Genomic DNA, 57,671 nt, shown 5'->3' on the forward strand with positions numbered 1-57,671 from the left:
TTGAATCTTCCTTATAATCTTTTTTGGAAATCTGATGGTAACGATGATAAGAATTCCGGTAAAGGTGTTAGGAGATTATCCTGTTTTTCTTTAGATTTAACGATTATGCAGGCTGTTAAATGGCTGCTGATTATCAACCAAATCAATTGTTATTCTAATGAGGAAAATACTGCTTATTGCCTTAATTTTTATGGGCCATCATCTCTTCGCCCAATCTTATACACCCAGTGCTGTTAATATGGAAGCCAGAAAGTGGTTCACAGATGCCAGATTTGGACTTTTTATCCACTGGGGACCTTTTAGTATTCCTGGTAGCGGGGAGTGGGTAATGAATGAGCGTAAGATCACCGTGAAGAATTATTCGCGCCTGGAACAGTTTTTCAATCCTATTGATTTTAATGCACAGGAATGGGTGGCTTTGGCTAAAAATTCCGGCATGAAGTATATTACGCTTATTACAAGGCATCATGATGGTTTTAGTATGTGGGATACTAAATATTCTGACTTTAACATCATGAATACGCCTTATAAAAAAGATATTGTAAAAATGATAGCAGAGGAATGCCATAAACAAGGTATTAAGCTATTCCTGTATTATTCTTTACTGGACTGGAGAAGGGAAGACTATCCACATGAAACCGGAAGAACAGGACAGTTTAGTGGCCGCACAGGGAAGGGAAATTATGCAAGTTATCTGCAGTTTATGAAGAATCAGCTGACTGAATTGCTGACCAATTATGGAGAGGTTTCCGGAATATGGTTTGATGGCCATTGGGACCAGACTGCACCTGAGGGAGAGAAAGATCGCTCCTCTAGGATTGACTGGAAGTATGATGAAATTTATGGATTGATCCATAAGCTGCAGCCTCAGTGTATGATCGGGAATAATCACCACCTGAGTCCTTTTCCAGGCGAAGATTTTCAGATGTTTGAAAGAGACCTTCCAGGGGAAAATAAATCCGGACTGAGTTTTCAGGAAGCTTCACGTTTGCCGCTGGAGGCATGCGAGACGATTAACGGCTCATGGGGCTTCAACTTAAGTGACACTACTTATAAAACACCAAAACAACTGGTTGATTATCTGGTGCGCGCTGCCGCTTTGGGAGCTAATCTTTTGCTGAATATTGGTCCAATGCCTAATGGAGATATCCAACCTGAATTTAAAGAGCGTTTATTGTTTATGGGAGATTGGCTGAAAACTAATGGGGAGAGTATATATGGGACAACTGCTGGATATCTTAAGCCAGCGTCATGGGGCAGTTTGACCCAAAAAGGCAATAAAGTATATGTACATATTCTGTCTGCAGAGGTGCAGAAAGTTGAACTGCCAGATTTCCCTTTTAAGAAGATTAAAAAAGCGTATCTTCTGAAGGACCGTTCTGCAGTTAAAGCTGTATTAAAAGATGCTAAGGTGACGATTTCGGCTGGTGCTGGAAACGGGGAACCTGACCGGATTGTTGTATTGGAAACAGGAAGCTAATTGAGTTTTATTGTTGTATGCCGTTTATGATATCGGCATGCAACATTTGTATATGGTCTGTGTTTTATAGTTGGAATAACCACCAGGTAATTCTCAGATCAACCAATGAAATTATTAAGTAAACGACTCTTTATTATTCCTCTCCTCTTCAAGTTATTTGTTTGCCTGCATTTGCTCAGCATAAAGCAGGTGCTATTAAAGGTATTGTAGTAGATACAATTTCAGGGAAGCCTTTAGACTTTATGACGGATGCGGTAGAAAAAGACAATACCATATCTCACTTTGCAGTTACTTCTGGCAGTTAGTGTGCAATGTTTTCCTTTTTTTAAAGGCTAATGCTTATCTTCGCGGCGCTTTGGGTTACTGGGCTAATACCTGGTATTAAAAGGGAATACGGTGGAAATCCGCAACTGTCCCGCAACTGTAAGCGCTTAAATGATTTTCAAATCTGGCCACTTTTGCACATCTGGTGTGATGGGAAGGCTGAAAATCAGGCGTAAGTCAGGAGACCTGCCTTTGGCATTATGATTTCATAGCTTTCGGGGATTGAAGCTAGGATGAGACTTACGATTTCGTATTTCATTTCCTTGTTTAACTGTTTGCTGTGGGTTTAACTCACAACAAAAAATGGTAAAAAAAAGAGTAACCTTTGATAAAGGATACAGGGTTTTTGTGTTCACTGATGTTTTATCTGTTGCGGTAAATTTATCGCTGGTCTGGTTTTTTGTCCATAGTTCCGGTAGCTGTTTAAAACAGCAAAACATAAATAACATATTATAATGAAACACGTAAACTTTAAACAACTTTTTATTGCAGTATTGCTTTTAACTACCGGTTTATACGCTTGTAAAAAAGACAATGCCGATATTTCAAAAACGGAGACCGTAGCGGGCAAATATGAAAATGGATTTTTTATCCTTGGTGAAGGTTCTTATGGACAAAGTACAGGGGCAATAAATTTTTACAGATATGGAGAAGATACGGTTGGAATTAGGGTGTACGAGAAAGAAAATCCAGGAAAGATTTTAGCTAACGCTGCAAAAACAAGTACTTTACAATTTGCTTCTGTAATTAATGGCAGTATTTATTTGATGTGTAAGATCAATGGGCCTATTGTAAAAGTAAATGCATTGACCTTAAAAGAAGAAGCCCGGTATGTACAGGAAAGCAGCAACTGGAGGAGTATTGTACAGGTGGATGGAAACCGTGGCCTTGTGAGTGCAAATGATGGCGTTTATCAAATTGATTTAAATACACTTGCTCTTCAAAACAAACTCACCACTGTAGGTGCTGTGAATACAGGTGATATGTTAAAAAAGGGTGATTATGTTTACTTGTTGCAAAGCAATGGTGCGAAGATTGTTTCGGCGGGTAACTATTCACTGATCAAAAGTTTTTCAAATATTAACCGTGGTTTTGCGCAAACGCCGAACGGTAAAGTTTGGGCTTCAACCGGAACCCGTTTAATTGGCATTGACAATAATTTAGATACTGCAGGCGTGGCACTGACAGCAAGTGTTGGCAGCTTTGGTTTGGATGCGCCAACCCGGATTACTGCATCGACAAAGGAGAATGCTGTTTTCTACCATTCGGGAAAATCAATCTATAAATATTTAGATGGTAATGCTTCATCTTTGGCGCAGCCTTTTATTACGATTACTGACGATCCTTTTATGATCTATGGAGCGATACGTTATGATAAGAATAAAGATTATATTGTTGTAAACGGGATCCAGGCTTATGGCGCAGGTGCTACAGTTAATTTCTTATTGATATACAATGCTTCAACCGGTGCATTGGTTAAGAAAATTAAATACGGAGGAGATGGTATTTCTACTGATTTTACGAAAATATACTTCCCGGACTTAGCTGTATTTCATTAATTGCAGACCAGGTTGGTTTTTATTGCCTGGTTTAAATTTGAACATGATGAAGCCCGATTGTTTTAAACAATCGGGCTTTTGTTCGTAAATAACTCAATCCAAAGCTCCTTAGTCGTATTTAAACATAAAAAGCCCATCTTTCGATGAGCTTTATCAGTAGCGGGGAGCAGGATCGAACTGCCGACCTCAGGGTTATGAATCCTGCGCTCTAACCATCTGAGCTACCCCGCCGGGCTTAATATTGATAGAAGAGTATCAAATATTGATATGGTTATTTTTAAGAGTTGCAAATATAGAATAATTTACCTTTCTTTAGAAATAAATAATGAAAATAATTAAATAAATTCAAAATATAAGGGTTCCAAGATGTCAGAAAAGAAAAAGTTTACGCTAGAATACGAATTGAAATCATCTCCGCGTATTTTGTTCAGTTTTATAAGTGAGCCTAATGGCTTGTCTCAATGGTTTGCAGACGATGTGGTTTTTCGTGACCAGGTTTTTACTTTTAAGTGGGATGATGAAGTTCAGAAAGCAAAATTGCTCAGTGTAAAAGAAAATAAACTCGTTAAATTTAAATGGGTGGATGATGAACCACATTGCTATTTTGAAATGGAAATTGTGCAGGATGAACTGACCAATGATGTGGCTTTAAGTATTACAGATTTTGCGACAGATGAAACCCTTGCAGAACGGACTTTAATTTGGGACAACCAAATTACCTATCTGCATAGTGTGATAGGGGCATAAATATTCGCCTGTATTGACTACATTTGTACATTGAAAAAGATTCACTTACTTCTAGTCAAGGCCTTTATTAAGCCATTTATTGTCACATTCTTTATTGTGATGTTTATCTTGCTGATGCTTTTTCTATTCAAATATGTAGATGATTTAATAGGAAAGGGATTTGAATGGTATGTTATCCTAGAGCTGATGTTCTACGCATCTGCCGCAAATGTGTCTATGGCACTCCCTCTCGCTATCTTGCTGTCGTCTATTATGACTTTTGGGAGCCTTGGAGAGAACTATGAACTGGTGGCCATCAAATCTGCCGGTGTTTCATTACAGCGTGCCATGAGGCCGCTTCTGGTCGTGATTGTATTGCTGGCCATTGGGTCTTTTCTGTTCTCTGATTATATGCTGCCCAAGGCCAATCTTAAGTATGGTTCTTTATTATGGGATGTAAGAAATAAAAAATTATCCTTTCTGATCAAGGAGGGGGTTTTTAACAACAGTATTCCTGGTTATTCTATTAGAGTGGATAAGAAAGGTGAGGATGGGATTTCATTGGAGGGCATTATGATTTATGATCATAATGGTACCGGGGGGATTGCGAAAATCATCATGGCCAAAGATGGAAAGATGTACAAGACCAGCGATGATAAATATCTGGTGCTGAAACTAAATAATGGTGTGCGGTATGAGGAGACAGCGGGTAAAAATACCTCTTTTAATCCCAGACAGGAATTGTACCGTATGCGTTTTGGAGAAACAGAACAGAAATTTGATTTTTCAAGTTTTAAAATGAGCAGAACAGACGAGAATAGTTTTCGTTCCAATACGGCTATGCTTAATCTGAAGGGTTTAACGAGAAAAAAGGATTCTTTGACAAAGCAGCAGGACAGTACAGATCGTTACGCAAGGTTAACTTTGGGTAGTTATTATAAACAAAATAATTATACCAAGGGCTATACAAAGATTAAGATTCCGGCCAGGAATATAAAAGGATCTATACTTGATGAAATCCCGAAAGGATTGAGGTCAACAATACTTCAAAATGCGATTGATCAGGCGACTACTATTCAACAGACTACATCGGCAAAAATTCCGGAGCATGAAGAACAAATGCGAAACCTGATCCGGGTAGATGTGGAATATCAGCGGAAATTTACATTGGCGGTATCTTGTTTATTACTTTTCTTTATTGGCGCGCCATTGGGTGCAATTATCAGAAAGGGTGGACTGGGGCTTCCGGTGGTTATGGCAATCATCTTCTTTCTGATCTATCATATTATTTCTACAGTCTCTGAAAAATCAGCCAATCAGGGCAATATAAGCCCTGTTCTGGGTATCTGGATGGCTATTATTGTATTGAGTCCTTTAGGGGCGTTTCTGACGTATAAAGCAACAGTTGATTCTGCTTTATTTGATGCTACCTATTACAAAACTACCTTCGTTAATTTCTTTAACAGGTTCTTGAAAAAGAAAAGGTCTGAAAGTTAATTCGTCCTTTTGAATATCATTACCAATTGATGATATTTTAGAACTTAATTTACCGGTGAAGGTTGTACCTTTGTATAAGGATTCTTTGGCTTAATTAAAGATAGAAGGCCAGGAAAGTTTAAAAATGGAAATTAAATTGAACACAATAGAAGAAGCTATTGTAGATATAAAAGCCGGAAAACTGATTATTGTAGTTGACGACGAAGACAGAGAAAATGAGGGAGATTTCATTACGGCTGCAGAGAACGTAACTCCTGAGATGGTTAATTTTATGGCAACCTACGGCCGGGGCCTGATTTGTGTGCCTTTAACCGAAGAACGCTGCGATCATTTAGGGCTTGAACTGATGGTTGGAAAGAATACTGCAGCTTACGAAACGAATTTTACGGTATCTGTTGATTTGGTTGGACATGGGTGTACCACAGGTATTTCTGCTTCTGACAGGTCCAAAACAATACAGGCACTGGTTAATCCTAAGACCGACCCGGAAGAACTGGGCAGGCCTGGGCATATTTTTCCTTTACGGGCGAAGGCCGGAGGTGTATTGAGACGTTCAGGGCATACTGAAGCTAGTGTTGATCTGGCCAGGTTAGCCGGTATGGAGCCTGCTGGTGTTTTGGTAGAGATATTAAAAGAAAACGGAGAGATGGCACGCTTACCTGATCTGATCAAAATAGCTGCTCAGCATCAGTTGAAGATCATCTCTATTAAAGATTTGATTGCTTACCGTTTGAGTAATGAGAGTCTGATCAAGCCAGAAGTAACCATTAATCTACCTACGCAATGGGGTGATTTTAAAATGACAGCCTATACGCAGTTAGATAACAATGCAACTCATCTCGCCATCAGTAAAGGGGAGTGGGCTGTTGATGAGCCTGTACTCGCCAGGGTACACAGTTCTTGTGTAACGGGTGATATATTCGGCTCTTGCAGATGTGACTGTGGCCCGCAATTGCATAAAGCCTTGGAAATGATCGAGAAAGAAGGTAAAGGTGTGGTGGTTTATATGAACCAGGAAGGCAGAGGTATTGGCCTGGTGAATAAACTTCGCTCTTACAACCTGCAGGATGAAGGTTTTGATACAGTAGAGGCCAATATTAAGCTTGGCTTTAAAGGTGACGAGAGAGATTATGGGGTTGGTGCGCAGATATTAAGATCGCAGGGGGTAACTAAAATGAAATTAATGTCTAACAATCCCACCAAGAGAGCCGGCTTGATTGGATATGGACTGGAGATTGTGGAAAATATTCCGATTGAGATCGAAAGTAATAAACATAATGAAACTTATCTGAAGACCAAAAGGGACAAGATGGGGCATCAAATTATGAAAGGTTAAAAGAACCTATTTTTTCTTACTCTTTTTATCTTCTAAAACAGCTTCTTTATTCAGGAGCTGTTTTTCTTTTTTCGCCTTTTCTTCTGCCTCTTTTTTCTTAAGGTTCTTCTTATATCTGCCTGTTATTTTCTGTAGAAACTCTCTGAAATTGTCAAACTGCTGATTATACATCAGACCTAGAGAAGTTACATTTGCATTTTGCTGGTTTACAAGTGTGTTGACCAAAATACTCTGTTGTGTTGGAGGTTTATTGGCTAGTTTTGCAACCAGTGTACCGTCTTTTTTTAGTAAGGCCAGTATTTCGACTTCACTTCCTACATTGTTTTTTGAAAAACCTATTGGGGAAAGATCGCTGGTGCTCTTTTTGTCTACAATACCTGCATTTAAAATGATCCTGTCCTTAAAGAACTTAAAAGAGGCATTAGCTTCGCTGAAAGACCGGATGTTTATGTCTACAAAATCCAGGTTAAGAGAAGACAGAACATTATTAAATTGATTGAAGAGTAATTCGGTAGCGGTACTGGTTACACCGGAGGTGAGTTGTTCTCCAAGATTTTGTCTTCCATTTCCAGGTGCAAAACTCCGGCGTATAATTAAACTGAAGGCCTGGAGGTTTAAGTTGTTTGGGTCATTAAAATAGGCCTGTAAATCCTCTTTGATGGCTGGATTGGACGGGAAGGAAATATCCAGTTTGATGTCTGGCTTTAAAAGAAGCCCCGAAAGACCCATTTCAACATCGGTAGGGACCCTTTCTGAGGAATTGGGACTGGTTTCCCTGTTGGCCGCCAGGTATAAGTCGCTTAAGTTGGCCCGAAGTGAATAGATGGCTTTAAGTTGTATTTGAGCTGCAGAGGGGTTTCCTGTCCAGCGAATGGAACCACCTTGTTTAATAGAGAATTTTTTATTGATAACTTCCTGGGCTGTGAAATCGAAATTACCCGATTCAATAATGTAATCACCTGTCATCTCAAAATCTCCTAAACTGTTGATTTCAAGGTCCAGGTCTGCATTGCCTTTACCGCTTAATTTTCCAAGGGTAGTATAAATATTTGCGGTGCTGTTTGGATCAACACTGAGTTTAAAACTCATGGTCAGTCCATCAAAGCTGGTTTGATTCTTCACTACTTTGGTGGTGTCTTTACTTACAAAGGTGATGAAATCTTTACTGGATACCGTTTCAGAGCTGTTTAGGGGCAAGTTAAATACCGTACCTTTTTCGGTTTTTGCGTCGATGCCAATAAATAATTTATTGGTTGGACCTTTAAATTTAAAAGTTCCTGTAGCATAGGCCTGTCCATAGTAGAGAGAATTGTCTTTTATGGTGGTATTCAGGGCCATGAAATTTTTGGCATCAACAATGATGTCCAGGCCGGGGTCTTCAATATTGTTTAAGTCGACAGTGCCGTTCGCGATTGCCGTATTCCCATCATTGTCGGTAATTTTGAGGTCTTCGAGCCTAATGATGCTGTTGTCTACATTGACTTTATCAGATAGGGAATAGGCTGTTTTAAGGTAGTTCACGGTAACTTTGGCCTTGTTGAATTCCAATGTTCCATTAATCTCCGGCTTGTCGAAGGAACCTTTGACTGTAAGCTCAGAAGAAACATTTCCCTTCAGGTCGGATACCAGGCTATTTACAAAAGGTTCAAAAATAACCAGTTTACTGTCATCCAGTTTCACAGAGAGGTCGATCTTCTTTTCGGTCAGGTCCAGACCTCCATCTGCTTTTAAGGTCTCATTTCCATTGGTGAGTATCCGTGTATAGATATTGGCCTTGTTGCTGGCTCCATCAAATGATGAAGTATCCGTAAGTGTTCCAACATAGGAGTCGTTCAAACTGAGCGAATCAATTTTAATGTCGTTATTCAATTTGACAGAGCTTAACAGGTTTTTTATACGGGTTTTTCCGTTTACATTTCCATATAGTTTGAGCCCGACAGTTTTGGTAAGCGGGTTGAGCGTTTTTAGATTGAAGTCTTTAAAACCAACCAATAAAATGTCTTTTGGATCACTCGATATCAGTCCATTAATGCTGAGAGACTGATTTCCATTACTTAAATCAAAATTGGCAATTTCTGTTTTTCCCTGATGAAAGTTAATTTTTACTTTTTCCTGGATTTTCCAGTCTTCCTTATTAATGGTCAGGATAGAAGGTAAAATGCTGATTCTTGCAGTCGTGTCATTAGCAAATTCGACCAGACCATTTAAATCCAGCTGGTTGGCGTCGTCGGAATTAGACAGCTTTACGTTAAGTGAAAGGCTGTCGTTTCTTAGAATATTAGAGATGTTCACATTTTTAATATACAAACTGTCATTCAGGTCTACTCTGTCGGAGGTGATAATAGCTTGTAACTGTGAATTACCTGTGTTTTCATCAATAATGATGTTGTTTACAGTAACGCCTTTAAATTTTAGTTTCTTGATGAAACCATTGAGTGTGGCGATTTTGTTCCTGGAGTCGAATTTTCCTATGAGTACAGCCTGGTCTTCGATTTCCAGGCCGGGTGCAAGCAGTTGTGCGACCGGTTCAAACCGCTTAATGTTGAGGTTAAACTGGAAATTTTGTGTCCCGTATTTTACGATATCTGCTTTTAATGATGGGATATATGTTTTAGCGAGTGCTTTATAATAAGAAGGAATGGTGTTTAAATCGTATTCTCCTTTTATACTTGCATCCAGTACATCCGAGTTGATGGTTAATGTCCGGTCCAGCCCAATACCCTGAGCTTTTAATTGTATGGAGTCAATTGTATAAATACCCTTTACGTTGTCCAGTCTGATTTTATCTATGGCCAGATTACCCTGTATATTGTTCAAATCATTTCCGGAGAAATTGGTGCTGAAGTTTGCATCGATCTTTAAGGAGTCTTTGAATAATTTGAGGGCTTTCAGTTTTGCATTTTTAATAGTCGCCTTAAAGTTAAAAACGGGTAATGCCGGATTCAGATTGACTCCGCCATCAAAAACGAGTTGTACATTCTTGTCGTTAATTTTTAAACTCCCGTCAAAGTATTTTTTGTCGAAAATACCATTGATTTTCACATTGCTATAACGATAGTTATTAAAATCTATGTACTGTATATCCCCATCGATATCTTCTTTTAATTTATTGATCTCTGTACCATTACCCTTGATGTTTACTGCCGAAGTTACTTTTCCAAGAGAATTTTCATCGAGAAGGTCACCTAAATTGAAATCGTAGGTTTTTACACTTCCCGAATAGGAAGGAATTCCTGCTTTATCAATTTTCATATTGACATCAGACACCACACGGCCGAGTTTTGTTTTGAACTCGCCATAAGCGATAAAGTCATTCTGAAATCCTGTAAAGGTTCCATTGAAATTAATGTTTCCGAATTTCGATACAATAGAAGGGATAAGCTTGATCTTCTTACCTGTTGTGTTGCTTAGAAGTTGATCGAGGTCCTTTTTATTGGTGCCGGCCATGTCAATCTTCAGATCCATAAAAGTCTCTTTCAGATAAGGTAAGCCTTTGAGTATGAAATCTCCTTTGATATAAGTTGCCTGCCCGGCTTTGACGGATAGCTTTGTTGCTTTGAGACTGTTCACCAGACCCGTAACCTGTCCGTCTACATCAATATTGAGGTTCATCTGGTCTAGTTCGGGGGCGAAATAGGCTACATCTTTAGAGTCCAGGTGACTATTTTTAAAATGCGCTTTCATGCGTACTTTATTGATATAGTCATTGAAATCATCAAATTTGCTGAAACGCATTTGATAGTAGTCGGTCAGGCGACTTTGATTTGTAACCAGTAATAATTTTTTGAGTTCTATCTGGTTGGTGTCAACTGTTGTAAATGCACTTAGGTTTTTAAGGTAAAAACCACTTTTTTCTCTGAAAGTAAGGTTTTTAATGTTGGCCTGAAGGAGATGATCTGTTGTATTCAGGTCTTCTAAAATACCATTGAGGTTTTTTAAGCTTACGTCGTCGAAATTTACACCCTTTATCTTATCGTTGTACTTTAGGTTTTTATATTTGAAATTTAGGTTATTCAAAATTATCCGGCTAAAGGAGATGACATAAGGTTTTTTCTTTTTCTTAACAGTTGGTGGGCCTGAATCAAAATAATCGATAATGAAGTCAATATTAGTAGAGCCATCTTTATAAGATTTTAGAAAAAAGGAGCCATTATTGATTTGAACTGTATTAATATCAATTATTCTTTGCTTTATGGATAGTTTGTTGAGGTCGACCAGGAACTTTGGGGTATTTAAAATGGTATCTTTCTGGAGGTCGAGAACGACCAGGTCTTCTATTACTACAGACTTGAATGGTTTGATGTAAATGCCACTCAGCGAGATGGTTGTTTTTAATTCAGCAGATAAATAGTCTGCAGCTTTTTTTGCAATGAAGGTCTGGACAGGTTTAAACTGAAGCGCAAATAGTACAATACAAAGCAACAATAGAATTGATGCTATAAACCATAGGAGTATTTGTAATAGTTTTTTGATATTTTTGTAGCTTAAATAATATAAACGTGTCTGTAATACTTGCTATCGAATCTTCCTGTGATGAAACTTCAGTTGCTATCTGTAACAACGGCAAAATTACAGCCAATGTTATTGCAAACCAAACAATTCATGAAAATTATGGTGGGGTAATTCCGGAGTTGGCTTCCAGGGTACACCAGCAAAATATTGTTCCGGTTGTTCAACAAGCGCTAATTGATGCTAAAGTTAGTAAAAAGGAGATTAATGCTGTTGCTTTTACCCGTGGTCCTGGATTATTAGGCTCTTTATTGGTGGGTGTTTCTTTTGCAAAATCCTTCGCTTTGGCATTGGATCTTCCTTTGATTGCCGTAAACCATATGCATGCCCATATTCTGGCGCATTTTATTGATGATCCAAAACCGAATTTTCCTTTTCTTTGTTTAACGGTTTCGGGTGGGCATACTCAAATTGTACTGGTTAAAGACTATGCCGATATGGAAATTATTGGGGAAACACTTGATGATGCAGCGGGTGAGGCTTTTGATAAGACGGCTAAATTGCTCAAACTGCCCTATCCTGGAGGCCCTCTGATTGATAAACATGCAAAACTTGGAAATCCACATGCTTTTAAATTTCCTGAACCTCAGATTAAAGGGCTGGATTATAGTTTTAGTGGCTTTAAGACGGCTATTTTATATTTTATCAGAGATAAGGAGAAGGAAAACCCTGATTTTATCAGTGAGCATTTGAATGATATTTGTGCATCTGTTCAATACAGCATTGTACAGATTTTGCTCAATAAGTTAAAAAAGGCCGCTAAGGCCCATGGAATCAAAGATATTGCGATTGCTGGTGGGGTATCTGCAAATTCCGGATTACGGGAAGCTTTGCAAATGCTGGCGAAGGAGCAGGGCTGGAATGTATTTATTCCCGCTTTTCAATATTGTACAGATAATGCAGGTATGATTGCGATTGCGGGTTATCATAAATATTTGGCTAATGATTTTGTTGGTCAGGATATCGCCCCTGCTGCAAGAATGATTTTTTAAATTAAAATAACGGTTATGAATTCAATGAGCTTTCTTTTTCTGGGATTAATGTTAGTTCCTTTCGTGCTATTTATCATTTGGCTTTTCAAACAGGATAAAACGAAAAACTATCTGGGATTGGTGGTTCTGTTGGTGGCTATTGTTCTGGTTGTTATTGTGGCCATCTATGTGGATGCAAAATATATGAAGGCAGCATAAAGGAGTTATACCCTAATAAAGAACATAAAAAAGGCCCGCTTAATTTCTAAACGGGCCTTTTTTAATTTAATTAAAGTACTATTCTAATTCTTCCAGCTTATCGCCAGTCACTTCCTGTCTGATTTTTCCTTCGATCTCATCAGATAATTCAGGATTATCTAACAATAATTGTTTAACAGCGTCTCTTCCCTGTCCAAGTTTGGTATCACCATAGGAGAACCATGAACCGGCTTTTTTAATAATGTTAAAATCAACTCCAAGGTCGATGATCTCACCAACTTTAGAGATGCCCTGGTTAAACATAATATCGAATTCTGCGATTCGGAAAGGTGGAGCAACTTTGTTCTTAACAATTTTAACTTTGATCCTGTTTCCTGAAACTTCTTCAGAATCTTTGATCTGTGAGGTTCTGCGAATGTCTAAACGTACAGAAGCATAAAACTTTAAGGCGTTACCACCTGTGGTCGTTTCAGGGTTACCAAACATAACACCAATTTTTTCACGTAACTGGTTGATAAAGATACAGCAGCATCCGGTTTTAGAGATGGTACCTGTCAGTTTACGTAGAGCCTGAGACATTAAACGGGCTTGTAAACCCATTTTAGAGTCTCCCATTTCACCTTCTATCTCTGCTTTTGGTACAAGGGCAGCAACGGAGTCAATAACGATCACATCGATGGCTCCGGAGCGGATCAGATTATCTGCAATTTCCAGCGCTTGTTCACCATTGTCGGGTTGCGCAATCAACAGATTTTCAACATCGACACCTAATTTCTTTGCATAAAATTTATCAAAAGCATGTTCTGCATCAATGAATGCAGCTACACCACCTGATTTTTGAGCTTCAGCAATAATATGGGTTGCCAGAGTTGTTTTACCAGAGGATTCAGGGCCATAGATCTCGATGATACGGCCTTTTGGAACACCACCTATGCCCAATGCGATATCCAAACCAATAGATCCGGTAGAAATGGATTCCATTGCCTCTATAGCCTGATCACCTAATTTCATCACGGCGCCTTTACCATAAGATTTTTCTAACTTATCAAGTGTAAGTTGTAGTGCTTTTAATTTGTCTGCGTTTGGATTCATTTCTTTAAAATTCTGTTCTTAGGATAAATATCTATTCTTTAGGAATATTGTCTTTGAAAGTAAGAGTGCTAATTATGTTAGCAAAAGTAAGTATTTGTTTATTGATAAAAAAATTAATCTGATAAATATAATTTTATTTCTATTTTTTAACTAATTATTTTAGTTTTCTGGCTTCGCTCGTAATAGCGGCACAAATGTGTAATTTCGCAGATACTGCATTTGGGTGATCTGGCTACACAGATATAACGGCCATGGAGTATCAACCAATGATGAGCGATATGAATGGTGTGTTCGGGAAGGTGTTTTACGAGGTCCTTTTCAACAGCAAGTGGTGTTTTTCCATTGGTGAGCCCGATACGGTTTGCCACCCTAAATACGTGTGTATCTACAGCCATAGCAGGCGCATTGTAAATTACAGAAGCAATTACATTTGCGGTCTTTCTGCCCACACCAGGGAGCTTTTGAAGGTCATTGATATCTGAAGGAACAAGGCTTCCAAAATCATTGACCAGCATATTGGCCATGCCCACCAGATGTTTTGCTTTATTGTTTGGGTAACTCACAGTTTTAATGTAATCAAATACAATATCTGAGGTTACTTCTGCTAAAGACTTTGGTGTAGGAAACCGTTGAAAAAGGGCCGGAGTAATCATGTTTATCCTCTTATCTGTACACTGTGCAGACAAAATTACGGCGATAAGCAGCTGGAATGGGTTGTTGTAATGGAGTTCTGTTTCGGCATTTGGCTGTTTAGCCGAGAAATGTTCCACAAACAACTGGTATCGTTCTTTCTTAAGCATGTACAAATATACTATCCGCAGGGACATAAAAAAGCTGCCCCGAAAGAGGCAGCTTTAAAATTACTTGGCCATGTTGTAGGCCAGGATTTTTTGAATCACCTCATCACTGGGATCTTTCATCAGACCATCCAGGCCCGCCTTTAGATCGTCATAAGGGAAGGAGTCAATTTCTTCAAAAAATTCAGTGTTTGATTTTTCTGATTTCTGATGAAAATGAGACAGGTTGTTAATTGAAGTAGAGGTTGTTATCATAAGCAATAAACTGTTTTTTGTTTATTATTAAACGCAACAATCTACTGTTTATTTTAACCTGTAATAATAATTTTGAAAACAAATTTTAGCAGGGGTTTATCCTACTTCTTTCACCTTCATCATCTTCCTTAAATTGCTCAGCGCGTACCTCATTCTTCCTAAAGCAGTATTAATACTTACATCGGTCAGATCAGCAATTTCTTTAAAGCTCAGATCGGCATAGTGCCGCATAATTAAAACCTCTTTCTGCTCGTCAGGGAGCAAATGGATCATAGCCCTGAGATCTGTATGTGTCTGATTCCTGAGCATTCTGTCTTCTGCACTTTCTTCATAAATCTGGAGCATATTCAGAATATCAGTTCCATCAGAACTTGTAATCGCAGGTGCACGTTTTTCGCGTCTGAAATAATCTATAACCAGGTTGTGCGCAATACGCATTACCCAAGGCAGAAACTTGCCTTCTTCATTGTATCTTCCTGATCTTAAGGTGTTGATCACTTTTATAAAAGCATCCTGAAATATATCTTCTGCCAGATATTGATCTTTTACCAATAAATAAATAGATGTATATATTTTTGATTTATGTCTTTTTAGAAGTTCTTCCAAAACAGACTCGTCCCCGTTAAGGTACAACTTCACCAGATCCTGATCACTATTTAATTGTAATTTCATAGGAGTATCTATACTAAATTCCCTTGCCTATTGCTTAAAATATTTAGTAGCAGTCTAATCTATAGCGGTTCTCCTATTAGTTTTTTTAAATGAATGGTTCAATTGTTGTGGTTATTAATTCCAAAAGAAGCATTTTTTTATCATAATTCAATAAGAAAAGTGTTAAAAAAAAATAAAAGTACCCTGAGTGCCTTATTTTTGCGTTCCCGGGAATTACCAATGTAACTTTTTTGGGGTATATTAGCAGCATTCTATCCAGCAGTATGAGTAAGGAAACAGAGAAAGATCCACATAGAAATATTATTATAAAAGGGGCAAGGGTTCACAACCTTAAAAACATTGATGTAGCCATTCCAAAGAATAAACTGGTTGTTATTACCGGGATGTCGGGGTCGGGGAAGTCTTCCCTGGCATTTGATACTTTATATGCTGAAGGGCAGCGGAGATATGTAGAAAGTCTTTCTGCTTATGCCAGACAGTTTATGGGCCGGATGAATAAACCTGATGTTGATTATATAAAAGGTATCGCGCCTGCTATCGCTATAGAACAAAAGGTCATAACTTCGAATCCAAGGTCTACAGTGGGAACCTCAACGGAAATCTATGATTATCTGAAACTCCTGTTTTCGAGAATTGGAAAAACCTATTCTCCGGAATCGGGACAGATTGTAAAAAAGGACAGTGTAACGACCATTGTTGATTTTATTTCTACACTGGAGGATGAAAGTACGGTTACTATTTATTGTCCTCTTTTTCCTCACAACAACCGGACGATTAAGGAGGAATTGGCTGTTTTACTTCAAAAAGGTTTTTTAAGAGTCTTGCTCAATGATGAGATCTATAAGATCGAAGCAATCCTGGAAGATGAGGATTTTAAAGATGTGGAGCTGACGAGTGAAAATACGGTTATGATCTTAATTGATCGGATTGTAGTGAATAAGGAAGAGGAAACTTTGAGCCGTATTGCTGATTCTGCACAGACTGCATTTTTTGAAGGTAAGGGCGATTGTTACGTAGAGCATGATGGTAAAATGAGCCATTTCTGTGACCGTTTTGAACTTGACGGGATCAAATTTGAAGAGCCTACGCCTAACTTCTTTAGTTTTAATAACCCCTACGGAGCCTGCAAAAGATGTGAAGGTTATGGAAATGTGATCGGCATTGATGAAGATCTGGTTATTCCTGATAAAAGCAAGAGTATCTATGACAATGCGATTGCTCCTTGGCGCGGAGAGAAAATGAGGGAATGGTTAAATAAACTGATCAGGAATGCAGATAAATTTGACTTCCCTATCCACCGTTCTTACAGCGAACTGACCGATAAACAGCAAAAACTGCTGTGGACAGGAAATAAATATTTTGAAGGACTGGATGCATTTTTTAAAGATTTAGAAGAACAAACCTATAAGATACAATATCGTGTAATGCTTTCCCGGTACCGGGGTAAAACAGTATGCCCTGATTGTAAAGGTTCCAGACTGAGAAAGGATGCTTCTTATGTTAAGATTGGGGGTAAATCTATTATCGATATTGTTTTAATGCCTCTGTCTACCATATTGGATTTCTTTGAAAAGCTGGACCTGTCAGAAACTGATCAAAAGATTTCTAAACGCCTGCTTTCAGAAATTTTTAACAGGGTGGAGTATCTGAATAATGTTGGTTTGGGTTATTTAACCTTAAACAGATTGTCCAATACGCTTTCAGGAGGAGAATCACAGCGCATTAATCTGGCTACTTCATTGGGCAGTAGCCTTGTGGGATCTGTATATGTATTGGATGAGCCCAGTATCGGTTTACACCCCAGAGATACCAATAAGCTGATTGGTGTTTTAGAATCTTTAAGGAATGTAGGAAATACCGTTTTGGTTGTTGAACATGAGGAAGAGATGATGAAAGCGGCAGATTATATTATAGATATTGGTCCTGAAGCGGGTACGCACGGAGGCAATCTGGTGTTTAGCGGAACTTATGAAGAGATCATTAAAGATAAACACAGCCTGACTGGTCGTTATCTGGCTGGAAAGGAGCGTATAGAGGTGCCTGGAAAGAGACGTAAATGGAAAGATCATGTACTCTTAAAAGGAGCTAGGGAAAACAATCTGAAGAATATCGACGTAAAATTTCCTCTTGGAGTTTTTACGGTGGTAAGTGGGGTATCCGGTTCTGGTAAAACGAGTTTAGTAAAGAAGATCCTTTACCCTGCTTTGCAAAAAGCGATTGGTAATTATGCCGGGGAACAGACCGGGGCATACGATGGAATATTTGGAAATCTGGATCTGGTGAGTGCCGTAGAAATGGTGGATCAGAATCCGATCGGGAGATCTTCGCGGTCTAATCCGGTTACCTATGTAAAAGCATGGGACGATATCAGGGCTTTGTTCTCGGCTTTGCCGGCTTCTAAGGCTGCAGGTCTTAAACCTGCTGCATTTTCTTTCAATGTAGAAGGCGGGAGGTGTGATGTATGCCAGGGTGAAGGAGAGGTAAAGATAGAGATGCAGTTTATGGCAGATATTTACCTGCCTTGTGAGGCTTGCGGGGGCAAAAGGTTTAAGCAGCAGGTATTGGACATCACTTATCAGGATAAAAATGTATCCGATATTCTGGATATGACTATCGATGAGGCAGTGGGTTTTTTCAGTAAGGAATCTAAGATTCTAAATAAATTGCAGCCACTGGTAGACGTAGGCTTAGGTTATGTTCATCTTGGTCAGTCTTCCAATACACTTTCTGGTGGGGAAGCGCAGCGTATTAAACTGGCTTCGTTCCTGATCAAAGGAAACAATGCAAATAAGACCATGTTTATTTTTGATGAGCCAACCACTGGTCTACACTTTCATGATATTAAGAAGTTGTTGATTGCTTTGAATACGCTTATTGAGCAAGGGAATACGATCTTGGTCATTGAGCACAATATGGATATGATCAAATCTGCAGACTGGGTAATTGACATCGGCCCGGAAGGAGGAGACAAGGGGGGGCATGTGGTTTTTGAGGGAACTCCTGAGGACCTGATCTCTTCAAAAGAGTCTTATACTGCTAAGTATTTAAAAGCACATTTGAAATAATTGTATCTTCGCCAATGCTTTTTTTAACATTCGTACTGGGGATATTGTTAAATTCTATCGGATACATTCCACCGGGAAATATTAATTTGACGGTTGTACAGATTACCATTAACCGGGGAATCCGGCAGGCCCTTTATTTTATAGGCGCATTTGCTGCAGTAGAGGTCCTGTTTACTTTTGCTGTAATGCGTTTTGTTCAATGGCTGTCGAGTACAATGAACCTAAGTAATATTATCGATGTGGTCATGGTCATCATGTTTGGTGTGCTGGGTATTATTACCTGGCGGTCCAGAAAAGAGATGCCAAAGGCCGATTATTCGGAAAAGGATAGTATTCGTTACGGTATGTTACTTGGTGTATTGAATCCGATGCAGATTCCTTACTGGCTTTTTGTTGGAACCTATCTGATCTCCCATGAATGGATAGATATTGGATATCTTTCTTTAAGCGTATTTAGTGTGGGATCGGGGATAGGTGCTGCTCTGGCTTTATATGGTTTTGCACGGTTTGCCAAGTATATTAAAGAGAAATTTGACCTGAGCAGTTATATTGTAAATAAGAGCATTGCCATCTTGTTCTTTGCTTTATCAGCATACCATATTTGTAAGATAGTCTATATTCACTTTATAAAAGTTTAGAGTTATTTTTTCAGAAATTCTACATTCCAGATCTTTTCAGCTCTTCGGCCAATGATCCAAAATGAAGCCGCCAGAACGGAAAAGAATAAGGCTTTGTGCCAGCTGTCCCAGAAATATTCAAAATAGCGGGTATAGAGATTGATAAAAAGAAAGGTGATCCCGAACTCCCTGGCAATATCATCTCTGTATTTTAGACCAATCCAGATACTGAGTATGCAAACGCCTGCAGAAATAATACCCCAGTAGAAAAGGCTGAGTTGTTTGACTTTGTACCATTCTTCAAGTGTTCCATAATTTCCAAATACAGAGATCAGCCAGAGAGATACAAAAAGGTAGACCATGCCACTGATATAAGTGGTGCCGTAAAATAGTTCGAATTTTTTATTCCTTCTTAACAGTAATGCCGTGGTGGTTAGCAGCAATCCAAAGAATACAAATCGCAACGGATAATTTAGTCCGATGAAATACCAGTTCCATCTGGAAAGGTAACCTGTCTCTGTTCCAAACCAGGCTCCTAAAGAAAGAAGTACAAAAGCCCAGATCAGCCTGGATTTAAAAACATAGGCTAGTACGCCATAAATCAATACAGATAAAAGGATCAGTAAAGAAAAATGCGAGCCGTTACTGCCAATAGCCTTGCCCAGATAAGCAATCGCATTAGCCGTAAGCATGACCGCAGTAAAAATCAGTGCATCATTGCTGAAGACCTGCATCTGATGTGTTTTTCGTCTTTGAAAACTCCTGTAGTATAAGATGCCGGCAGCTGCTGCTGAGAGTAGGCTAATGATACTGTCTGGTGTATCGTACAGCTTTTTTAAATACGTTAGAATGTCCTTGTCGATCAGGAGCGCACCTAAAGAAATTACTCCGCAGGCCATTGCAATCCAAAAGGAGTACTGAGCAAGCCTTCTCCAGTCAAAACTTTTAGATTCATAACTTTCCTGTAACAGCCTGGCTTGTTCGCCGGTTATCATATGTTGATCCTGCCAATATTGGAGCATTTCATCTAAAAACTCACTTTTTTCCTGATCTAATTTCATTGGCAGAAGATGATAAAAACCTTAAGTTAGGTTTTCTTTAACAGATCAGGAACTTTTTTGTGATTTCCAACAATCCATACAATGTCATCATTCTCAAAGACTATATTGGAATCAGGATTAAGGATTCGCTCTCCTTTTCTTTCTATGCCAACAACAAGTCCTTGTGTGATATCCCTGATTCCTGAATTTCTGATGCTGTGACCATATATCGGAGAGGAGCTGTTTACTACAATCTTTTGCAGGGTCATGTCATTTTTAGGGAAATCCGCATGTGAAGTTTCATCAACAGCACCCTCAAATAATTCTTTAACAACAGCCAGCTGATCATCTGTACCAATGACCAGGATTTTATCATGCGGGTATAATCGTTCGTCGCGGCCTGGTGTAGGAATCATGATTTTTCCCCTTTCAATTAAGGCAATGTTGACACCATATTTTTCCCGGATGGACAGTTCCATTAATGTAAAACCAACCAGTTTGGATTCTGGTGCAATGGTGAGCTCTGCCAAATGCGTGTCCCAGGGCAGGATCTCTGGTTGGGCATTTTGCGCTTCTCGGGCATTAAGATTGTAAAGGAAACGATTTTCGAGTCTGTTGTAGAAAGCTTGCAATTTCCTGGAGAAAATGAACATCACCGCAAGAATCAATGCCAGGGCAATAGCAATGGAGATGAGGGTATTATAAAATTGAAAGATGAGAAAACCTACAAAACAAATGGCCAGGGCAATCCTTAGTATTTCGAGTGCCACTAAAGGACCTCGGGTGTATTTTTTGTTTAACCATAGATTGCTGTAGGCCTTTCTTTCCATTTTCCTTAAAGCAAGAGCCCATAGAAATGGTGTCATGATCATCAGGGTAAGCAGCAGGCTGATCACCGTTCCATTGTGTCCGTTGATGAGATGTTCGGCAATAAATGGTTGTACATATTTTGAGCCCAGTACGACAATGGAAATTAAGATAACGCTATGGATAATCGTATTGAATGTATAGGCTTTAAGAAATACCTTCCAATCGCTGAGGGTCGTAATGCCTGCTGTACTGGAACTGTAGCGGTTTAAGCCTTCTATCCATTTCTTAGGTAAAGAACGCTCTATGAACTTGTAAAAGGGTTCAGAGGCTTTAATCAGATAGGGGGTAGTAAAGGTAGTGATGGCCGACACCGCAACGGCAATAGGGTATAGAAATTCGCTGGTCACTTTTAAAGATAATCCCAGTGTTGCGATGATAAACGAGAACTCGCCGATCTGCGCAAGGCTCATTCCTGTTTGTACTGAAGTTTTTAAAGGCTGTCCGGAAATTAAAGCACCGAGGCCTGAGCTTAAAAATTTACCCAGGACGGTTGCTATTGTAATGACCAGGATGGGGCCTGCATAGTCGATTAGGATCTTCGGATCAATAAGCATACCCACTGAAACAAAGAAAATGGCAGCAAAGAGATCTTTTACAGATTTTGTAAGATGTTCTATGCGTTCAGCCTGCGTGGTCTCTGCTAAGATAGAACCCATGATAAAGGCACCCAAAGCAGGAGAGAAGCCAACCTTAACAGCAAGTAAGACCATAATCAGACATAAAGCAATGGAGACGATCAGCATCGTCTCGTCGTTCATCAGCTTTTTTGTAGCCTTGAGAAAGGTGGGGATCAGGAAGATTCCGCCAATAAACCAGAGGATCAGAAAGAAACAAAGTTTCAAAATGGAAATGAGCATCTCCGTGCCTGCAAATTGTTGACTGACTGCCAGTGTGGAAAGCAGAACCAACAGGAGAATAGCCACAAGGTCTTCCACAATCAGCACGCCAAAGACCAGCCCTGCGAATTTCTTATGTTTTACCCCCAGTTCTTCGAAAGCACGGATAATAATTGTAGTGGAAGAAACAGAAAGTATACCTCCAAGGAAAATGCTATCCATAACAGACCAGCTCATCAGCTGTCCGGCGGCAAATCCGATCAGCAGCATAAAGACCACTTCAACAATAGCCGTTATGGAAGCTGATCCTCCCACCTTAACGAGTTTCTTGAAACTGAATTCCAATCCCAAACTGAACAATAAAAAGATGACTCCAATCTCGGCCCAGATGTTAATACTTTCTTTATCTGTTACTGTTGGAATGAATTTAATATGTGGGCCTACAAGAAGACCGGCAAGTATATAGCCCAGCACAAGAGGCTGTTTAATTCTTTTAAATAGAAGTGTAGTGACCCCCGCGGCGGCAAGGATAAGACCAAGATCGGTAATCAATACTGGCAAATGTATCATGAAACGCTGTTTTAAAATGGATAAATAATTGTGAATGGATGATTACAAATTATACTTACCAAAAAACATGTTTAGGGTACAGAAAACTAAAAATAATTAAATAATGTGAGAAAATGAAAGCGGGTTTATATTCTGTATTGGAAACGGGTAGAGCCTTGTATAATGACGAATATTCCGGGAACAGGTTAATCTGGGCTTTGTACTTTTTGACGGCTTGAGGCAGCGCCTGAAAGTCATCGTTAAAAGTATCCGGATCCGCAGAAGATGCCTTTCCTTCCGCATTAGCAATTTGTTTACGATCTAGCTTCATCTTTCCTGAAGCGAATGCAGAGAAAGAATAGAGCTGTAAACAAATGCATAAAACGAGTAAGTAAAGATACCTCATTGAGGTAAATATACTAAAAAAAAGGCCGGTTTTGTGCTCTAAATTAAGTTTTAAGCATTTTGTGACAGTCTTTTGAAAAAATTAAGCGTGTCTTCTTTGTCCTGTTTAAGTTGTTCTTTCAACGCTTCCAAGCCAGTAAATTTAACATCATGACGCAAAAACTCCAGGAAAGACATTTTAATATCTTGTCCGTAAATTTCTTTGTTAAAATCAAAAATATTGACTTCGATATTTCTGGTCATTCCGTTAATGGTTGGTCGCTGGCCAATATAAGCCATTCCTTTGTAGGAGCCTTCCTCCATATCTACAGTAACGGCATAAATTCCATCCGAAGGGATAAGTTTATAAGATTCTTCCACAAAAAGATTGGCTGTGGGGAAACCAATGGTACGTCCAATTTTATCGCCCTTAATTACCCGCCCCTGTAAAGAAAAATGATAACCCAGGTACTTTGCAGCCAGGGCTACATCGCCGCTAAGTAAGGCTTGTCTTATTTTTGTGGAACTTACGGCAACGTCATTGATATCCTGCTCGTCGATCACTTCTATGTTGTAGTCAAATTTTTTGGCGCAAACTTCCAGTTCGGGCATTCCTCCTTTTCTGTCTTTGCCAAAACGGTGATCATAACCAACAATCAGGTGTTTGGTTCCTATCGTTTCTACGAGTACGTTTTGAATGTATTCTTCTGGATTTAAATTGGAGAAATCACGTGTGAAAGGTGTAATGATTAAATGATCTACGCCTAAATCTGCCAAGATCTGAGCTTTCTCTTTGATGGTATTGATCATTTTTAAATCCTGATTTTCCGGATCTATGATCAGTCTGGGGTGAGGAAAAAAAGTTAAGATCACGCTTTCTCCACCGGTTGCTCTGGCCAGTTCACATAATCTTTTGATGATTTTCTGATGGCCGTAATGTACCCCGTCAAAAGTGCCAATGGTTACCACAGCATGGTTCAGTTTTTTGAATTCAGAAAGTTGATTATATATTTTCAATCTAGTAAAATTAATGTAATGGCTGGCGCTTAACTACACCACCTCTAATATCGGCTATTTGCTGCTGGATGACGAAGGCATCCGGATCTATTTGTCTGATCGCAGTTTGCAGTTTACTCATCTCTAACTTTGTGACAACAGTATAGAGAATATCAATGTCCTTTTTCTCTCCGTAGCCACCTTCACCCTTATAAATCGTAACGCCCCGCTTCATCTGGTGGATGATGAATTTTTTAATATGCTCATTTTTTACAGAGATCACTGTAACACCAGTGTATTGCTCAATGCCATTGACAATATAGTCAACGGTATTTGATGCCGATAAGTATGTTAGAATGGCATAGAGTGCAGTTTCGATGTCCAGAAATATGGCTGCAAAAGCAAAAATGACAATGTTTAAGATCAGGATAATGTTTCCTACCGTCAGGGTGCTCTTCTTGCTGAGAAAGAGTGCAAGGACTTCCGTACCATCGATCACACAGCCGCCACGCATGGCAAGACCTATTCCCCCTCCCAAAAATAATCCTCCAAAAAATGCAATCAGTAGTTTATCATGAGTGATGGGCTGAAATGGTGCAACAATTAATAAAATAGCTAATAATGCAATAGCTATGGCCGTCTTAATGGCAAAAATCTTTCCGATTTGCCGGTATCCAAGAATAACAAAAGGAATATTGATCAGAACAATTAGATAGGAAAGCTTTAGTCCAGTCAACCGGCTGATCAAAAGTGATATACCTGTTACTCCACCATCAATAAAACCACTTGGAAGTAAAAAGCTCTTTAAACCAAAACATGCGGAAGTGATGCCGCAGGCTATTAAAAACAGGTTTTTAGTGAAATTGAGTTTTCCGGATTTTGTCTGACCACGCATGTTATTCCTTCTTGCTTCTAAGATAGCCAACCAGATCCATAACCTCAAATGCATTTTTCAGCAGGAAATCTCCGCTTCTGGTTCTTACAAGTTTAGATAAATATGCTCCGTTGTTCAGGTGTTTTCCGAAATCAGAGATCAGGGACCTGATATAGGTGCCCTTACTGCATACAATTCTGAAATCAATTTCAGGCAATTCAATTCGGGTAATTTCAAATACAGGAACAGAAACATGACGTATGCGCAGTTCTGTTTCTTCGCCTCTTCTGGCTTTCACGTACAAACGCTCTCCATTGACCTTAACTGCGGAATGCGCTGGTGGATATTGCTGTATATCACCTGTAAAATGTATGGTAGCAGCGTGTATTTGTTCTTCTGTAATTCCTTCTATCGAAAATTCCTGATCCACAACGGTTTCCAGGTCGAAAGAAGGTGTTGTAGCACCAAGGACCATGGTACCGGTATATTCTTTTTCCTGTGCCTGGAAGGTGTCAATTTGCTTGGTGAGTTTACCTGTGCAGATAATCAATAGACCCGTAGCAAGCGGATCCAGAGTGCCTGCGTGTCCTACTTTAATTTTGAGCGGTTTTAGAGAGTTTCTTATCTTTCCCACCACATCAAAACTTGTCCACTGATAAGGCTTATTGATGAGCAGGAGCTCACCTTCGGCAAAATTAAAATCCGGAAATTCAATCATTAAAGTTGTATAAGGCCCTGGTAATACAGGACTAAGAAAAATAAACCAAATGCGATTCTGTACCAGCCAAACAGCTTAAAGCCGTACTTCTGTACATAACCTATGAAAAATTTGATTGCAAGTAGAGCAATCACAAAAGCAATTAAATTTCCCACACCTAAAAGCATCAGATTATGTTTGTCCTTTAGGATCTCCGGGGTTTCTTTATAGGCTTTGACCAATTTTAACCCTGTTGCACCAACCATGGTGGGAACAGCGAGGAAGAAAGAGAATTCTGCCGCAACTGACCGGGTTAATTTTTGTTGCATTCCACCGATAATGCTGGCCGCGCTTCTGCTGGTGCCTGGAACCATTGCAAGGCATTGCCAAAAGCCAATGATCAGCGCACTCTTATTAGAAATTTCTGGTTCGGATTTTATGGTTGGTTTATTAAAGAACTTGTCGATAAAAAGCAAGATGATACCCCCAACAACCAGCATTACTGCAACGGTAACGGGGCTCTCCAGCAAATGGTCTATTTTTTTTTGAAGTAACATTCCAAATACTGCTGCTGGTAAACAAGCGATGACAAGCTTCAGGTAAAATTTCCAGTGATTTAAAGGAAAAAATTTCTTCCAGTAAAAAACAACAACAGAAAGGATCGCTCCGAGTTGCACTGCAATTTCAAAGAGTTTTACGAATGGATCTTTGTCAATTCCCATTACCGAAGAGGCAATGATCATATGACCAGTTGAAGAAACGGGCAAAAACTCCGTTATTCCTTCTATTACAGAAAGGATAAAGGTTTGTAGAAAATCCATGATTTTATTTCTTTAAAACGGCATAAATGCCAAAAGCAAAACCAAAAAGGACTACCATTGGCGCAAGAAGTGTTTTTCTGAAATCGTAGATATCGGTATCACCTATCATTAAGATGAATCCAAATACAACGATAGCGATGCTAATCAACAGCAGTTGATAATTCTTTTTGGTGAAAACCAATTCTGATTTGTTGTCCTGACTTGCAGGGCTGTGTTTTTTCTGTATCATTATCTGTATAGATCGTAACTTTTTAAACGTAAATATCTGCTTACTGCCATGGCAGTGCTGATGGCAGTGATGAAGATGCCCAGGCCAAGCATAAATAACAATACAAACCCAAATTCTGTGTAGTTTCTTAATATGATGATTTCAGGGATTTGTTTTTGTGCATAATACAGGATGCCCAGTAGAATAATTACAGCAATGATGGCTGAAATTAGACCATGTAAAGCAGCAAGCAGAATAAAAGGCTTGCGGATAAAGTTTTTAGTTGCACCAACCAGTTGCATACTCTTGATCAGAAAACGCTGAGAATAAATGGCCAGCCTGATGGTATTGTTGATCAAAGCAATGGAGATCACCAATAAAATGGCAGCAAAGGCTAAAATGATCAGGCTGATGGTGTTGATATTCTGATTGACCATGTCAATTAAAGAGCTTTGATAGATCACTTCTTTAACTGCTGGATTTTTACTGATCTGAGCTTTTAAGGCGTCAATACTTTTATTGTTGGCGTAATCTGCTTTCAGATAAACATCAATAGTAGATAATAATGGGTTATACCCCAGGAAATTCACAAAATCTTCTCCAAGGTCCTGGGTAAGGTTTTTAGCAGCAATTTCCTTGTTTACGTATTGAGTGGTTTTTATCGCCGGATTAGAATTCAGTTCTTTTTGAAATTGAAGTACATCGGCATCCTTAGCACCTTCATCAAGGATAATGTTCAGAACAATGTTTTCCTTAACATAGTTGGACAGGTTTTTTGCATGTACCAGAATTAAGCCCAGCATGCCAAGTGTTAGCAGTACGAGTGTAATACTGAATATTGTTGAAATGTATATGGTCTTTGTCTTCTTAGAAGCATCGCTTACTTCAAATTCTTCCATGTATTCGTGTTTATTGTTGTGCGAAAATAAAAAAATAAAAGCAACTAAAATAAATTATATGGCTTTAGCATTCAATTACCTCCTAATCTACAACGAAAGTTTAATTAAAATAGTTTCTTCTTTTCAGTCTTAACAATCTTTAACACTTATTAAAGCGGATTGTGCTTAGGGGCGTAGCGCAAATATTTATACTATATCTGCTGCTTTTTCGTTTAAAAAGGAGCAAAAAACCATTACTATGAAGAAAAAACTAACTACAGCAGTCCTTTTTTTGTTGCTGGTCACGGGTATAACTGCCTGTAAAAAACAAGACTCAAACACTACGATTGTAAAGATCGGAGGGAAATGGCAGGTAACTAAGATTGAAACCAAAGTTTATGATGCCAACGGGGGGATCGCTTCCTCAAATACGGTAGAATATAATCCGAGTTCCGATTATCTTGATTTTAAAAGCACGGAAAACAATGATTTCGAAATGAGTCTGGCGGGTACAATTTCCAGTGGCAATTACGTCACTTTTGTCGGAACGGCATTTAACATTAAATTAGCTTCAAAGCTTCTGGTGTGTTCTACCGACGTGCTTAACGACAATACTTTCCAGTTTACGGCCACAGTAGATCAATCTAATCCTAAGGTTACCGAAACCTATTATCTTAAAAGATAGTGAGCTATGCCGCCTTTAAAAGGCGGCATATTTACTCTGATTACCAATTGGTAAATTATTTCATTATTTTCGCGCTATATATTAAGGAATAGCCGTAATGGATTACCAATTTAAAGAAATAGAGAAAAAGTGGCAGCAGTTTTGGGCTCAGAACCAGACTTTTAAAGCAGATACCAATAGCGATAAACCTAAATTTTACGTGCTGGATATGTTTCCTTATCCATCAGGTGCGGGTTTACACGTGGGTCATCCCCTTGGCTATATCGCCTCAGATATATTTTCAAGATACAAAAGGTTGAAGGGGTTTAATGTATTGCATCCAATGGGATACGATTCTTTTGGTTTGCCGGCTGAGCAATATGCTATTCAAACCGGACAGCATCCGGCGATCACCACAGAAACCAATATTAATACTTATCGCAGACAATTGGACCAGATTGGTTTTTCATTTGACTGGAGCAGAGAGGTGAGGACCAGCGATCCGGGGTATTATAGATGGACGCAATGGATTTTTATGCAGTTGTTCAATTCGTGGTATAACCTCGATACAGACAGGGCAGAAGATATTACGACTTTGCTTGAAAAATTTAATGCTTCAGGCAGTGCGGATGTGAAGGCCGTTTGTGATGAAGACATCAAGACGTTTATGCCAAGCGACTGGGCGACAATGACCAGTGAGGAAAAGCAGGAAGAATTGCTTAAATACAGGCTGACCTATTTAAAAGAAAGTACGGTGAACTGGTGTCCTGCCCTTGGAACTGTATTGGCCAATGATGAGGTTAAGGACGGATTTTCAGAGCGCGGAGGACATCCGGTAGAACAAAAGAAAATGATGCAGTGGAGTATGCGTATTTCTGCCTATGCAGAACGTTTACTTCAGGGACTGAATACCATAGACTGGCCGGAGCCGGTAAAAGAAATGCAGCGCAACTGGATTGGCAAAAGTGTTGGGGCAAGTGTAAGGTTTGCTATGGAGAAAACACCATCAATTACGGGAGTTGAGGAAGATTATATTGAGGTCTTTACCACACGGGCTGATACTATATTTGGGGTTTCCTATCTGGTTCTTGCGCCCGAACATGAATTGGTGGCTGCATTAACTACACCGGAACAAAGAGGTGATATTGAACAGTATATTGCTCAAACCAAGAAGAAATCAGAGCTGGACCGTATGGCAGATACAAAAACGGTTTCGGGTGCCTTTACAGGAAGTTATGTCATCAATCCGGTGAACGGAGCACGTGTGCCGCTTTGGATTGCAGATTATGTTCTTGCAGGTTATGGTACTGGTGCGGTAATGGGTGTGCCAAGTGGAGATCAGCGTGACTGGGCATTTGCCACTCATTTCAACTTACCAATTGTACAGGTTCTGGACGCACAACAAAGTATAGATACACAGGCTGATCCAACCAAGGAAGGGAAATACGTCAATTCGGGATTTATTAATGGGATGAGCTACGCTGAAGCGATTCCATTTTTAAACAACTGGCTTGAAGAACAGGGAGTAGGAAAGGCAAAGATCAATTACCGTATGCGGGATGCTATTTTTGGTCGCCAGCGGTATTGGGGTGAACCTATTCCGGTTTATTTTAAAGATGGTTTACCTTACCTGATCAAAGAGGAAGAATTGCCTTTATTGTTGCCTGAAATCGATAAATACCTGCCAACGGAGACAGGAGAGCCTCCTTTGGGGCGGGCTGAGAACTGGAGTTATGAAGATCAGTATGAGTACGAACTGAGCACAATGCCTGGCTGGGCTGGTTCAAGTTGGTACTGGTACAGGTATATGGATGCTGTTAATGATTCTGAATTTGCATCAAAGGAAGCAATTGACTACTGGAAGGATGTCGATCTGTATATTGGAGGAGCGGAGCATGCTACTGGTCACCTTTTATATAGCCGTTTCTGGAATAAATTTCTTAAAGATCTTGGCTATGTACAGGAGGAAGAACCCTTCAAAAAATTGATTAATCAGGGCATGATCCAGGGAAGGAGTAATTTTGTTTACCGCGTTATTGATGAGCAAGGCCGCGGAACAAATACATTGGTATCTCATGGGTTAAGGAATGATTATAAAACATCTGCATTGCATGTAGATGTGAATATTGTAGAAAATGAGATTCTGAACATTCCAAAATTCAAGTTGTTCAGACCTGAATTTAAGGATGCTGAGTTTATCCTGGAAAATGGTAAATACATTTGTGGGGTAGAGGTGGAGAAGATGTCTAAATCTAAGTTTAACGTAGTTAATCCGGATGTGCTGATTGAAAACTATGGTGCAGATACATTAAGGATGTATGAAATGTTCCTCGGACCACTGGAACAGAGCAAGCCATGGAATACAAATGGTATAGAGGGCGTGTTTAAATTCCTTCGCAAGTTCTGGAGATTGTTCCATAATGAGGCCTGGGGTTTTAATGTCAGCGATTCTGTTCCAACTAAAGCAGAACTGAAGGCTTTACATAAGATCATTAAAAAGGTTCAGGATGATATTGAACGTTTCTCTTTCAATACATCGGTATCCAGTTTCATGATTGCGGTGAATGAATTAACGGATTTAAAGTGTAAGAATCGTCAGGTACTGGAAGATTTGGTTGTAGTGCTTTCCTCCTATGCGCCACATATTTGTGAAGAGCTTTGGTCTTTATTAGGACATGAAGAAGGAAGTTTATCTTATACTCCGTATCCAGTGTTTAATCCGGCCTATTTGATAGAAGATGAATTCAGTTATCCTGTTTCGGTAAATGGTAAAACCCGGTTGAACCTTAATCTGAGCTTAACATTGGAAGCAAAAGAAATTGAAGAAACTGTTCTTGCTGATGAGCAGGTGCAAAAATATCTGGAGGGTAAAACACCTAAAAAGGTTATTGTTGTGAAAGGCAGAATTGTGAACATTGTGATTTAATTCTGATTTTCGGAAAGTTAAAGGGGGTGTATCAGATGATTCACCCCCTTTTTATTTAAGTCTGTAGCCAATTCCAAATTGGAAAGTCTGATAGGTTGCTTTATATGAACCTAAGTCATTACTTATTTTATAGGGAGAAAGAAGCTGATATTTTCCGTTTACATCAAATCGACCCAGGTGGAGGCTCAGTCCTCCGGTAAATCCTATACTGATTTGATTAACGGTCGTTTTACTGATGGCTTGGTTGATCTCTTTACTGTGATATACGGTGTCGCGCATATCAGCCATTGGAGCTACCAGGCCCTGTTTGTTTGCTTGTTTAAGCACAAGGCTAACTAATGGCCCGGCGTGCAGACTCACTACCTTACTGATCCTGTGCTCCAGTAATAGAGGAATAGTTAACGTTAGTACTTTTCGGGAATCGTTAATTTTAAAGGGTGGAAGAGAGTCTGGCCTGTAGTAACTCGGGTGTGAGTATTCACCAGATAATTGCCTTAACGTATTGATTTGTAATCCGGTAGAAATTAGCCAATGTTTGGTTAAAGCGTATGAACCGGATAGGCCTAGATAGAAACTATTGGCATTGCTGCCTTTATTAATTCCGGCTTCTATTCCATAATTATACGTTGGGGGGGTCATCTCGTTTCTCCGCTTTTTTTTTGCTAAATGGATCTTTTTGGGATTTAAGGCGTTTTTATTTTGCTTTGATTTCCGATAGTAATCGTTGTTTTTTGCAAGAACCTGGATAGACAAAGGCATCCAGGTAATGACTTCAGCTTCTGGAACAGGTTGTAAAATCCAATGTTTGGACGCAAATATATCTGCTGCGGAAATTTGGCTTTTTAAAAGCTGATGGAAATGGATTTCTTCTATCTTTTCCTGATCTGAAAGCTGAGCATGACTCTGGACAAGAAAGGGTGTCGAATCTTTGTAAACAGGAGTGATCAACTGAGGTCTATAAACAACAGATCTTGGAATGTGATGAAGAATAGCTCCAGCTGATATTGAATCTGTGATCAACTCGGGTCGTTGTTCTGATCTGTCTAGAGTATCTGTTTTTTGCAAACGCCAATGTTGTTTTTTCTGATTCTTACTATTTTTTTTCTCCGAAGGTGACTTAATTATAAAATATCCGCAAGCTGCAATCATTACCGCTGCAGGCAAAACGTAAGTAAGGAGAGGAGAAATCAATTTGGAAATAGCAGATTTCAGAGGAGGTTTGGTGGCTGGATGGGCAACAGGAAGTTCCTTGTCTAAAATAGATTTCATTTCTGCCCAGGCGGAATCAGCATCCCTATCCAAAGGAAACTGCTGCAGCTTTTTACGCCAGATTTTATGATACCAGGCCGAATTTCTCATTTTGACTTATCTTCTTTTTTTTCAGTTGATTTGATGTTGTCTTTAATGGCAGGAGATAAAATCTTCCTGAGCTGCTTTTTTGCTTCGGATAAATGCCATCTGGATGTTCCTTCTGTAATATCCAGGTGGTCTGCTATTTCTTTATGTGTGTATTCTTCTATTACTGATAGGTTAAAGACGAGTTTGGTGGCATGTGGAAGCTGGCGGATCGCCTGCATTAAATCTTCCGCATACAATTTGTCAAGGACCTCTGGTGAAACAAAAATAGTATCTGTCTCCTCTTCGCTGCTTGTGTTGTTGCTAAACCTGGCTTCTTTTCTTCCAATATCAATACATGTCCTTACAATAATTGTTCTAATCCATGCACCCAATTCGCCTTTTGATCCCTCAAAACTATCGATATGCTGGAAAACTTTTAAAAAACCTGCATTTAGTGCTTCTGCTGCGAGGTCGTCAGATTTTAAATAACGATAACAAAGCCGGAGCATTTCTGGATAAAAAAGTTTATACAGTTGGGCCTGCGCAGTACGTTCGTTTGCCTTACATCCTTTTATAATAAGAGATTCCCGTTTAGCAAACAGATTCATTCAGCAAATTAAGAGTAAAAGTAGGAGATGCCATTCTTAAGTATTACGAAGACACAGAACAAAACGTTGGGATAAAAATGAAATTTTTAAATGATTTTAAAGAAATTTTTATTTTTCTACCCAACGTTTGGTTCGGTACTCCCGTAAGTTGGTATAGAAGACTAAATATAAGACCATTGTATCATCATCAAAGCTATTATAAACATGGAAACTGGTATAACCAGTATTTTCCCGGTAAGGAATCAAAGATTAATTATTACAAAGAGAAAAGATCTCTGGGGGAGAATACAATAGCGCATTGGCTACAGCATATTTTTTTTAGGTGCATTGATCCATTGCTTGGGGAAAATAAATACTGGCTTACCGTTGGGGACGCTTATGGGTTTGATGCACAATATATTGAATCCAGGGGCAGTATGGCAATGGCAACAGACTTGAATGTGGATTTTTTGGTAGTCGCCCAGGAGGAGGAAATTATTGCCCGGTATAAAGCGGAAAACGCGGAGCAACTCAGCTTCCCCGACGAGCACTTTGATTATGTGCTTTGCAAAGAATCCTATCATCACTTTCCAAGACCATATGCGGCATTGTATGAAATGATCCGGGTTGCAAAAAAGGGAATTGTAATTATAGAGCCGCAAGATCCTGTAACTAAAATGCCAATGTTATTGTGGCTTTTTAATTTGTTTAAAGCAAAACCGAAGCTCCTGAACAGCATCTGGAAAAATCGGTTTTCTTATGAGCCGGTAGGCAATTTTGTATATAAAGTATCTGAACGTGAATTTGAGAAATTTGCCGCTGGTCTGAATCTTCCGGTGCTTGCTTTTAAAAGGATTAACCCAAACTTTTATTTTAAAGGGGCAGAAGTTTTAAACCAAAAAAAATACAGCGGTAGTTTTATGAAGATTAAAGTTAAAAAGGCAATAATGGATATTTTGCTCAAGTGCAGGTTAATTCCCGGGCAGGTCTTGTGTACAGTGGTTTTTAAAACAATACCTGAAAAGGGTATCCTTCAGCAAATGAAAGCCGAAGGTTATCATTTTGTCTATATTCCTGAAAACCCCTATGCTACGTTGTGAACGACTGTTAGAGGGAGACTTTTCTTTTGCCTGATATAGATGATAACGGCTAACAGGAAGCCCAGGAAAACCATTCCCATACTGAAAGGGAAGATGTATGGCATTCCAAAACGGCTGGCTATAGCACCAACTAAAGGACCTGTAATGCCCAGAGAAAGATCGATAAACAAACCATAGCCTCCAAGTGCAGCACCGTGATTGGAAGGTGGGATTAATTTTACAGCCTCTACACCAAGCGCAGGAAAAACAAGGGAAAATCCCAGACCTGCTGTCCCTGCACCGATTAATGCTGTAGTTGGTGTGGTGGCCAGCCAAAGGATCAAAAGACCGGTAGTTTCCAGGGCAAGACAGACGATGGATGTTTTTAATCCACCATGTAAATCAATTGAACGACCAAAAAAGATACGTCCAAGTATAAATAATATGCTAAAGACTGATAAGCAAAGTACCGCATCAGACCAGTTTAAATAAGCGTAATATAGCGTGATAAACGTAGAAATTGTTCCGAATCCCAGACCTCCTAAAGCCAGGCAAATACCGAAAGGTGACACCTTTTTCAGTACCTTGAGGAAGGACTCTCTGGGGCTGTTACTATTTCCTTTTAAAGGCGTCTTGCTTTTTGCATACAGTAAACCGATCATGCCAACCAAAACGATTAAGAGACTTATACTTCCTATACCATAACCGTTGTTTAGCAATACACCAAGAGGAGCACCAGCAGCCAGTGCGCCGTAACTCGCAATACCATTAAACGATATGGCTTTAGCTGTATGTTGATTCCCTACTGCCAGGATAGCCCAGTTGACAGGACTGGCACCAATTAATCCTTCGGAGAAGCCTGTCATAAGTCTTGTAATGACCAGCAGGCCCAAGCTCATAACAGGGGTATGTTTTAACGCATAGGCTGCAAACAGAAGTAGCCCACTTAAAACGAAACCGGCCATGCCTAACAGGACTGCTGGTTTTGGGCCTTTCAGATCCACCATTCTACCAGCATAACCACGCATAACAAAAGTAGTTACATATTGGATACTGATTACGATACCTGCAATCATGGCACTGTAGCCGAGTTCCTGGTGTATAAAAACTGGTAAAACAGCCAGTGCGAGACCGATGGTGAAGTATCCAAAAAAAGTAAATGCAACGAAACTGGTAATGGATAAACGAACTTGTGGTAAAGAAACATCTGAACTTGTTTCTGACTTCATAATGCTTAATATATAGTGACTTAACAGAGCGCATGCAAATTTAAGGACATTTGCATGTGGCTTTGCCATTTGAAAATACAAAAGCTACACTTTACTTTGTATTTACAATTGTAGCGGTATTCTATTAAAAATTATTTGAGGATCAGAACTGGTTTATCAGCGTCTGCTGACAAGCCTTCCGTGATGCTTTGATGCGTTAGGCTATATAGAAAGCTATGTATGCCGGGTAATGCAATGATCATTTGCTGATTGTGCTCTTCTGCAAAGGCCAAGACTCCATGAAGAATATCCTGGTCATTAGAATAATACAGTTGATATTCATAACCATCGAGTAATTCTTTCAGGATGCCGTCAATTTCCTGACCTGGATGTTCAGGTGCTAAGTGTTTTTGCAAGGGGTCAACATTGAGCAGCGCAAGTTTTGGGTGCGGCCAATGTTTAATAGAATGGAGTCTTTTTAATAAGCTTACATGGTTCAGCGTTCTGAAATCACAGGCAACAAGTGCATTTTGAACAGGTTCATAGGTAGCCTTTTCTGGGATGATCAACACTGGTACAGGACTGATTTTTGCAATTTCAATCATTTGACTGCAAGTTTTGTTAAGGAACAAAACATCAGGTTGTTCCAGAGAAACAATTTCAAGAACTGCCCGTAATAAAGGTTTTTCAATCAAGGCAACTTTTACAGAAGTCTGACCGCCAAGTTTCTTTAGTAAGTTGGTTTTTAAGTCTTCCAGCTGCTGAAGGCGTTGCTGTTTCTGTTCAAGAATATCTTCCTCTCCCGGCTGTATAAAGTCTGCGGATGGGTAAATCTGCTCGAATAAAGTAACAAAAAAGGAAGAAAATAAAATGATCTGATCAATATCCTGGTGATTACTGAGCTCAGCGGTGTAATTGACCATATGGATAGAAGACGCTGAAAAATCAATGGGTATGAGTATCGTTTTCATTGGAATGTAATTTATTTTATATAATGTTCCTGGTGAGTTGCTGAATAAGTTTTGTGGAAGAAATGATGGCATCGGCAGAGAGATCTGCTGATGCAGCGGTATACATTTCCATTGCCCAGGGCAATAGTTCTTCCTGAAGATGTTTTCCCTTTTTCGTCAAATAAATTAAGTTGTTTCTCCTGTCGTTTTCATCTTCTTCTCTTTTAACCAATTCTCTTTTGCTTAGGTTGTCGATCAGATACGTCATACTGGCTTTCTCTTTAATGATGCGACTGGCGATTTCCTGTTGGTTAATCCCGTCTTTTTCCCAAAGGCACATCAATACCTCCAGCATTTCATAAGTGATGTTCATCTGATTTTCTTTGATGCGGGCCTGGATAAACTGGCGGGAACGACTTCTCATTTCGATTACTGCACGACCAAGCTCAAGAGCAAGTAAGGCTTTTTCTTTATCTGCCATAAGAATAAATTATAGTTCTTTACATAAAGTTAAGGAATAGATAGTATAGTACTTAACTATTTTGTCATAATTTAATAATATTAAAAAGGAGGCTAGGTCTATGATTCTATAATTTTTTCTTTGAGATCTTTAATGACCTCTGCGGACCTGATGATCCTCTCATGGGTTACATGTTCATAGTCTCTGCCAGATATAGAAGGATAGGCTTCCATAAAACGCTTAAGATAAGAGTAGGGGGCAATATGGTCATGTTGGTCATAAGCGAGCCAGTGATTTAAGTTTTCGTGTTCTCTATACCATTCGGATAAGTTAAAAATGGAAGAACTCATGCCGAATCGTTGTTCGAAGTCTTTTAGAAATTGCTCCTGAATGGCCGGGTCAATCTGTACTGCAGTCATACTCGCCTTAAAGTTCTCTTTTAGAAGAACCAAGGGGGTAAGACTCACCAGCAAATCGGGCTTTATCCGGGTTTCTTTTATGGCTATAACATTGGCCATGGCACCCAGTGAATGACCAATAAAGATTTTTGGCGATCCAAATGCTGCAATTATAGCTTTAACGGCTTCTATATATAGGAGTAAGTTGGATAATTCTCCTTCGGAGCTTCCATTTCCAGGAGCATCGAAGGCAATGATCTCCAGGTTTTTCAGTTCTTTCAGCGCATGGATAATCTCTGAAAAATCAGCTGCTTTTGAACCCCATCCATGTGTAAGAATAACTTTATCTGGCCCTTTTCCCCATTTGAAAGCATTAAAGCTCAACTCTTCCCCGGAGAAAAATTCATCTTTGACTTTGAGGCTGAATCTTTCAGATTCTTCTAATAGTTGCTCCTGGTGCAGCCGTAGGGGGATTTTTGGAGAATAGCAGATGTATTGCCATAACAGGGTGTTGGTTTCTTCAGAATTTTCGAGATGAGCTTCTTTCAGTTTTTCAGTGATCTGTTTTAGTCGTTTCATGATGCTGGTTGTAGATATTTGACTATTTGGCGACAGTTATTTCCTTGGGGTTATGACAGATACGGCATTGGTATTGCCTTCAATAGATTTGATTCTTCCAAATTGATCTGTACCATCAAATTTATTGAAGTATTTGATTTGTACATTTCCAATGGATTTCACTTTTCCCTGGGGGTCATGGATGTCAAAAGTGTTGTAATAAGAGATCTGAATATTCCCAACTGACTTTAGGGATCCAAACTGTTCATGGATGTCAAAAGTGTTGTTGTACTTAAACTGAATATTTCCAATAGATTTGAGTTTGCCTTTAGGGTCATGTATATCGAAATTGTCATAATACCTGACAGGAAGATTGCCAATGATTGTGGTTTCCTGACCGTAGTTTCTTTCTAAATCTGGATTTGCATGATAGTCCGATACTTTTCCTGAAACGAACTCTGTATAGTCAATCCTACCTTCTTCATTGATTCCAACGAGGATAGTGTTGTCGAGTACCAGTTCTATGGAGCGGATGCCTGTTGAATGATCAGAAATTCTAAAACGGGCAGAGGTAATGGTTTGAGCCTGACTATAGAAGCCACAGCATATTAGAAGTGCACAAAGCAGTGCTTTTTTAGTTTTCATAAAAGGAATCATTTGTGTTTAATAAATGTACAACAAAAAGCATTATATTGAAGCTGTTCAATTGATGAAAACGATTATAAAAAAACTATTTAAAGTAGTGTTAATATCCATATACATACTGTCTAACGGGGTGCATACAGATATTGTTGTGCCTGTTAGGAATGAGATGATGTTTGTGGACACCCATTGTGCAGGGTATTTTTTATCAGTACAAGTAGGGTGAGCATCAGAACAATCAAAAGGTATGCAGATCAGTTCTGTCCGTTTTAATTTGACCCCTCGTTTTCCGCCATTCACCGCTTATATTTGCAGCCTCGTCAGAAATCTATTTAATATCCTTGTAACAAAATCTACCTTGCGCAGACTAATTGACAAAAGACGCAAAAATTAATATGAAACGAATTCTACTCTTGCTATTTATAGGTTTAACCGTACTCTCTACTGCAAAGGCACAATTTCCAATGGGGGGAATTGGGGCCGGTAAAAAGGTCACTGTGACCGGAAGGATAACCGCTCTGATCATTGATTCTGCAACTAGAAAGCCTGTAGACTATGCGACCATTGCACTGATTAAAGCTAAAGACAATAAATCTGTTAACGGTGGGTTGACCGACGAAAAAGGAAAGGTTACTCTCCAGAATATCGCTCCAGATCAATATAAGCTGACTATTGGTTTTATGGGGTATAAGACCAAATCTATTTTGGTAAAAACCACCCCTGAAAAGCCTGATTTGAATGTGGGCACTATTTATTTGGAACCAACTGCAGGAAACCTGAAAGAGGTGGAGATTACCGGGCAAAAGGCTTTGGTGGAAAGTAAAGTTGATAAATTGGTTTACAATGCAGAGGCAGATATTACCAATGCCGGAGGAGATGCTACAGACGTCATGCGCAAAGTTCCTATGCTTTCTGTAGATATCAACGGGAACTTGCAGATGCGGGGTGCAGCTGTGCGGGTGCTGATTAACGGAAAACCCTCTGGTACGATGGCAAACAGTGTAGCTGATGCTTTAAAAATGATCCCGGCCGAACAGATTAAGAGTGTTGAAGTGATTACCAGTCCATCTGCTAAATATGATGCAGAAGGGTCGGGGGGAATTGTCAACATCATTACGAAGAAAAAGAATGCAGAAGGCATAAGTGGAAGCTTGAATGGTTCGGCAGGAACACGATCTAATAACGGAGCTTTTAACTTGAATGCGAAAACCGGTCGTTTGTCGCTTACAACAAGTCTGGGTGTAAATCAGGCTTATCCTCAAAATTCGAAGGTGGATATGCTGAACACTTATCTTGATAAGAATGGTCAAACCAATATACTTGCACAAAATGGGTTCTCGAAATGGTCAAGGGTTGGATATAATGGAAGCGCAGGCCTGGATTACGACATCAATGCTTATAATAACATCAGTACCAATATTAAATTTAACCGGTTTTCAAACGGTGGACCGGGAAGCACAGACATCTATCTGAATAATACTTTTCTAAGTACAAATACCAGGGATATGGACATGAGCTTTAACAATATGGACTGGAATGTGGACTATAAGAAAACAACCAAAAGAGAAGGGGAAGAATTCACTTTATCCGGACAATTGTCACGGGGCAGGAATATCAGTAACTATAGTAACATTTTTACCAAACCAAACATGCCAGATTCTACAGTTTTAGGCGACAATACGGGTAAAAATAATGAGTATACTTTGCAGGCCGATTATACCTATCCGTTCAACAAAACGACCACTTTGGAAACAGGTGCTAAAGGCATTTTTAGAAATATAAAAAGTAATGACGGACAAGTTGGTGGATTTGATTACGATCAGAATGTCGCCGCGGCTTATGGCGTAATGGGATTTAAGCTGAGTAAAAAGATGACTGCAAAAGCTGGTTTAAGGGCTGAATATACCGCAATTGATGGAAAAGCATCTAATTTTAAGAATGACTATTTTAACTTGTTTCCAAGTATTATTGTTTCACAAACCCTTAAAGCAAATACAACTATAAAGGCCAGTTACAACAGAAGGGTACAACGGCCAAGTTTATTCTATCTGAACCCATTTAGAAATGAAAGTGATGTATTTAATCCAAGTCAGGGTAATCCAAATCTGGCACCTGAACTAACTGATAATATGGAGTTGGGTTACTCAACTTTTATAAAAGGCTCAATCATTAATGCTTCTGTATTTTATCGCCGCACACATGATGTTATTGAGAGTGCCATAAGGCCTGTTGTTGAAGATGGTGTCAACAAGAACTTAACGACTTATATTAACGTGGGGAACAGTAAATCTTATGGATTTAACATATTTGCTTCTTACAATCCAAAACCAAAATGGACATTGATGACGAATCTGGGCTTGAATACCTATGAAGTGAATGGTTCAGCAACGGGTGTAAGTACTTCAACTTTTTTAAATTATACAGCGTTCTTGCGTTCGGCCTATGCTTTGCCGGGTGGTTGGAATACCGAATTATGGGGTGTACTTAATTCACCAAAACGTACATTCCAGGGAAAAACTGATGCAATGTATTTCTACGGAGCTGCCCTTAAAAAGGAGATCATGAATAAAAAGGCCTCTGTTGGCCTGAATGTTTTAAATCCGTTTAACCGTGATCTAAGAATAAAAACGTTAAACACCACAGCGACTTCTACTCAAAGTACAGACATCCACTATCCATTGCGTTCATTTGGTGTTAACTTTAGTTACAGCTTTGGTAAGCTGAAATTTACGCAGAAGAAAAATATCAATAATGATGATGTGAAACAAGGCGAGCAGCAAATGGGTGAACAAGGTGCCGGAGGTTTAAAAAACTAAAAATAGCTTAAACATTAAGCTCCTTATCTGAATCAGGTAAGGAGCTTTTTTTATGGCTTTTTAACCCGTTTTAAAATCATCAGGTTCAACGCATTCATAGGGTAACCGCTGATTCCGTTCTGTAACATAATCACAGACTGATCATAATAAAGAGGTACAATGGAGGCATATTCCATCACCATATTATCCATTTTTCTGTAAAGCACATATCTCTTTTGGGGATTGCTTTCGTAATAACTCTCTTCAAAGAGTTTGTCGAAGGTCTTGTTAAAATAGCCCGTATAATTTGGCCCATACGGCACACGGTTTTGAGAATAGAAAACAGCCAGGTAATTTTCTGCATCAGGATAGTCTGCAATCCATGATCCTCTGAAAAAGTTGACTTCATTTTTAGACATCATATCTCTTAGACTCGCATTTGGGCTTGCATCAACCTTTACCCGGATTCCCTGGGCATTGAGTTCTCCCTGTATAAATTCGATAAGGTCCTTGTAGGTTGTAGAAGTACTTAGCGTAATTTGTGGCATTCCTTTGCCGCCCGGGTAGCCCGCTTCAGTAAGTAGGGCTGCGGCTTTCTCTGGATTGTAATGATAGCCTTTTACAATGGTGCTATCAAAGCCAGGCATTCCTGCAGGAACAAAGCCTGATGTAGCCGGGGTGCCAATGCTATTGCGCAGGTATTTGATCAATTTGGCTTTATCAATAGCATAATTAATCGCCTGCCGCACCTTTTTATATTTTAAAGGAGAGTTTTTGGCGATGAGTTTAGAAGTATCCACCAGCATACCCAGGTATTCTGTACAGAGATAAGCACCTTTCCTGAGCTGGAATTTACCTTGGTATTTCGCAGTCATCTTTCCACTCTTGGTTAAAATATCATCCCTGTAACTGCCGTCTACTTTGTCAAAGAAATCCAGTTCTTTCTTGATGAAATTCATAAAAGCACTTTGTTTGTCACTGATGAACGAGGCTTTGACGGCATCAAGATAAGGCAGCTGTACACCAGCTTCTTTTTCCCAGTAATGCTCGTTCTTTAACAATACGAGGATTTCATCTTCTTTCCAGTATTTGAACTTAAAAGGACCTGTACCTATGGGATGGCTCCTGAAATCTTTGCCATAATGTTCTACAACTTCATAGGGAACTACCGAACAATATAGGGTTGTTAGCAAATTCAAAAAGGCGGGGAAGGGTTTCAATAACCGGATTTGAAAAGTGCTGTCGTTTATGGCTGTAAAATTGTGGATATCTTTGACTTTATCGCTAAAGATCCAACCGCCGGAAGAACCTACTTTTGGGTCAATCAGCCGGTAAAAGCTGTATACAAAGTCTGGAGCTATTACTTTTCTTCCTCTTCCGTTTTTAAAAAGCGGGCTATCATGAAAATACACATCGCTGCGGAGGTTAAACGTATAACTAAGCCCATCAGCCGATACTTGCCATGTTTTTGCAATACAAGGTACTGTGTGCAGATTGCTGTCAATCTGGATCAGGCCGTTAAAGATCTGGTTCATCATCCAGATGGCATTTTGGTTCCTGGCAAAAGCAGGGTCTAAAGAGGTCAGGTTGGCATCAAGATTAAGATTAAATACTTTTTTTGAGCTATTTGTCAAATCAGCATGGCAGGAGCATATACTCAGCAGCCACAGGCTCCAAAAAATATTTTTAATAATACGATGCATCTGTTCAGGAATATTACTTTTGCACAAAGTAATAAATAAATTGGTATGTCTTTTTTAAATGCTGCGATAAATAAAGTAGGGGATGAATTTCTAAGGGAACAGCTCCAGGACAGGGTCGATATTGTTGAACATAAGATCAAATTTATGGATAAAGTACCTGTTGCGGTATTGAACACAGGCAATCTGCAAAATACAATATTAAATCATGTTCTTGAAATAGCGGGAGGTTTTACAGAAGGGGATTTAAAAAAGGCCAGGGTGATCATTTATCAGGAACAGAATACTTCTATGCTTGCATTGATGGGGGTGGTACCTGCCTTACTGGAAAGAGAATGGCCAGCTGTAGAGTACAACCGCCTGTATTTGATGGACGAACTTAAAGGTAATCAGGACGACCCGGAATTTCTGGTGACTTTACTGGAGGATGTGGCTGAAATCCTGTATCCGGGCTATTTTGTTTTTGGAAATGAAGGACAGCGCTGGATGAGTTTTGGTGTCTAAAAAAGAATAAATTTATCCATTTGCTCGTTAGTGAACTTCAGGGTGTCTTCTTTGTAAAATTCGAAAGCCTCATTCATCTCTGTTTTAATGGCAGAGATGTGAATGCGGAGCGGCATAACGTGTAAATGGAGATAACTGCAGATGCCGGCGAAATGATCAACTCCCCTGATATTGCCATATTTTCCGGAAGAAATCCCCACCAGACAAGCTTTTTTATTGTAAAAGCTTTCAGGAAAATTACAGGCATCTATAAAGGTTTTTAGTACGCCTGGAAAACTTCCGTTGTATTCCGGAATGATAAAAAGGAATTTTTCAGTCCCGGTAATGAGTTCTTGTATGGGTTGAAAAGCTTCACTTCTTTTTCCATATAAATCTGTTTTGATCAGTTGATCAGGCAGGTCTTCAAGATTGAAAATCTGTGTCTCCAGGCCTTTTTTTAATAACGACTTCTGATAATATTTTGCTATTTTAAGCGTATTGCTATTAGGTCTGTTGGTGCCTGATATGATCGTTATCATGTGAAAATTGTTAATAAGATGTTTAAAACACTTATTGCATTGATGACATATATGCCAATAAGTTTGTATCTTAGCTAATTGTTAAAAAGTGCCTGAATAACTACAAAAATAGCATTTTTTAGCATTAATAAATCAAGTATAGTCAAGCCTCAGGTAAATAATTGGTAATTTTTAAAAAGATAAATGAGTAAAATTATTGCACTGGCAAATCAAAAGGGTGGAGTAGGGAAAACCACTTCATCTATTAATTTAGCCGCTAGTTTAGCCGTATTAGAGTATAGAACCTTATTGGTTGATGCAGATCCTCAGGCCAACTCCACCTCAGGTATTGGTTTTGATCCAAGAAATATAAAAAACAGCATATATGAGTGCATCATCAATGATGTGGAACCTTCGGAAGCTATTCAGAAAACCGATACCCCAAATCTTGATTTATTGCCGGCCCATATTGACCTGGTAGGTGCGGAGATCGAAATGATCAATCTGAACAGCAGGGAATATAAAATGAAAGCCGTTCTGGAAAAGGTTAAGGATGATTATGATTTTATCATTGTAGACTGTTCGCCTTCCCTGGGTTTAATTACCATTAATGCTTTAACAGCAGCCAATTCCGTGATCATTCCTGTACAGTGTGAATATTTTGCATTGGAAGGATTAGGTAAATTGCTGAATACCATTAAGATTGTTCAAACCCGTCTCAATCCCGAACTGGAAATTGAAGGTATTCTCTTAACCATGTACGATGTACGTCTACGTTTATCGAATCAGGTCGTAGAAGAAGTAAGAACACATTTTCAGGATCTCGTATTTGAAACCATTATACAGCGCAATACACGTTTAAGTGAAGCTCCGAGTTATGGTGTATCTGTTATTATGCACGATGCAAATTGTAAAGGAGCAATTAATTATCTGAATCTGGCACGGGAAATTGTTCGTAAGAACGGATTAGTTGATCATGTGGAAGATTTGAAAACTGCAATTATATAAATAAGATTTAATGACATCTTTTCAGAGAAAAACAGGTTTAGGTAAAGGATTAAGTGCGCTTTTGGATGACTCAGACTCTGCTCATCCGCCAAAGAGCCAGATGAATCCGGTTAGTGAAACCGGACAGGGACAGAGCCAGGACAATAACATTGGAGAGATCAATATCAGTGAAATTGAAACCAATCCTTATCAGCCCCGTACGGAATTTGATCAGGTTTCTTTAAACGAACTTGCCGAATCTATACAGGTGCAGGGTTTAATACAACCCATCACCGTCAGGAAGGTTTCGGCCAATCACTACCAGTTAATTTCCGGAGAGCGCAGGTTACGCGCCTCCAAGCTTGCCGGCTTAACCAAAATTCCAGCCTATATCCGTAGTGCAAATGACCAGCAAATGCTGGAAATGGCGCTGATTGAAAATATTCAGAGAGAGAATTTAAATGCCATTGAAGTGGCTTTAAGTTTCCAGCGGATGATGGAAGAATGTAATCTGAAACAGGAGCAATTAGGAGAACGTGTGGGGAAAAACCGCAGTACGGTAACCAACTACCTTCGCTTGCTGAAACTTCCTCCAGCTATTCAGATCTCTATTCGCGACCAGAAAATCACCATGGGCCATGCCCGGGCACTGATCAATGTGGAGGGCGTAGATAAACAATTGTTCATTCACCAGGAAATCATAGATAAGGAACTTTCTGTTAGAAAAGTAGAAGAGTTGGTACGGAGTATCAACAGTTTACAGCTGAAAACAAAACCTGGGAAACAGCAACCTGCCGGTGTTTCTTTTGAGTATCAGAAACTTCAAAAAGACTTGGCTTCCAGATTTGCGACCAAAGTAAAATTGAAGGTTGGGCAAAATGGAAAGGGGGCTATTGAGATACCCTTTGTTTCTGATGATGATTTGAACAGGATTTTGGAACTATTAGATTGGTAATGCCTAAAATTCTGCTGTTATCGGCTTTATTGTGTCTTGCCTTCTTTTCTGTAAAGGCTCAGCAACCTTATTTAAAAAAGGACAGCACCCTCAGTAAGTCCCCTCAAATTGATACGATTAAGCCAGTATATGTGAACAAAGGCAAAATCGCAGGACGTAAAGCGGTGTTCAGGGCACTTGTTGTTCCAGGCTGGGGGCAGCTTGGCAATGGCGTCACGGTCTATCGCCTGGTAAAGGTCGGTGCGCTTTATACCGGAGCAACCTTACTGACCTTATCTTATATGTCTAATAATAAGCAATACCAAAGGTACTTGAAAGAATTGCAATATAGATTTGATCACAATGATCAGCCAAATCCAGATAGTGATATTCCAAAAAATGTAAGTACAAGTCAACTGACAATTGCAAAAGACACTTACCGCCGGAACAAAGAGGTGATCATTTTCTCCTTTGTAGCTTTATATGCCGTACAGGCAATTGAGGCCTATGTTGATGCGCGGCTGATGTATTTTGATGTTGGAGATGACCTGGCCATCAGGTTTTCACCTACACTGATCAGTAAGGATGCCGTATACGGTTATAATCCCTACACTCCTGGATTAAAAGTAAGTTTCAGGTTTTGATTCAGGTAAAAAAAAGTACCTTGGCTTTTAATATATAAAAATTAAATAAGAAATGAAGATAGCCTTACTTGGTTATGGAAAAATGGGCCAGATCATAGAGCGTTTCGCTTTGGAAAGAGGTCATGAAGTTGTCTTAAAAATAAATGTAGATAACCTGGAAGAATTAACAACATCAAACTTGCGTAAGGCAGATATGGCTATCGATTTTAGTGCTCCTGATGCGGCACTTGGTAATATTTATGCCTGCTTTGACGCCAATCTTCCTGTAGTAGTGGGTACTACCGGTTGGTACGGGGAATTGCAGAAAGTAAAAGATGATTGCCTGAGCAGTAACAATACCTTGCTTTATGGATCAAACTTCAGTATTGGGGTGAACATCTTCTTTTATATCAATGAAATGCTGGCTAAAGTGATGAATAACTATCCTGCTTATGATGTACAGGTAGAAGAGATCCACCATACGCAGAAACTCGATGCACCAAGCGGCACGGCGATGACGATTGCCGAAGGGATCATCGATCAGTTGGATGGGAAGAAAGAATGGGTAAATGAACTGGAGGGAACACCTTTCAATGATGTTTTGAAGAATGATCAATTACTGATCACTTCTCAACGTATTGAGCATGTTCCGGGAACACATACTGTAATCTACAGTTCTGAGGTGGATGATATCGAATTAAAACATACTGCTCACAGTCGTGCCGGTTTTGCTTTAGGGGCAGTAGTTGCTGCCGAGTGGTTGAAAGATAAACAAGGCTTTTATAATATAGCCGACATATTTAATTTTAATAAATAATATATGAATTGGAAGTTCTGGCAAAAACGTAAGGATGCCGATCCAAAGAAAAAGAAATCTAAAGGTAGAGAATGGACAGATGCCATCATCTTTGCTGTGGTTGCTGCAACCATCATCAGGGTATTCTTTATAGAAGCTTATACCATCCCGACCGGATCAATGGAACGGTCTCTGCTGGTTGGTGACTTTTTATTTGTTAGCAAAGTCAATTATGGGGCAAGGATTCCCATGACACCAATTGCCTTTCCTTTTGCACATCATACTATGCCTATTACTGGTACTAAAGCTTATTGGGATGGTGTTCAGTGGAAATATCGCCGACTACCCGGACTGACAGACATCAAAAGAAATGATGTGGTGGTATTTAACTTCCCTGAGGGAGATACAGTGGCTTTAGAGCAACAGGATCATAATTATTACGAAATGGTCAGGTCACTTGGCTGGCAGTCTGTACACAGTCAGTTTACCATTGTAAGCAGACCTGTGGATAAAAGAGAAAACTATATCAAACGTTGTATTGGTATTGCTGGTGACGTTGTGAGTATGAAAAATGGATTGGTTTCCATTAATGGCAAACCTGAGAAATTAAAGCCGACGGGACAGATTACCTATGCTGTTAAGTTCAAAACAGCTGATGTAAACTTCAGCATTTTTGAGGGAATGGGTTTTAACCTTCAATCTGATATTACCGGTCTGGCACAAAATACCTATGAGTTTACAGGTACGGAAACAATGATGGACCAGGTCCGTAAACTCGACTTCGTAGAAAGTGTAAAAGAAAATACTGCTGTTGAAGGCGAGCAGTCTCTGGATGTTTTTCCACACGATCCTAACCGCAAATGGAATGTGGACAACTTTGGTCCTATTACCATTCCTAAAAAAGGATGGACTGTTAAATTAGATAGTGCAACAATGCCGCTTTATGAAAGAAGCATTAGAATATATGAAGGTAACAAAGTAGAAAAAGTAGGAAAAGACTGGATGATCAATGGTCAGAAAGCCGATACTTACACCTTTAAAATGGACTACTACTGGATGATGGGAGACAACAGGCATAATTCCTTGGATTCCCGCTACTGGGGATTTGTACCGGAAGACCATGTGGTTGGTAAGGCCTTATTTATCTGGATGAGCTACGACACCAACGGATCGTTCTTCAGTAAGATCAGATGGAGCAGATTATTAAGAGGGATTCATTAGAATCCCTTTTTTTATGTCTTATAGTTTTTCAACCTGAAGCTTTTCTGCCAGTGTATTCAGGTCTTTTACGACTGCGTCAATGAGGGGAATCCCATGTTGAGTTCTTTCCTGTTCCGCGGCGTATTCTGGTTCTCCGGGAATGACTACTTTTTTCGTGGGGTCAATGGTACCTGAACCTTTAAATCGTTCTATCCAATTGTCCAGATGGGATTTAAAATCTGCAGCAGGACGGAAGCCATCCACTCGCATTGCACCCAGAAAATGGCCAATACCTTCTCCAACAGGGTCTGAAGGTGGCTCCAGGAAGGCAACAAAAGGAGGTACCCATGGCCCATAATTGGCGCCAGACAGCACTGCAGATAAAATATCTACTGTAGCACCCAATCCATAACCTTTGTGGCTTCCATGGTCTTTATCACTGCCTAGCGGAAGTAAAGATCCGCCGTCTTTTAACTGGTGAGGATCTATAGAGGGCTTTCCATCTTTGTCTTGTACCCATCCTTCAGGAATAGGCTGGCCAGATCTTTGTGCAATCTCAAGTTTGCCATTTGCCGCGGCCGCTGTGGCCATATCTACAATTAATGGCGGATATTTTCCTGCAGGAAAGGCATAACACATGGGGTTGGTACCCAATAAGCGCTCATTAGAATAGGTAGGTGCTACCAGGGGGCTTGCGTTGGTCATGCTAATACCAATCATCTCTTTCTCTACGGCCATTAATGCATGATAGCCCGCAATGCCAAAATGATTCGAATTTTTAACGGATACCCATCCGCTACCATATTTTTCAGCTTTTTCTATAGCCACTTTCATAGCAAACGGTGCCACAACGAGACCTAGCCCACCATCGCCATCTACAGTAGCCGTAGTGGCCGTTTCATGAACGATTCTGATGTTTGGTTGTGCATTGATCCTTTTTTTCTCCCAGAGCCTTACATAACCACTTAAGCGGGCCACCCCATGTGAATCTATACCCCTAAGGTCTGATTTTAGCAAGACATCTGCAGCCAGTTCAGCATCTGTCCTATTACAGCCCATTTTGAGAAAAATACGTTCTGTAAAAGCACGGAGTTTTTGTTCAGTGAAAGTGTGAAAAGTCATAGGTAATTGTTAAGCAAAGAGAATCGTAAAACGATGTTCCAGCGGTTTGAAATTGTCCAGTAACGATTGTATAAAGTCATCGCCGTAGAGTACATACATTGGAGCGATGTTTAATACTCTTTCCTGCAATACACCAGAAGGAAATAACCTCTTTTTTAAACCATCAATCTGACTAAGCGAAGTAATATGCTTGCGTTTTTCAGCCCTCAGCATTTTCTTTTCCAGGTTATCGATCAGTTTGAGGGTCCTGATACGGGCACCGTCTGTAGATTGTGAAAGTGTTTTATCTATTTTATAGGCGTCAAGTTTAATATGATCAAAAACGGCACTTATTGATCTGCGCTCGTCCTCCAAACTTAAAGCAAGATTATGGACATGAACTTTGATCCACTCGTTTTTAAGCGTTTCATTACTATGAAAAAGACTTTGGTGGGTAATGCCCAGAATATGCATTTTTCTCGCACTCTGTGCGTCAATCACCAGTGCCGAATTTCTGAGCATCAGCACAGGATAAGGTATATGATAAAAATCGAAATTTGATTTCAGCTGCAACCAGTAAGTTACTTCTGCACCACCACCGATATAGGCCAGGTTGGGAAGTATAATTTCCTGGTACATCGGGCGCATTACAACATTAGGGCTGAAGCGTTCCGGAAATTCATCTATTTCCTTCTGAAGCGTTTCTTTGGTAAAAACAATAGAAGTGTTGTTTACTTTATACAAGCCATTTTCTGCCACAATCCTTTCACGAAGCTGATCTATCATGTAGAAGAAATTAATTTCTCTTGGATTGACCTGAGGTTTATATCCCTTATCTTCCAGTGCCGCATTGGCAGCACTGATCTGTTTAAAACTATTTTGCTCTATGATGTCTTTGTAAACAACCGGAGCAAATTCCTTTTTCAGCAAATGCTCATCGGCATCTATACAGATCAGACCTTCTGCACCAAAAATGCCATTAACCAGCTCCCTGGTTGCTGCGGCAAGTGTACTATGGCCAGAATAAGCTTGTTCAACAAGGTCGGCCAGCTTTTTGCCGTTCTCACTGATGCCTAAATAGCCTTTGTAGGCCAGTAGAACCTCAGCCATATCTTTTGTGCTCAACCTGCCTGTTGCACCTGCGGCTTTCTTGTCCCAGATCAGTAGCTTGTCTTCTACCTTCACATGATTGATTTCTTCGAAATCATGGTCTTCGGTAGCCATCCAGTACACCGGAACAAAATTATGGTCCGGAAAGGTCTGTTTCAATTCCCTGGCCAGGTTAATGGCTGTTATAATCTTATAAATGAAATATAAAGGGCCGGTAAAGATATTCAGTTGATGCCCGGTGGTAATGGTAAAAGTCTTTCGGTCTGCAAGAAGTTCAATATGCTGTTTAACCAGGTCACTTTTGGTGATGCCTTCATACTGGCGCTGTAATACCTGTACCAGTAAATCCCTGTTACAATCTGTATTCCGCCCGTCAATAGCCTCCTTGAAACCCTGCATATCGGGCTTGTATTTGAAAAAAGGCTGAAGTACATTTTTCCCTTCTATGTAATCCAATACAATAGAAGAGAAGGAGTTGGTGTCCTGGTATGATAGATATTTAGCAAGCATCGGCACGAATTTAAGTTATTAAACCATAATTCATAGGGCCATGCTTTTATTTTACAATCTGTCCATACAGATCGAAATCTTCGGCACGGTCAATTTTTACCTGTACAAAACTTCCATTTGCAGCATAACCGGTAGCAGCGTCTATTAAAACCTCATTATCTACCTCAGGAGAGTCAAATTCAGTTCTTCCGATAAAGTAATCGCCCTCTTTTCTATCTACCAATACTTTGTACGTCTTGCCTACTTTTTCCTGGTTAATATCGAAAGAAATACCTTGCTGCAATTCCATAATTGCATCGACACGCTCCTGTTTCACTTCTTCAGGAACATCATCTACCAGGTTATGAGCATGGGTCTTTTCTTCATGAGAATAGGTGAAGCAGCCTAATCTGTCAAAACGGGTGTCTTCTACCCAGCTTAGCATTTCTTCAAAGTCCTGCTCCGTCTCACCAGGGTAACCGCAAATCAGCGTAGTACGCATTGCGATATTGGGAACTTTATCCCGGATCTGGTTTACAATGTCGATGGTTTTTTGTTTGGTAATACCACGGCGCATAGACTTCAGCATATTATCTGTAATGTGTTGAAGCGGCATATCCAAGTATTTACAAATATTCTCCCTTTCGTTCATAGCATCCAGAATTTCCATCGGGAAACCGGAAGGGTAAGCATATTGCAAACGGATCCATTCTATACCATTGACATCAGATAAACGTCTTAGCAATTCGTCGAGATTGCGTTTTCCGTATATATCAAGACCATAATAAGTCAGGTCCTGTGCAATCAATATCAGTTCTTTAGTGCCGTTGGCTGCAAGAATTTTAGCTTCATTCACCAATTCATTCATATCGCGTGACACATGTTTGCCGCGCATCAATGGAATCGCACAGAAAGAGCAGGGACGGTTACAGCCTTCTGCAATTTTAAAATAAGCGAAATGAGAAGGAGTGGTTAATAAACGCTCGCCTATGAGCTCATGCTTATAATTTGCACCCAGAGAATGCAGGATATTGTTCAGATCGTTGGTGCCAAAATAGGCATCAACATTGGTGATCTCAGATTCCAGTTCTGGTTTATAACGCTCCGAAAGGCATCCTGTTACAATAACTTTAGCTACTTTACCTTCGTCTTTAAGCTGGCTGTACTGTAAAATGGTGTCAATAGACTCCTGTTTTGCGTTGTCAATGAATCCACAGGTATTGATCACCACGATATCATCTTTGCCAACTTTGCCCGCTTCATGAACCACATCCATGCTATTGCCGCGTAACTGCCCCATTAAAACTTCAGAGTCATAGATGTTTTTAGAACAGCCTAAGGTGATGACATTGATCTTAGGTTTCTTAGCGGTAATGATTTTGGAAGTGGTCTTGGTATTCATTTATTTTTTTAATCAATTTAATATGTATTGCAGATCCTTATTTAAACAAGCTGTCTACAAAAGCTTTTTTGTCGAATAGCTGAAGATCATTTACACCTTCACCTACACCAATATATTTTACAGGGATCTTAAACTGGTCTGAAATGCCAATAACAACGCCGCCTTTAGCTGTTCCATCCAGTTTGGTAATGGCTAAAGCGTTCACATCTGTTGCTTCTGTAAACTGTTTGCATTGCTCAAAAGCATTTTGGCCGGTAGAGCCATCCAGAACCAACAAAATTTCATGTGGTGCATTCGGAATAACCTTCTCCATTACGTTCTTGATTTTCCCAAGTTCATTCATCAAGCCAATCTTATTATGCAAACGACCAGCGGTGTCAATGATCACTACGTCTTCTTTATTCGCAACTGCCGATTGAAGGGTATCAAATGCGACCGAAGCGGGATCTGAACCCATAGCCTGAGCCACTACACGAACACCAACCCGTTCGCCCCAAAGTTTAATCTGTTCGACAGCTGCAGCCCTGAATGTATCTGCTGCGCCAAGTACAACTTTAAGGTTTTCGTTTTTTAATTTGTTTGCCAGTTTGCCAATGGTCGTCGTTTTACCCACACCATTCACACCCACCACCATAATCACATAGGGTTTATGGTCGCCATATTCAAATTTACGGAAATCATTGCTGTTGTTTTCTGCAAGCAAAAGCTGGATTTCATCACGTAATAAATGATTGAGTTCTGATGTAGATAAATATTTGTCCTTTGAAACCCGGTTCTGTACACGTTCGATAATTTTGAGTGTAGTGGAAACACCCACATCGGAGGTTACTAATACTTCTTCAAGGTTATCCAGAACATCATCATCAACCGTTGATTTACCTGCAACAGCTTTGGTGATCTTACTTAAAAAACCTTCTTTAGTTTTCTCTAGTCCCCTGTCCAAAGCCTCTTGAGCTTCAGGAGCAGTTTCCTTTTTCTTAAAAAAATCAAATAAACCCATACGAATGTTTAACAAAACAAAAAAAGCCCTCCCATATTGAAGGGACGGCTCTAATATTATAGAATATTGAGATTACTTACCTTCTTGAGGTGCAGTAATAGCATCTTTAACGTGATCGTTGTGAACAATGATTTCTTTGAAAGAATAAGCACCTGTTTTAGGTGATTTAGTCATTGTAATAACTTTCGAATACTCTTTTCCTTTACCCGTTTTAAGGGTTGCAACTACCTTTTTTGCCATGATCTAAATAGATTGTATTTAGTGAGATACTAAATGTATTACTTAATTTCTTTGTGTACAGTTACTTTTTTCAATACTGGATTGAATTTTTTCAATTCTAATCTTTCAGTAGTGTTCTTACGGTTTTTAGTAGAGATATATCTAGACATACCAGGCATGCCACTAGTTTTATGCTCTGTACACTCTAGAATAACTTGTACTCTGTTACCTTTCTTTGCCATTTTATTATAATTGAAGCCAGTAAAAACCAGCCGAAGTTGTTACAAAAATCCTTTTTTCACGAAGCGGTTGATTGCTTCTGTAATACCAATTTTATTGATGGTTTTAATAGCTGAAGTAGATACTTTCAGTGTAATCCAACGATCTTCCTCAGGAATATAAAATTTCTGAAGTTGTAAGTTGGGATAAAACTTACGCTTAGTTTTAACGTTCGAGTGAGAAACATTAAAACCTGTCATCGCCATTTTTCCGGTTAAATCACAAACTCTAGACATGCCTTTTAATATATATATTGTTAATTATTAGTCGCTTAATTTTTTAAGAGTGTGCAAATATCAGAATAATATTTGTAACCATCAAGCGGGTGTTCGATATTTTTGAAAAATTATTGAGATACCTGTCTGATACCCCGGAGAACGGCTGCAAAAGTACAAAAGAAAATTTAAAATGCCGATCACTTCCGATAACTTTTCAATAAAGTTATATTTGGATTCCAGTAATTGAAAAAAATATAAGAACCACATGATGCAAATTAATTCTTTTGATGAATATCAAAAAGCCTACAAACAAAGTGTTGAACAGCCTGAAGAATTCTGGGCGGGCATAGCAGATACTTTTAAATGGCGAAAGAAATGGGATAAAGTATTGTCCTGGAATTTTTCAGAACCCAATATTAAATGGTTTGAAGGCGGGAAACTAAACATTACAGAAAACTGTCTGGACCGTCACCTGGAGAAGAACGGAGATAAACCCGCTATCATCTGGGAGTCGAACGATCCCGAAAAGGACAGCGTTACTCTCACTTATAAAATATTGCATGAGCAGGTTTGCCGGTTTGCTAACGTGTTGAAAAAGAACCAGGTCAAAAAAGGGGACAGGGTATGTATTTATATGCCGATGGTTCCGGAACTGGCTGTTGCTGTCCTGGCTTGTGCCCGGATAGGCGCTGTGCATTCCGTAGTTTTTGGAGGTTTTTCTGCCAAGTCTATTGCCGACCGCATCAATGATGCCCAATGTAAGCTGGTGATCACTGCCGATGGTGCTTTCAGGGGGGTAAAACAGATCCAATTGAAAGAAGTGATCGATGATGCACTGATCGGTTGTCCAAGTGTGGAGAAAGTGATTGTATTGACACATACCCGTACACCTGTTTCTATGCTGAAAGGAAGAGATCTTTGGTTCGAAGACGAAATCAAACTGGTCGATACCTATTGTCCTGCAGAAGAGATGGATGCAGAAGATATGCTCTTCATTTTATACACCTCTGGCTCTACAGGTAAGCCTAAGGGGGTTGTTCATACCGTTGGAGGTTATATGGTGTATGCGGGTTATACCTTTTCCACTGCGTTTAACTATCAGCCGGATGAAATTTTCTTTTGTACTGCAGATATTGGCTGGATCACTGGTCACTCTTACATTGTTTACGGACCCTTATCACAGGGCGCAACTACACTGATGTTCGAGGGGGTACCAACCTATCCCACACCAGCCAGGTTATGGGAAGTTGTGGATAAGCACAAAGTCAATATTTTATATACTGCACCCACAGCAATCCGTTCTTTGATGGGTTTTGGCAATGAACCTGTAGATGGTGCAGACCTGAGTTCCCTTCGTGTGCTGGGCTCAGTTGGAGAGCCTATCAATGAAGAAGCCTGGCACTGGTTTGATGAGCATGTGGGCAAAAAGAAATGCCCGATCGTAGATACCTGGTGGCAGACAGAAACAGGAGGGCTTATGATCTCACCTATTGCCTTTGTGACGCCAACCAAACCAAGTTATGCTACGCTACCTTTACCTGGCGTACAGCCTGTTCTTGTAGATGAACAAGGTCATATTATTGAAGGCAACGATGTGAGCGGAAATCTATGTATTAAATTTCCATGGCCAGGTATGCTCCGCACCACTTATGGCGATCATGAGCGCTGCAAGCTGACCTATTTTTCTACTTATGAAAACCTGTATTTTACAGGAGATGGATGCTTGAGAGATGCAGACGGTTATTATAAAATTACCGGTAGAGTAGATGATGTGATCAATGTTTCCGGGCACCGGATCGGTACTGCTGAAGTCGAAAATGCGATCAATATGCATGCTGGTGTGGTAGAGAGTGCTGTCGTAGGGTATCCTCACGATGTTAAAGGTCAGGGAATTTATGCCTTTGTGATCTTTCCAAATCCGCATAGTGATGCTGATCTGAGCCGCAAGGATATTTTACAAACGGTAACCCGTGTTATTGGTGCCATAGCCAAACCTGATAAAATTCTGTTTGTGTCCGGATTGCCTAAAACACGTTCAGGAAAAATTATGCGTCGTATTTTAAGAAAAATTGCCGAAGGAGACACCTCTAATCTTGGCGACATCAGTACGTTACAAGATCCTGGTGTAGTTGATGAAATTATCGGAAAAGCCAAGCAATTATAAATAGCTTTAAAGCCCAAGAAAAAACCGTTCGGATAGCCCGAACGGTTTTTTCTATTAATTGTTGTTTGAAATACTGATGTTCAGTTTTTCATCTGGTTTTTTGCCAAAGTGATCTTCATACCAAAGCAGGAGATCCTGGTTTTTAAACTTTACCTTGCTGTTGATGCCCTGGATCAATGTTTTTGTAGACTGTGTCGCGTCTATTCCATTTCGTGCCTGATATAAAGCGTAGTCCACAACCAAATGATCAGTAGGAGTAGGACCTCTGAAACCAAGTAAAGCTCCGTCTTTACCAATGATCTGTGGGCGTGTCACAGAATCAGTCAGGTTTCTGAAGGCATCACTTTCAGGTGCGGCAGTTAGCCTGTAAGCCTTCACTTGTTCATTTTTCAAGTCTTGTACCTTTTTCCATTTGTTCTCATCATTGCCTGTGTAGACATTAATGAAGACGACATCGTTGTATTTTTGAAATCGTTGTTTTAATGCTTTGTAATCTGAATTCCGGTCATCCGGAGGTAGATCCTGATTCCATACATACATATAAACGGTTTTTCCAGAGAAGGATTTTCCGAGAGTTTCCTGGTGATCGGCTCTGTCAAGTAAACTGAGCTTAGACAAATTCAAGTCCTTGTGGTCATCATAGTGTTTAGCAACGGACTTTCCCAGACTTTTTATAATCATTGTACAAGAGTTGTTGAACAGCAGTACAGGAAGCAACAGCAAATAGTAGAATTGTTTCATTTGATTGTTTTTTAGTAAGACGATCGGAAGGGCAAGATAGTTGCAAGGCCAAACAATTTTATTTTTAAGGTGTTGTTTCTATAGTTTAAACATTAAAAACACCTACTATGGATAAGTTAGAATTGCAAGGAAAATGGAATGAGATTAAAGGTAAGGTTAAGCAAGCTTATGCAGATCTTACAGAAGATGATCTCAAACACGAAGAGGGAAAGGATGATGAGTTGTTGGGGAAACTTCAGCAAAAAACAGGCAAGACCCGTGATGAAGTGGTCACTTGGTTAAAATCACTGTAGAAATTGTCTTCATAAAAAAAGGCCCGGAGCAATTCTCCGGGCCTTTTTTAAGTTATGAAATAGGAATTAATATCCGAAAATTTGTTCTAAGCTCAATTTGGTTACCGGACCAAACTTTTGCAGATCATCCATTTTTACATTTTTTTCAGAAGCCACAATGCAATAATTATAAGCTTTTCCAGATACATGTGCAGCATGAAAATCTTTCATGTCAGACAATTTCAAGGGTTTAATCGTATTGTAGAGATCTATCCTGGAATCATGGTCGAAGCCTAGTTTCTTATCCGAAAAATAAGCAGCAAGGATACCATCCTTAACAATACGTTCCGTCTGAATAGCATTCACAGAATTGCTTTTTGCACCCTCAAAAGATTTTTCGTTCTCCGGTAGCGCGGTTAAAAGTTCGTTCATCCCTTTAACTGCATCATTCATCTTATCTGCCTGACTGCCTACGTAAGCAATCATTGCATATTCTTTATCCTTTTTATCCGGAGCAGAATAGAAGGCATAAGTAGAATAGGCCAGGGCCTTAGACTC

At 39.6% G+C, this 57,671-nt stretch carries 54 protein-coding genes, 1 tRNA gene and 1 riboswitch (1 of these 56 running past the window's edge); of the genes, 22 read left to right on the top strand and 33 right to left on the bottom strand.

The window, feature by feature from the left end; all coding sequences use genetic code 11:
* Positions 1 to 157: 157 nt before the first annotated feature.
* The 3 genes from R2S08_RS16755 (at position 158) to R2S08_RS16765 (ending at position 3,363) form a co-directional block, all read left to right on the top strand.
* Complete coding sequence (locus R2S08_RS16755) at positions 158 to 1,480, top strand: alpha-L-fucosidase (protein ID WP_316836228.1); 1,323 nt, start codon at positions 158 to 160, stop codon at positions 1,478 to 1,480.
* 161 nt (positions 1,481 to 1,641) lie between these two features.
* Positions 1,642 to 1,785 carry a hypothetical protein gene (locus R2S08_RS16760; protein WP_316836229.1) on the top strand — a complete coding sequence of 48 codons (144 nt, stop codon included), beginning with the start codon at positions 1,642 to 1,644 and terminating at the stop codon, positions 1,783 to 1,785.
* A gap of 35 nt (positions 1,786 to 1,820) precedes the next feature.
* A riboswitch (cobalamin riboswitch) is annotated at positions 1,821 to 2,013 on the top strand.
* Positions 2,014 to 2,259: 246 nt separating this feature from the next.
* Positions 2,260 to 3,363: a DUF5074 domain-containing protein gene (locus R2S08_RS16765; RefSeq protein ID WP_316836230.1), complete on the top strand. Its 1,104-nt coding sequence runs from the start codon at positions 2,260 to 2,262 to the stop codon at positions 3,361 to 3,363.
* 157 nt (positions 3,364 to 3,520) lie between these two features.
* Here the strand turns inward: R2S08_RS16765 and R2S08_RS16770 are convergent.
* A tRNA-Met gene (locus R2S08_RS16770) sits at positions 3,521 to 3,594 on the bottom strand.
* Positions 3,595 to 3,729: 135 nt separating this feature from the next.
* On the opposite strand from R2S08_RS16770, the gene R2S08_RS16775 reads away from it, so the two are divergent.
* The 3 genes from R2S08_RS16775 to R2S08_RS16785 all read left to right on the top strand — a co-directional run bounded on the left by R2S08_RS16775 (position 3,730) and on the right by R2S08_RS16785 (position 6,922).
* Positions 3,730 to 4,110 (top strand): START-like domain-containing protein, encoded by a 381-nt coding sequence (locus R2S08_RS16775; protein WP_108553601.1) that lies wholly within the window; start codon positions 3,730 to 3,732, stop codon positions 4,108 to 4,110.
* Positions 4,111 to 4,140: 30 nt separating this feature from the next.
* Complete coding sequence (locus R2S08_RS16780; protein ID WP_316836231.1) at positions 4,141 to 5,586, top strand: LptF/LptG family permease; 1,446 nt, start codon at positions 4,141 to 4,143, stop codon at positions 5,584 to 5,586.
* A gap of 124 nt (positions 5,587 to 5,710) precedes the next feature.
* Positions 5,711 to 6,922 (top strand): bifunctional 3,4-dihydroxy-2-butanone-4-phosphate synthase/GTP cyclohydrolase II, encoded by a 1,212-nt coding sequence (locus tag R2S08_RS16785; RefSeq protein WP_316836232.1) that lies wholly within the window; start codon positions 5,711 to 5,713, stop codon positions 6,920 to 6,922.
* 6 nt (positions 6,923 to 6,928) lie between these two features.
* Here R2S08_RS16785 and R2S08_RS16790 read toward each other — a convergent pair whose 3' ends face one another.
* Positions 6,929 to 11,344, bottom strand: a complete 4,416-nt coding sequence (locus tag R2S08_RS16790) for a translocation/assembly module TamB domain-containing protein (RefSeq protein ID WP_316836233.1) — start codon at positions 11,342 to 11,344, stop codon at positions 6,929 to 6,931.
* Positions 11,345 to 11,421: 77 nt separating this feature from the next.
* Between R2S08_RS16790 and tsaD the strand changes: the two genes are divergently transcribed.
* Positions 11,422 to 12,423, top strand: coding sequence for a tRNA (adenosine(37)-N6)-threonylcarbamoyltransferase complex transferase subunit TsaD (gene tsaD / locus R2S08_RS16795; RefSeq protein WP_316836234.1), 1,002 nt, complete (start codon positions 11,422 to 11,424; stop codon positions 12,421 to 12,423).
* Positions 12,424 to 12,438: 15 nt separating this feature from the next.
* Complete coding sequence (locus R2S08_RS16800; protein WP_133779909.1) at positions 12,439 to 12,621, top strand: hypothetical protein; 183 nt, start codon at positions 12,439 to 12,441, stop codon at positions 12,619 to 12,621.
* Between the two features lie 78 nt (positions 12,622 to 12,699).
* Here the strand turns inward: R2S08_RS16800 and recA are convergent, their stop codons facing one another.
* From recA to R2S08_RS16820, 4 genes are all read right to left on the bottom strand, one after another.
* Positions 12,700 to 13,713 (bottom strand): recombinase RecA, encoded by a 1,014-nt coding sequence (recA, locus tag R2S08_RS16805; RefSeq protein WP_316836235.1) that lies wholly within the window; start codon positions 13,711 to 13,713, stop codon positions 12,700 to 12,702.
* A gap of 146 nt (positions 13,714 to 13,859) precedes the next feature.
* Positions 13,860 to 14,513 (bottom strand): endonuclease III, encoded by a 654-nt coding sequence (gene nth / locus R2S08_RS16810; protein ID WP_316836236.1) that lies wholly within the window; start codon positions 14,511 to 14,513, stop codon positions 13,860 to 13,862.
* Between the two features lie 60 nt (positions 14,514 to 14,573).
* Positions 14,574 to 14,765: a hypothetical protein gene (locus tag R2S08_RS16815; RefSeq protein WP_133779912.1), complete on the bottom strand. Its 192-nt coding sequence runs from the start codon at positions 14,763 to 14,765 to the stop codon at positions 14,574 to 14,576.
* A gap of 96 nt (positions 14,766 to 14,861) precedes the next feature.
* Positions 14,862 to 15,437, bottom strand: a complete 576-nt coding sequence (locus R2S08_RS16820; RefSeq protein ID WP_316836237.1) for an RNA polymerase sigma factor — start codon at positions 15,435 to 15,437, stop codon at positions 14,862 to 14,864.
* A gap of 263 nt (positions 15,438 to 15,700) precedes the next feature.
* On the opposite strand from R2S08_RS16820, the gene uvrA reads away from it, so the two are divergent.
* Together uvrA and R2S08_RS16830 are read left to right on the top strand one after the other, a co-directional pair.
* Positions 15,701 to 18,502 (top strand): excinuclease ABC subunit UvrA, encoded by a 2,802-nt coding sequence (gene uvrA / locus R2S08_RS16825; protein WP_316836238.1) that lies wholly within the window; start codon positions 15,701 to 15,703, stop codon positions 18,500 to 18,502.
* A gap of 14 nt (positions 18,503 to 18,516) precedes the next feature.
* Complete coding sequence (locus R2S08_RS16830) at positions 18,517 to 19,140, top strand: LysE family transporter (protein ID WP_133779915.1); 624 nt, start codon at positions 18,517 to 18,519, stop codon at positions 19,138 to 19,140.
* Between the two features lie 2 nt (positions 19,141 to 19,142).
* Here the strand turns inward: R2S08_RS16830 and R2S08_RS16835 are convergent, their stop codons facing one another.
* From R2S08_RS16835 to R2S08_RS16875, 9 genes are read right to left on the bottom strand one after another with little or no spacing between them, the layout of a single operon-like run.
* A complete protein-coding gene (locus R2S08_RS16835) occupies positions 19,143 to 20,180 on the bottom strand; it encodes a DUF2157 domain-containing protein (RefSeq protein ID WP_316836239.1) in 1,038 nt (345 codons plus the stop codon).
* 26 nt (positions 20,181 to 20,206) lie between these two features.
* Complete coding sequence (locus tag R2S08_RS16840; RefSeq protein WP_316836240.1) at positions 20,207 to 22,435, bottom strand: cation:proton antiporter; 2,229 nt, start codon at positions 22,433 to 22,435, stop codon at positions 20,207 to 20,209.
* Between the two features lie 55 nt (positions 22,436 to 22,490).
* The gene (locus tag R2S08_RS16845) at positions 22,491 to 22,820 is read right to left on the bottom strand and encodes a hypothetical protein (RefSeq protein WP_316836241.1); all 330 of its coding nucleotides are present in this window, start codon (positions 22,818 to 22,820) and stop codon (positions 22,491 to 22,493) included.
* Between the two features lie 50 nt (positions 22,821 to 22,870).
* Positions 22,871 to 23,815: a bifunctional riboflavin kinase/FAD synthetase gene (locus R2S08_RS16850; protein ID WP_316836242.1), complete on the bottom strand. Its 945-nt coding sequence runs from the start codon at positions 23,813 to 23,815 to the stop codon at positions 22,871 to 22,873.
* 10 nt (positions 23,816 to 23,825) lie between these two features.
* Positions 23,826 to 24,689, bottom strand: coding sequence for a YitT family protein (locus R2S08_RS16855; protein ID WP_133779920.1), 864 nt, complete (start codon positions 24,687 to 24,689; stop codon positions 23,826 to 23,828).
* A gap of 1 nt (position 24,690) precedes the next feature.
* The gene (gene truB, locus R2S08_RS16860; RefSeq protein ID WP_316836243.1) at positions 24,691 to 25,386 is read right to left on the bottom strand and encodes a tRNA pseudouridine(55) synthase TruB; all 696 of its coding nucleotides are present in this window, start codon (positions 25,384 to 25,386) and stop codon (positions 24,691 to 24,693) included.
* Entirely contained in the window at positions 25,386 to 26,186 is an 801-nt protein-coding gene (locus tag R2S08_RS16865) for an undecaprenyl-diphosphate phosphatase (RefSeq protein ID WP_199081668.1), read from the bottom strand. Before R2S08_RS16865 ends, truB begins: the two co-directional genes overlap by 1 nt.
* A gap of 4 nt (positions 26,187 to 26,190) precedes the next feature.
* Positions 26,191 to 26,415, bottom strand: coding sequence for a DUF3098 domain-containing protein (locus R2S08_RS16870; RefSeq protein WP_133779923.1), 225 nt, complete (start codon positions 26,413 to 26,415; stop codon positions 26,191 to 26,193).
* The gene (locus tag R2S08_RS16875) at positions 26,415 to 27,293 is read right to left on the bottom strand and encodes a cell division protein FtsX (RefSeq protein WP_108550067.1); all 879 of its coding nucleotides are present in this window, start codon (positions 27,291 to 27,293) and stop codon (positions 26,415 to 26,417) included. The genes R2S08_RS16870 and R2S08_RS16875 overlap by 1 nt, the downstream gene beginning before the upstream one ends.
* Positions 27,294 to 27,531: 238 nt before the next feature.
* On the opposite strand from R2S08_RS16875, the gene R2S08_RS16880 reads away from it, so the two are divergent.
* Positions 27,532 to 27,957, top strand: a complete 426-nt coding sequence (locus tag R2S08_RS16880; protein WP_316836244.1) for a hypothetical protein — start codon at positions 27,532 to 27,534, stop codon at positions 27,955 to 27,957.
* A gap of 97 nt (positions 27,958 to 28,054) precedes the next feature.
* The gene (gene leuS / locus R2S08_RS16885; RefSeq protein WP_316836245.1) at positions 28,055 to 30,862 is read left to right on the top strand and encodes a leucine--tRNA ligase; all 2,808 of its coding nucleotides are present in this window, start codon (positions 28,055 to 28,057) and stop codon (positions 30,860 to 30,862) included.
* Between the two features lie 51 nt (positions 30,863 to 30,913).
* Here the strand turns inward: leuS and R2S08_RS16890 are convergent, their stop codons facing one another.
* Together R2S08_RS16890 and R2S08_RS16895 are read right to left on the bottom strand one after the other, a co-directional pair.
* The gene (locus R2S08_RS16890; RefSeq protein WP_316836246.1) at positions 30,914 to 32,221 is read right to left on the bottom strand and encodes a hypothetical protein; all 1,308 of its coding nucleotides are present in this window, start codon (positions 32,219 to 32,221) and stop codon (positions 30,914 to 30,916) included.
* Positions 32,218 to 32,808 carry an RNA polymerase sigma factor gene (locus tag R2S08_RS16895; protein ID WP_316836247.1) on the bottom strand — a complete coding sequence of 197 codons (591 nt, stop codon included), beginning with the start codon at positions 32,806 to 32,808 and terminating at the stop codon, positions 32,218 to 32,220. The genes R2S08_RS16890 and R2S08_RS16895 overlap by 4 nt, the downstream gene beginning before the upstream one ends.
* Before the next feature lie 77 nt (positions 32,809 to 32,885).
* Between R2S08_RS16895 and R2S08_RS16900 the strand changes: the two genes are divergently transcribed.
* The gene (locus R2S08_RS16900) at positions 32,886 to 33,887 is read left to right on the top strand and encodes a class I SAM-dependent methyltransferase (protein WP_316836248.1); all 1,002 of its coding nucleotides are present in this window, start codon (positions 32,886 to 32,888) and stop codon (positions 33,885 to 33,887) included.
* On the opposite strand, the gene R2S08_RS16905 is transcribed toward R2S08_RS16900, so the two are convergent.
* From R2S08_RS16905 to R2S08_RS16925, 5 genes are all read right to left on the bottom strand, one after another.
* A complete protein-coding gene (locus R2S08_RS16905; protein WP_316836249.1) occupies positions 33,872 to 35,095 on the bottom strand; it encodes an MFS transporter in 1,224 nt (407 codons plus the stop codon). The two genes, R2S08_RS16900 and R2S08_RS16905, sit on opposite strands and share 16 nt — an antisense overlap.
* A 131-nt stretch (positions 35,096 to 35,226) precedes the next feature.
* A complete protein-coding gene (locus R2S08_RS16910; protein ID WP_316836250.1) occupies positions 35,227 to 36,045 on the bottom strand; it encodes a universal stress protein in 819 nt (272 codons plus the stop codon).
* A 16-nt stretch (positions 36,046 to 36,061) separates the two neighbouring features.
* Positions 36,062 to 36,505 carry a MarR family winged helix-turn-helix transcriptional regulator gene (locus R2S08_RS16915; protein ID WP_316836251.1) on the bottom strand — a complete coding sequence of 148 codons (444 nt, stop codon included), beginning with the start codon at positions 36,503 to 36,505 and terminating at the stop codon, positions 36,062 to 36,064.
* A 98-nt stretch (positions 36,506 to 36,603) separates the two neighbouring features.
* Positions 36,604 to 37,461 (bottom strand): alpha/beta hydrolase, encoded by an 858-nt coding sequence (locus tag R2S08_RS16920; RefSeq protein ID WP_316836252.1) that lies wholly within the window; start codon positions 37,459 to 37,461, stop codon positions 36,604 to 36,606.
* Between the two features lie 36 nt (positions 37,462 to 37,497).
* Positions 37,498 to 38,085 carry a hypothetical protein gene (locus tag R2S08_RS16925; RefSeq protein WP_316836253.1) on the bottom strand — a complete coding sequence of 196 codons (588 nt, stop codon included), beginning with the start codon at positions 38,083 to 38,085 and terminating at the stop codon, positions 37,498 to 37,500.
* 392 nt (positions 38,086 to 38,477) lie between these two features.
* On the opposite strand from R2S08_RS16925, the gene R2S08_RS16930 reads away from it, so the two are divergent.
* Entirely contained in the window at positions 38,478 to 40,898 is a 2,421-nt protein-coding gene (locus tag R2S08_RS16930) for a TonB-dependent receptor domain-containing protein (RefSeq protein WP_316836254.1), read from the top strand.
* A 50-nt stretch (positions 40,899 to 40,948) separates the two neighbouring features.
* Here the strand turns inward: R2S08_RS16930 and R2S08_RS16935 are convergent, their stop codons facing one another.
* A complete protein-coding gene (locus tag R2S08_RS16935) occupies positions 40,949 to 42,580 on the bottom strand; it encodes an ABC transporter substrate-binding protein (RefSeq protein ID WP_316836255.1) in 1,632 nt (543 codons plus the stop codon).
* A 45-nt stretch (positions 42,581 to 42,625) separates the two neighbouring features.
* Between R2S08_RS16935 and R2S08_RS16940 the strand changes: the two genes are divergently transcribed.
* Entirely contained in the window at positions 42,626 to 43,081 is a 456-nt protein-coding gene (locus R2S08_RS16940) for a hypothetical protein (RefSeq protein ID WP_316836256.1), read from the top strand.
* Here the strand turns inward: R2S08_RS16940 and R2S08_RS16945 are convergent.
* Positions 43,078 to 43,599 carry an NADPH-dependent FMN reductase gene (locus R2S08_RS16945; protein WP_133779932.1) on the bottom strand — a complete coding sequence of 174 codons (522 nt, stop codon included), beginning with the start codon at positions 43,597 to 43,599 and terminating at the stop codon, positions 43,078 to 43,080. The genes R2S08_RS16940 and R2S08_RS16945 overlap by 4 nt on opposite strands.
* Positions 43,600 to 43,782: 183 nt before the next feature.
* On the opposite strand from R2S08_RS16945, the gene R2S08_RS16950 reads away from it, so the two are divergent.
* From R2S08_RS16950 to lepB, 5 genes are read left to right on the top strand one after another with little or no spacing between them, the layout of a single operon-like run.
* The gene (locus R2S08_RS16950) at positions 43,783 to 44,586 is read left to right on the top strand and encodes a ParA family protein (protein WP_108554941.1); all 804 of its coding nucleotides are present in this window, start codon (positions 43,783 to 43,785) and stop codon (positions 44,584 to 44,586) included.
* 10 nt (positions 44,587 to 44,596) lie between these two features.
* Positions 44,597 to 45,520, top strand: a complete 924-nt coding sequence (locus R2S08_RS16955; RefSeq protein ID WP_133779933.1) for a ParB/RepB/Spo0J family partition protein — start codon at positions 44,597 to 44,599, stop codon at positions 45,518 to 45,520.
* Complete coding sequence (locus R2S08_RS16960) at positions 45,520 to 46,143, top strand: DUF5683 domain-containing protein (protein ID WP_316836257.1); 624 nt, start codon at positions 45,520 to 45,522, stop codon at positions 46,141 to 46,143. The genes R2S08_RS16955 and R2S08_RS16960 overlap by 1 nt, the downstream gene beginning before the upstream one ends.
* Before the next feature lie 52 nt (positions 46,144 to 46,195).
* Positions 46,196 to 46,939 carry a 4-hydroxy-tetrahydrodipicolinate reductase gene (gene dapB / locus R2S08_RS16965; RefSeq protein ID WP_316836258.1) on the top strand — a complete coding sequence of 248 codons (744 nt, stop codon included), beginning with the start codon at positions 46,196 to 46,198 and terminating at the stop codon, positions 46,937 to 46,939.
* Between the two features lie 3 nt (positions 46,940 to 46,942).
* Positions 46,943 to 48,139, top strand: coding sequence for a signal peptidase I (lepB, locus tag R2S08_RS16970; RefSeq protein WP_199081567.1), 1,197 nt, complete (start codon positions 46,943 to 46,945; stop codon positions 48,137 to 48,139).
* An 18-nt stretch (positions 48,140 to 48,157) separates the two neighbouring features.
* Here the strand turns inward: lepB and R2S08_RS16975 are convergent, their stop codons facing one another.
* From R2S08_RS16975 to rpmB, 7 genes are all read right to left on the bottom strand, one after another.
* Entirely contained in the window at positions 48,158 to 49,240 is a 1,083-nt protein-coding gene (locus R2S08_RS16975; RefSeq protein WP_316836259.1) for an Ldh family oxidoreductase, read from the bottom strand.
* A gap of 9 nt (positions 49,241 to 49,249) precedes the next feature.
* The gene (gene bshC / locus R2S08_RS16980) at positions 49,250 to 50,839 is read right to left on the bottom strand and encodes a bacillithiol biosynthesis cysteine-adding enzyme BshC (RefSeq protein WP_316836260.1); all 1,590 of its coding nucleotides are present in this window, start codon (positions 50,837 to 50,839) and stop codon (positions 49,250 to 49,252) included.
* Positions 50,840 to 50,885: 46 nt separating this feature from the next.
* A complete protein-coding gene (rimO, locus tag R2S08_RS16985) occupies positions 50,886 to 52,220 on the bottom strand; it encodes a 30S ribosomal protein S12 methylthiotransferase RimO (protein ID WP_133779939.1) in 1,335 nt (444 codons plus the stop codon).
* A gap of 37 nt (positions 52,221 to 52,257) precedes the next feature.
* On the bottom strand, positions 52,258 to 53,220 hold the full coding sequence (gene ftsY, locus R2S08_RS16990) for a signal recognition particle-docking protein FtsY (RefSeq protein ID WP_199082537.1): 963 nt from the start codon (positions 53,218 to 53,220) through the stop codon (positions 52,258 to 52,260).
* A 72-nt stretch (positions 53,221 to 53,292) separates the two neighbouring features.
* Positions 53,293 to 53,460 (bottom strand): DUF4295 domain-containing protein, encoded by a 168-nt coding sequence (locus tag R2S08_RS16995; protein ID WP_108554932.1) that lies wholly within the window; start codon positions 53,458 to 53,460, stop codon positions 53,293 to 53,295.
* A gap of 38 nt (positions 53,461 to 53,498) precedes the next feature.
* Positions 53,499 to 53,681, bottom strand: a complete 183-nt coding sequence (gene rpmG / locus R2S08_RS17000) for a 50S ribosomal protein L33 (protein WP_008242799.1) — start codon at positions 53,679 to 53,681, stop codon at positions 53,499 to 53,501.
* A gap of 39 nt (positions 53,682 to 53,720) precedes the next feature.
* Positions 53,721 to 53,954 (bottom strand): 50S ribosomal protein L28, encoded by a 234-nt coding sequence (gene rpmB / locus R2S08_RS17005; RefSeq protein ID WP_108554931.1) that lies wholly within the window; start codon positions 53,952 to 53,954, stop codon positions 53,721 to 53,723.
* 250 nt (positions 53,955 to 54,204) lie between these two features.
* Here rpmB and acs point away from each other — a divergent pair, with 250 nt between their 5' ends.
* Entirely contained in the window at positions 54,205 to 56,100 is a 1,896-nt protein-coding gene (gene acs / locus R2S08_RS17010; RefSeq protein ID WP_133780278.1) for an acetate--CoA ligase, read from the top strand.
* A gap of 54 nt (positions 56,101 to 56,154) precedes the next feature.
* Here acs and R2S08_RS17015 read toward each other — a convergent pair whose 3' ends face one another.
* A complete protein-coding gene (locus tag R2S08_RS17015) occupies positions 56,155 to 56,841 on the bottom strand; it encodes a hypothetical protein (protein WP_316836261.1) in 687 nt (228 codons plus the stop codon).
* Between the two features lie 107 nt (positions 56,842 to 56,948).
* On the opposite strand from R2S08_RS17015, the gene R2S08_RS17020 reads away from it, so the two are divergent.
* Positions 56,949 to 57,134 carry a CsbD family protein gene (locus R2S08_RS17020; RefSeq protein WP_108554509.1) on the top strand — a complete coding sequence of 62 codons (186 nt, stop codon included), beginning with the start codon at positions 56,949 to 56,951 and terminating at the stop codon, positions 57,132 to 57,134.
* A 66-nt stretch (positions 57,135 to 57,200) separates the two neighbouring features.
* On the opposite strand, the gene R2S08_RS17025 is transcribed toward R2S08_RS17020, so the two are convergent.
* Positions 57,201 to 57,671, bottom strand: the end of a protein-coding gene (locus R2S08_RS17025) for a M16 family metallopeptidase (protein WP_316836262.1). The gene runs 2,466 nt beyond the window's last position; 471 of the gene's 2,937 nt are visible here — the last part of the coding sequence; its start codon lies beyond the right edge, outside the window; it ends in the stop codon at positions 57,201 to 57,203.

This window comes from Pedobacter nutrimenti, from assembly GCF_032678445.1.
Taxonomy (GTDB): Bacteria; Bacteroidota; Bacteroidia; order Sphingobacteriales; family Sphingobacteriaceae; genus Pedobacter; species Pedobacter nutrimenti_A.

Excerpts from the sequence above, each read along its gene's own strand:
- R2S08_RS16755 (WP_316836228.1), top strand. The coding sequence starts at position 158 with ATGAGGAAAATACTGCTTATTGCCTTAATTTTTATGGGCCATCATCTC.
- R2S08_RS16765 (WP_316836230.1), top strand. The coding sequence starts at position 2,260 with ATGAAACACGTAAACTTTAAACAACTTTTTATTGCAGTATTGCTTTTA.
- R2S08_RS16775 (WP_108553601.1), top strand. The coding sequence starts at position 3,730 with ATGTCAGAAAAGAAAAAGTTTACGCTAGAATACGAATTGAAATCATCT.
- R2S08_RS16785 (WP_316836232.1), top strand. The coding sequence starts at position 5,711 with ATGGAAATTAAATTGAACACAATAGAAGAAGCTATTGTAGATATAAAA.
- R2S08_RS16800 (WP_133779909.1), top strand. The coding sequence starts at position 12,439 with ATGAATTCAATGAGCTTTCTTTTTCTGGGATTAATGTTAGTTCCTTTC.
- recA (WP_316836235.1), bottom strand. The coding sequence starts at position 13,713 with ATGAATCCAAACGCAGACAAATTAAAAGCACTACAACTTACACTTGAT.
- nth (WP_316836236.1), bottom strand. The coding sequence starts at position 14,513 with ATGCTTAAGAAAGAACGATACCAGTTGTTTGTGGAACATTTCTCGGCT.
- R2S08_RS16815 (WP_133779912.1), bottom strand. The coding sequence starts at position 14,765 with ATGATAACAACCTCTACTTCAATTAACAACCTGTCTCATTTTCATCAG.
- R2S08_RS16820 (WP_316836237.1), bottom strand. The coding sequence starts at position 15,437 with ATGAAATTACAATTAAATAGTGATCAGGATCTGGTGAAGTTGTACCTT.
- uvrA (WP_316836238.1), top strand. The coding sequence starts at position 15,701 with ATGAGTAAGGAAACAGAGAAAGATCCACATAGAAATATTATTATAAAA.
- R2S08_RS16830 (WP_133779915.1), top strand. The coding sequence starts at position 18,517 with ATGCTTTTTTTAACATTCGTACTGGGGATATTGTTAAATTCTATCGGA.
- R2S08_RS16835 (WP_316836239.1), bottom strand. The coding sequence starts at position 20,180 with ATGAAATTAGATCAGGAAAAAAGTGAGTTTTTAGATGAAATGCTCCAA.
- R2S08_RS16840 (WP_316836240.1), bottom strand. The coding sequence starts at position 22,435 with ATGATACATTTGCCAGTATTGATTACCGATCTTGGTCTTATCCTTGCC.
- R2S08_RS16845 (WP_316836241.1), bottom strand. The coding sequence starts at position 22,820 with ATGAGGTATCTTTACTTACTCGTTTTATGCATTTGTTTACAGCTCTAT.
- R2S08_RS16855 (WP_133779920.1), bottom strand. The coding sequence starts at position 24,689 with ATGCGTGGTCAGACAAAATCCGGAAAACTCAATTTCACTAAAAACCTG.
- truB (WP_316836243.1), bottom strand. The coding sequence starts at position 25,386 with ATGATTGAATTTCCGGATTTTAATTTTGCCGAAGGTGAGCTCCTGCTC.
- R2S08_RS16865 (WP_199081668.1), bottom strand. The coding sequence starts at position 26,186 with ATGGATTTTCTACAAACCTTTATCCTTTCTGTAATAGAAGGAATAACG.
- R2S08_RS16870 (WP_133779923.1), bottom strand. The coding sequence starts at position 26,415 with ATGATACAGAAAAAACACAGCCCTGCAAGTCAGGACAACAAATCAGAA.
- R2S08_RS16875 (WP_108550067.1), bottom strand. The coding sequence starts at position 27,293 with ATGGAAGAATTTGAAGTAAGCGATGCTTCTAAGAAGACAAAGACCATA.
- R2S08_RS16880 (WP_316836244.1), top strand. The coding sequence starts at position 27,532 with ATGAAGAAAAAACTAACTACAGCAGTCCTTTTTTTGTTGCTGGTCACG.
- leuS (WP_316836245.1), top strand. The coding sequence starts at position 28,055 with ATGGATTACCAATTTAAAGAAATAGAGAAAAAGTGGCAGCAGTTTTGG.
- R2S08_RS16890 (WP_316836246.1), bottom strand. The coding sequence starts at position 32,221 with ATGAGAAATTCGGCCTGGTATCATAAAATCTGGCGTAAAAAGCTGCAG.
- R2S08_RS16895 (WP_316836247.1), bottom strand. The coding sequence starts at position 32,808 with ATGAATCTGTTTGCTAAACGGGAATCTCTTATTATAAAAGGATGTAAG.
- R2S08_RS16900 (WP_316836248.1), top strand. The coding sequence starts at position 32,886 with ATGAAATTTTTAAATGATTTTAAAGAAATTTTTATTTTTCTACCCAAC.
- R2S08_RS16905 (WP_316836249.1), bottom strand. The coding sequence starts at position 35,095 with ATGAAGTCAGAAACAAGTTCAGATGTTTCTTTACCACAAGTTCGTTTA.
- R2S08_RS16910 (WP_316836250.1), bottom strand. The coding sequence starts at position 36,045 with ATGAAAACGATACTCATACCCATTGATTTTTCAGCGTCTTCTATCCAT.
- R2S08_RS16915 (WP_316836251.1), bottom strand. The coding sequence starts at position 36,505 with ATGGCAGATAAAGAAAAAGCCTTACTTGCTCTTGAGCTTGGTCGTGCA.
- R2S08_RS16920 (WP_316836252.1), bottom strand. The coding sequence starts at position 37,461 with ATGAAACGACTAAAACAGATCACTGAAAAACTGAAAGAAGCTCATCTC.
- R2S08_RS16925 (WP_316836253.1), bottom strand. The coding sequence starts at position 38,085 with ATGAAAACTAAAAAAGCACTGCTTTGTGCACTTCTAATATGCTGTGGC.
- R2S08_RS16930 (WP_316836254.1), top strand. The coding sequence starts at position 38,478 with ATGAAACGAATTCTACTCTTGCTATTTATAGGTTTAACCGTACTCTCT.
- R2S08_RS16935 (WP_316836255.1), bottom strand. The coding sequence starts at position 42,580 with ATGCATCGTATTATTAAAAATATTTTTTGGAGCCTGTGGCTGCTGAGT.
- R2S08_RS16940 (WP_316836256.1), top strand. The coding sequence starts at position 42,626 with ATGTCTTTTTTAAATGCTGCGATAAATAAAGTAGGGGATGAATTTCTA.
- R2S08_RS16945 (WP_133779932.1), bottom strand. The coding sequence starts at position 43,599 with ATGATAACGATCATATCAGGCACCAACAGACCTAATAGCAATACGCTT.
- R2S08_RS16950 (WP_108554941.1), top strand. The coding sequence starts at position 43,783 with ATGAGTAAAATTATTGCACTGGCAAATCAAAAGGGTGGAGTAGGGAAA.
- R2S08_RS16955 (WP_133779933.1), top strand. The coding sequence starts at position 44,597 with ATGACATCTTTTCAGAGAAAAACAGGTTTAGGTAAAGGATTAAGTGCG.
- R2S08_RS16960 (WP_316836257.1), top strand. The coding sequence starts at position 45,520 with ATGCCTAAAATTCTGCTGTTATCGGCTTTATTGTGTCTTGCCTTCTTT.
- dapB (WP_316836258.1), top strand. The coding sequence starts at position 46,196 with ATGAAGATAGCCTTACTTGGTTATGGAAAAATGGGCCAGATCATAGAG.
- lepB (WP_199081567.1), top strand. The coding sequence starts at position 46,943 with ATGAATTGGAAGTTCTGGCAAAAACGTAAGGATGCCGATCCAAAGAAA.
- R2S08_RS16975 (WP_316836259.1), bottom strand. The coding sequence starts at position 49,240 with ATGACTTTTCACACTTTCACTGAACAAAAACTCCGTGCTTTTACAGAA.
- bshC (WP_316836260.1), bottom strand. The coding sequence starts at position 50,839 with ATGCTTGCTAAATATCTATCATACCAGGACACCAACTCCTTCTCTTCT.
- rimO (WP_133779939.1), bottom strand. The coding sequence starts at position 52,220 with ATGAATACCAAGACCACTTCCAAAATCATTACCGCTAAGAAACCTAAG.
- ftsY (WP_199082537.1), bottom strand. The coding sequence starts at position 53,220 with ATGGGTTTATTTGATTTTTTTAAGAAAAAGGAAACTGCTCCTGAAGCT.
- R2S08_RS16995 (WP_108554932.1), bottom strand. The coding sequence starts at position 53,460 with ATGGCAAAAAAGGTAGTTGCAACCCTTAAAACGGGTAAAGGAAAAGAG.
- rpmG (WP_008242799.1), bottom strand. The coding sequence starts at position 53,681 with ATGGCAAAGAAAGGTAACAGAGTACAAGTTATTCTAGAGTGTACAGAG.
- rpmB (WP_108554931.1), bottom strand. The coding sequence starts at position 53,954 with ATGTCTAGAGTTTGTGATTTAACCGGAAAAATGGCGATGACAGGTTTT.
- acs (WP_133780278.1), top strand. The coding sequence starts at position 54,205 with ATGCAAATTAATTCTTTTGATGAATATCAAAAAGCCTACAAACAAAGT.
- R2S08_RS17015 (WP_316836261.1), bottom strand. The coding sequence starts at position 56,841 with ATGAAACAATTCTACTATTTGCTGTTGCTTCCTGTACTGCTGTTCAAC.
- R2S08_RS17020 (WP_108554509.1), top strand. The coding sequence starts at position 56,949 with ATGGATAAGTTAGAATTGCAAGGAAAATGGAATGAGATTAAAGGTAAG.